Annotated in this window: 58 protein-coding genes and 4 tRNA genes (2 of these 62 cut by a window edge); 27 read left to right on the top strand and 35 right to left on the bottom strand. The window is 63.9% G+C overall.

What is annotated here, in order from left to right:
- The 10 genes from BLT50_RS01660 to BLT50_RS01615 form a co-directional block, all read right to left on the bottom strand.
- Positions 1–213, bottom strand: partial view of an ABC transporter permease gene (locus BLT50_RS01660; protein WP_090025842.1) — the 5' end (the start) only. 597 nt of this gene lie to the left of the window's left edge; the window shows 213 of its 810 coding nt (coding positions 1–213); it begins with the start codon at positions 211–213; its stop codon lies off the left edge, out of view.
- Positions 213–1,136 carry an ABC transporter permease gene (locus tag BLT50_RS01655; RefSeq protein WP_090025841.1) on the bottom strand — a complete coding sequence of 308 codons (924 nt, stop codon included), beginning with the start codon at positions 1,134–1,136 and terminating at the stop codon, positions 213–215. The genes BLT50_RS01660 and BLT50_RS01655 overlap by 1 nt, the downstream gene beginning before the upstream one ends.
- Positions 1,136–2,221, bottom strand: a complete 1,086-nt coding sequence (locus BLT50_RS01650; RefSeq protein WP_245723251.1) for an ABC transporter ATP-binding protein — start codon at positions 2,219–2,221, stop codon at positions 1,136–1,138. The genes BLT50_RS01655 and BLT50_RS01650 overlap by 1 nt, the downstream gene beginning before the upstream one ends.
- 201 nt (positions 2,222–2,422) lie before the next feature.
- On the bottom strand, positions 2,423–3,562 hold the full coding sequence (gene argE, locus BLT50_RS01645) for an acetylornithine deacetylase (RefSeq protein ID WP_090025837.1): 1,140 nt from the start codon (positions 3,560–3,562) through the stop codon (positions 2,423–2,425).
- Positions 3,559–4,896, bottom strand: coding sequence for a pyridoxal phosphate-dependent decarboxylase family protein (locus BLT50_RS01640; RefSeq protein ID WP_175491365.1), 1,338 nt, complete (start codon positions 4,894–4,896; stop codon positions 3,559–3,561). Before BLT50_RS01640 ends, argE begins: the two co-directional genes overlap by 4 nt.
- Entirely contained in the window at positions 4,893–6,962 is a 2,070-nt protein-coding gene (locus tag BLT50_RS01635; protein ID WP_090026988.1) for an oxidoreductase, read from the bottom strand. The genes BLT50_RS01640 and BLT50_RS01635 overlap by 4 nt, the downstream gene beginning before the upstream one ends.
- A 92-nt stretch (positions 6,963–7,054) precedes the next feature.
- A complete protein-coding gene (locus tag BLT50_RS01630; protein ID WP_090025833.1) occupies positions 7,055–7,999 on the bottom strand; it encodes a LysR family transcriptional regulator in 945 nt (314 codons plus the stop codon).
- 65 nt (positions 8,000–8,064) lie between these two features.
- On the bottom strand, positions 8,065–8,739 hold the full coding sequence (locus BLT50_RS01625; protein ID WP_090025831.1) for a DUF1028 domain-containing protein: 675 nt from the start codon (positions 8,737–8,739) through the stop codon (positions 8,065–8,067).
- Between the two features lie 89 nt (positions 8,740–8,828).
- On the bottom strand, positions 8,829–9,245 hold the full coding sequence (locus tag BLT50_RS01620) for a RidA family protein (protein WP_090025829.1): 417 nt from the start codon (positions 9,243–9,245) through the stop codon (positions 8,829–8,831).
- Positions 9,246–9,255: 10 nt separating this feature from the next.
- On the bottom strand, positions 9,256–10,407 hold the full coding sequence (locus BLT50_RS01615) for an aromatic ring-hydroxylating oxygenase subunit alpha (RefSeq protein WP_090025827.1): 1,152 nt from the start codon (positions 10,405–10,407) through the stop codon (positions 9,256–9,258).
- 203 nt (positions 10,408–10,610) lie between these two features.
- Between BLT50_RS01615 and BLT50_RS01610 the strand changes: the two genes are divergently transcribed.
- From BLT50_RS01610 to BLT50_RS01595, 4 genes are all read left to right on the top strand, one after another.
- Complete coding sequence (locus BLT50_RS01610; protein ID WP_090026986.1) at positions 10,611–11,876, top strand: flavin-containing monooxygenase; 1,266 nt, start codon at positions 10,611–10,613, stop codon at positions 11,874–11,876.
- 21 nt (positions 11,877–11,897) lie between these two features.
- Positions 11,898–12,665 (top strand): carbon-nitrogen hydrolase family protein, encoded by a 768-nt coding sequence (locus tag BLT50_RS01605; RefSeq protein ID WP_090025825.1) that lies wholly within the window; start codon positions 11,898–11,900, stop codon positions 12,663–12,665.
- A gap of 74 nt (positions 12,666–12,739) precedes the next feature.
- Positions 12,740–15,166: a Lon protease family protein gene (locus BLT50_RS01600; RefSeq protein WP_217629218.1), complete on the top strand. Its 2,427-nt coding sequence runs from the start codon at positions 12,740–12,742 to the stop codon at positions 15,164–15,166.
- The gene (locus BLT50_RS01595) at positions 15,163–15,819 is read left to right on the top strand and encodes a hypothetical protein (RefSeq protein ID WP_090025823.1); all 657 of its coding nucleotides are present in this window, start codon (positions 15,163–15,165) and stop codon (positions 15,817–15,819) included. Before BLT50_RS01600 ends, BLT50_RS01595 begins: the two co-directional genes overlap by 4 nt.
- Here BLT50_RS01595 and BLT50_RS01590 read toward each other — a convergent pair.
- Positions 15,811–16,731: a hydrogen peroxide-inducible genes activator gene (locus tag BLT50_RS01590; RefSeq protein WP_090025821.1), complete on the bottom strand. Its 921-nt coding sequence runs from the start codon at positions 16,729–16,731 to the stop codon at positions 15,811–15,813. The two genes, BLT50_RS01595 and BLT50_RS01590, sit on opposite strands and share 9 nt — an antisense overlap.
- Before the next feature lie 170 nt (positions 16,732–16,901).
- Between BLT50_RS01590 and katG the strand changes: the two genes are divergently transcribed.
- Positions 16,902–19,076 carry a catalase/peroxidase HPI gene (katG, locus tag BLT50_RS01585; RefSeq protein WP_090025819.1) on the top strand — a complete coding sequence of 725 codons (2,175 nt, stop codon included), beginning with the start codon at positions 16,902–16,904 and terminating at the stop codon, positions 19,074–19,076.
- A 51-nt stretch (positions 19,077–19,127) separates the two neighbouring features.
- Here the strand turns inward: katG and cueR are convergent, their stop codons facing one another.
- From cueR to BLT50_RS19550, 10 genes are all read right to left on the bottom strand, one after another.
- Positions 19,128–19,523, bottom strand: a complete 396-nt coding sequence (gene cueR / locus BLT50_RS01580; RefSeq protein WP_090025817.1) for a Cu(I)-responsive transcriptional regulator — start codon at positions 19,521–19,523, stop codon at positions 19,128–19,130.
- A 10-nt stretch (positions 19,524–19,533) separates the two neighbouring features.
- Entirely contained in the window at positions 19,534–22,053 is a 2,520-nt protein-coding gene (locus tag BLT50_RS01575; protein ID WP_090025815.1) for a heavy metal translocating P-type ATPase, read from the bottom strand.
- A gap of 81 nt (positions 22,054–22,134) precedes the next feature.
- Complete coding sequence (gene modC / locus BLT50_RS01570) at positions 22,135–23,214, bottom strand: molybdenum ABC transporter ATP-binding protein (protein ID WP_090025813.1); 1,080 nt, start codon at positions 23,212–23,214, stop codon at positions 22,135–22,137.
- Positions 23,207–23,908, bottom strand: a complete 702-nt coding sequence (gene modB / locus BLT50_RS01565) for a molybdate ABC transporter permease subunit (RefSeq protein WP_090025811.1) — start codon at positions 23,906–23,908, stop codon at positions 23,207–23,209. The genes modC and modB overlap by 8 nt, the downstream gene beginning before the upstream one ends.
- A 4-nt stretch (positions 23,909–23,912) precedes the next feature.
- Positions 23,913–24,680, bottom strand: a complete 768-nt coding sequence (modA, locus tag BLT50_RS01560) for a molybdate ABC transporter substrate-binding protein (RefSeq protein WP_090025809.1) — start codon at positions 24,678–24,680, stop codon at positions 23,913–23,915.
- Positions 24,670–25,053: a winged helix-turn-helix domain-containing protein gene (locus BLT50_RS01555; protein WP_245723250.1), complete on the bottom strand. Its 384-nt coding sequence runs from the start codon at positions 25,051–25,053 to the stop codon at positions 24,670–24,672. Before BLT50_RS01555 ends, modA begins: the two co-directional genes overlap by 11 nt.
- A gap of 46 nt (positions 25,054–25,099) precedes the next feature.
- The gene (locus BLT50_RS01550; protein WP_090025807.1) at positions 25,100–25,774 is read right to left on the bottom strand and encodes a DUF1045 domain-containing protein; all 675 of its coding nucleotides are present in this window, start codon (positions 25,772–25,774) and stop codon (positions 25,100–25,102) included.
- A gap of 5 nt (positions 25,775–25,779) precedes the next feature.
- Complete coding sequence (locus BLT50_RS01545; RefSeq protein WP_090025805.1) at positions 25,780–26,121, bottom strand: RidA family protein; 342 nt, start codon at positions 26,119–26,121, stop codon at positions 25,780–25,782.
- A 92-nt stretch (positions 26,122–26,213) separates the two neighbouring features.
- Positions 26,214–26,289: transfer RNA gene (locus tag BLT50_RS01540), tRNA-Val, on the bottom strand.
- A gap of 127 nt (positions 26,290–26,416) precedes the next feature.
- Positions 26,417–26,572, bottom strand: coding sequence for a hypothetical protein (locus BLT50_RS19550; RefSeq protein ID WP_245723292.1), 156 nt, complete (start codon positions 26,570–26,572; stop codon positions 26,417–26,419).
- On the opposite strand from BLT50_RS19550, the gene BLT50_RS01535 reads away from it, so the two are divergent.
- On the top strand, positions 26,534–26,851 hold the full coding sequence (locus BLT50_RS01535; RefSeq protein WP_245723280.1) for a MaoC family dehydratase: 318 nt from the start codon (positions 26,534–26,536) through the stop codon (positions 26,849–26,851). The genes BLT50_RS19550 and BLT50_RS01535 overlap by 39 nt on opposite strands.
- Positions 26,852–26,854: 3 nt before the next feature.
- On the opposite strand, the gene BLT50_RS01530 is transcribed toward BLT50_RS01535, so the two are convergent.
- The 3 genes from BLT50_RS01530 to BLT50_RS19545 all read right to left on the bottom strand — a co-directional run bounded on the left by BLT50_RS01530 (position 26,855) and on the right by BLT50_RS19545 (position 27,881).
- Positions 26,855–27,427: a histidine phosphatase family protein gene (locus BLT50_RS01530; RefSeq protein ID WP_090025803.1), complete on the bottom strand. Its 573-nt coding sequence runs from the start codon at positions 27,425–27,427 to the stop codon at positions 26,855–26,857.
- Positions 27,428–27,487: 60 nt separating this feature from the next.
- A tRNA-Val gene (locus tag BLT50_RS01525) sits at positions 27,488–27,562 on the bottom strand.
- 19 nt (positions 27,563–27,581) lie between these two features.
- Complete coding sequence (locus BLT50_RS19545; protein WP_245723249.1) at positions 27,582–27,881, bottom strand: HU family DNA-binding protein; 300 nt, start codon at positions 27,879–27,881, stop codon at positions 27,582–27,584.
- On the opposite strand from BLT50_RS19545, the gene BLT50_RS19540 reads away from it, so the two are divergent.
- Positions 27,871–28,218 carry a hypothetical protein gene (locus BLT50_RS19540; RefSeq protein WP_245723248.1) on the top strand — a complete coding sequence of 116 codons (348 nt, stop codon included), beginning with the start codon at positions 27,871–27,873 and terminating at the stop codon, positions 28,216–28,218. The two genes, BLT50_RS19545 and BLT50_RS19540, sit on opposite strands and share 11 nt — an antisense overlap.
- 91 nt (positions 28,219–28,309) lie before the next feature.
- Here BLT50_RS19540 and lon read toward each other — a convergent pair whose 3' ends face one another.
- Complete coding sequence (gene lon, locus BLT50_RS01515) at positions 28,310–30,718, bottom strand: endopeptidase La (protein ID WP_090025799.1); 2,409 nt, start codon at positions 30,716–30,718, stop codon at positions 28,310–28,312.
- 214 nt (positions 30,719–30,932) lie between these two features.
- A complete protein-coding gene (gene tgt / locus BLT50_RS01510) occupies positions 30,933–32,060 on the bottom strand; it encodes a tRNA guanosine(34) transglycosylase Tgt (RefSeq protein WP_090025797.1) in 1,128 nt (375 codons plus the stop codon).
- A gap of 110 nt (positions 32,061–32,170) precedes the next feature.
- Between tgt and BLT50_RS01505 the strand changes: the two genes are divergently transcribed.
- The 11 genes from BLT50_RS01505 to BLT50_RS01455 all read left to right on the top strand — a co-directional run bounded on the left by BLT50_RS01505 (position 32,171) and on the right by BLT50_RS01455 (position 39,907).
- Complete coding sequence (locus BLT50_RS01505; RefSeq protein ID WP_090025795.1) at positions 32,171–32,959, top strand: enoyl-CoA hydratase-related protein; 789 nt, start codon at positions 32,171–32,173, stop codon at positions 32,957–32,959.
- Positions 32,960–33,050: 91 nt separating this feature from the next.
- A complete protein-coding gene (locus tag BLT50_RS01500) occupies positions 33,051–33,413 on the top strand; it encodes an SUF system Fe-S cluster assembly protein (RefSeq protein ID WP_090025794.1) in 363 nt (120 codons plus the stop codon).
- Positions 33,414–33,478: 65 nt separating this feature from the next.
- Positions 33,479–34,144: a hypothetical protein gene (locus BLT50_RS01495; RefSeq protein WP_139170453.1), complete on the top strand. Its 666-nt coding sequence runs from the start codon at positions 33,479–33,481 to the stop codon at positions 34,142–34,144.
- A complete protein-coding gene (locus BLT50_RS01490) occupies positions 34,141–34,872 on the top strand; it encodes a DUF3307 domain-containing protein (RefSeq protein ID WP_090025790.1) in 732 nt (243 codons plus the stop codon). Before BLT50_RS01495 ends, BLT50_RS01490 begins: the two co-directional genes overlap by 4 nt.
- Positions 34,873–34,900: 28 nt before the next feature.
- Positions 34,901–35,278, top strand: coding sequence for a HesB/IscA family protein (locus BLT50_RS01485; protein ID WP_090025788.1), 378 nt, complete (start codon positions 34,901–34,903; stop codon positions 35,276–35,278).
- An 87-nt stretch (positions 35,279–35,365) separates the two neighbouring features.
- Positions 35,366–36,115, top strand: coding sequence for a triose-phosphate isomerase (gene tpiA, locus BLT50_RS01480; protein WP_090025786.1), 750 nt, complete (start codon positions 35,366–35,368; stop codon positions 36,113–36,115).
- Positions 36,116–36,138: 23 nt separating this feature from the next.
- Entirely contained in the window at positions 36,139–37,377 is a 1,239-nt protein-coding gene (gene chrA / locus BLT50_RS01475) for a chromate efflux transporter (protein ID WP_090025784.1), read from the top strand.
- Between the two features lie 77 nt (positions 37,378–37,454).
- Complete coding sequence (locus BLT50_RS01470; protein WP_090025782.1) at positions 37,455–37,919, top strand: SspB family protein; 465 nt, start codon at positions 37,455–37,457, stop codon at positions 37,917–37,919.
- 82 nt (positions 37,920–38,001) lie between these two features.
- The gene (gene fumC / locus BLT50_RS01465) at positions 38,002–39,396 is read left to right on the top strand and encodes a class II fumarate hydratase (protein WP_090025780.1); all 1,395 of its coding nucleotides are present in this window, start codon (positions 38,002–38,004) and stop codon (positions 39,394–39,396) included.
- A 110-nt stretch (positions 39,397–39,506) separates the two neighbouring features.
- Positions 39,507–39,683 (top strand): DUF4169 family protein, encoded by a 177-nt coding sequence (locus tag BLT50_RS01460; RefSeq protein ID WP_090025778.1) that lies wholly within the window; start codon positions 39,507–39,509, stop codon positions 39,681–39,683.
- Entirely contained in the window at positions 39,680–39,907 is a 228-nt protein-coding gene (locus BLT50_RS01455; protein WP_090025776.1) for a ribbon-helix-helix domain-containing protein, read from the top strand. The genes BLT50_RS01460 and BLT50_RS01455 overlap by 4 nt, the downstream gene beginning before the upstream one ends.
- Positions 39,908–39,922: 15 nt before the next feature.
- Here BLT50_RS01455 and BLT50_RS01450 read toward each other — a convergent pair whose 3' ends face one another.
- Entirely contained in the window at positions 39,923–40,330 is a 408-nt protein-coding gene (locus tag BLT50_RS01450; RefSeq protein WP_090026979.1) for a SufE family protein, read from the bottom strand.
- A gap of 128 nt (positions 40,331–40,458) precedes the next feature.
- On the opposite strand from BLT50_RS01450, the gene BLT50_RS01445 reads away from it, so the two are divergent.
- Complete coding sequence (locus BLT50_RS01445) at positions 40,459–40,971, top strand: hypothetical protein (protein WP_139170452.1); 513 nt, start codon at positions 40,459–40,461, stop codon at positions 40,969–40,971.
- Between the two features lie 9 nt (positions 40,972–40,980).
- Here the strand turns inward: BLT50_RS01445 and rnd are convergent, their stop codons facing one another.
- The 3 genes from rnd to purM all read right to left on the bottom strand — a co-directional run bounded on the left by rnd (position 40,981) and on the right by purM (position 43,869).
- Positions 40,981–42,141 (bottom strand): ribonuclease D, encoded by a 1,161-nt coding sequence (gene rnd, locus BLT50_RS01440; protein WP_090025772.1) that lies wholly within the window; start codon positions 42,139–42,141, stop codon positions 40,981–40,983.
- A 94-nt stretch (positions 42,142–42,235) separates the two neighbouring features.
- Positions 42,236–42,826, bottom strand: a complete 591-nt coding sequence (purN, locus tag BLT50_RS01435) for a phosphoribosylglycinamide formyltransferase (protein WP_090025770.1) — start codon at positions 42,824–42,826, stop codon at positions 42,236–42,238.
- On the bottom strand, positions 42,823–43,869 hold the full coding sequence (gene purM / locus BLT50_RS01430) for a phosphoribosylformylglycinamidine cyclo-ligase (protein WP_090025768.1): 1,047 nt from the start codon (positions 43,867–43,869) through the stop codon (positions 42,823–42,825). The genes purN and purM overlap by 4 nt, the downstream gene beginning before the upstream one ends.
- Positions 43,870–43,976: 107 nt before the next feature.
- On the opposite strand from purM, the gene BLT50_RS01425 reads away from it, so the two are divergent.
- Positions 43,977–44,052 (top strand) — tRNA-Ile (locus tag BLT50_RS01425).
- A 22-nt stretch (positions 44,053–44,074) separates the two neighbouring features.
- On the opposite strand, the gene BLT50_RS01420 is transcribed toward BLT50_RS01425, so the two are convergent.
- Positions 44,075–45,367, bottom strand: coding sequence for an ATP-binding protein (locus BLT50_RS01420; protein ID WP_090025766.1), 1,293 nt, complete (start codon positions 45,365–45,367; stop codon positions 44,075–44,077).
- 40 nt (positions 45,368–45,407) lie between these two features.
- On the opposite strand from BLT50_RS01420, the gene BLT50_RS01415 reads away from it, so the two are divergent.
- The 3 genes from BLT50_RS01415 to BLT50_RS01405 all read left to right on the top strand — a co-directional run bounded on the left by BLT50_RS01415 (position 45,408) and on the right by BLT50_RS01405 (position 47,022).
- On the top strand, positions 45,408–46,328 hold the full coding sequence (locus tag BLT50_RS01415; RefSeq protein WP_090025764.1) for an MBL fold metallo-hydrolase: 921 nt from the start codon (positions 45,408–45,410) through the stop codon (positions 46,326–46,328).
- 77 nt (positions 46,329–46,405) lie between these two features.
- Positions 46,406–46,480: transfer RNA gene (locus tag BLT50_RS01410), tRNA-Asn, on the top strand.
- Positions 46,481–46,701: 221 nt separating this feature from the next.
- On the top strand, positions 46,702–47,022 hold the full coding sequence (locus tag BLT50_RS01405; RefSeq protein WP_090026977.1) for a DMT family transporter: 321 nt from the start codon (positions 46,702–46,704) through the stop codon (positions 47,020–47,022).
- A gap of 23 nt (positions 47,023–47,045) precedes the next feature.
- Here BLT50_RS01405 and BLT50_RS01400 read toward each other — a convergent pair whose 3' ends face one another.
- Positions 47,046–47,915, bottom strand: coding sequence for an alpha/beta fold hydrolase (locus BLT50_RS01400; RefSeq protein WP_139170451.1), 870 nt, complete (start codon positions 47,913–47,915; stop codon positions 47,046–47,048).
- A gap of 147 nt (positions 47,916–48,062) precedes the next feature.
- Between BLT50_RS01400 and BLT50_RS01395 the strand changes: the two genes are divergently transcribed.
- Positions 48,063–49,268, top strand: coding sequence for an acetyl-CoA C-acetyltransferase (locus BLT50_RS01395; protein ID WP_090025760.1), 1,206 nt, complete (start codon positions 48,063–48,065; stop codon positions 49,266–49,268).
- A gap of 2 nt (positions 49,269–49,270) precedes the next feature.
- On the top strand, positions 49,271–51,397 hold the full coding sequence (locus BLT50_RS01390; RefSeq protein WP_090025758.1) for a 3-hydroxyacyl-CoA dehydrogenase NAD-binding domain-containing protein: 2,127 nt from the start codon (positions 49,271–49,273) through the stop codon (positions 51,395–51,397).
- A gap of 13 nt (positions 51,398–51,410) precedes the next feature.
- On the opposite strand, the gene BLT50_RS01385 is transcribed toward BLT50_RS01390, so the two are convergent.
- Complete coding sequence (locus tag BLT50_RS01385; RefSeq protein ID WP_090025756.1) at positions 51,411–51,890, bottom strand: DUF2478 domain-containing protein; 480 nt, start codon at positions 51,888–51,890, stop codon at positions 51,411–51,413.
- 68 nt (positions 51,891–51,958) lie between these two features.
- Between BLT50_RS01385 and mobA the strand changes: the two genes are divergently transcribed.
- Positions 51,959–52,564 (top strand): molybdenum cofactor guanylyltransferase MobA, encoded by a 606-nt coding sequence (gene mobA / locus BLT50_RS01380; RefSeq protein WP_245723247.1) that lies wholly within the window; start codon positions 51,959–51,961, stop codon positions 52,562–52,564.
- On the opposite strand, the gene BLT50_RS01375 is transcribed toward mobA, so the two are convergent.
- Entirely contained in the window at positions 52,561–53,661 is a 1,101-nt protein-coding gene (locus BLT50_RS01375) for a DUF6456 domain-containing protein (RefSeq protein ID WP_090025754.1), read from the bottom strand. The two genes, mobA and BLT50_RS01375, sit on opposite strands and share 4 nt — an antisense overlap.
- A 246-nt stretch (positions 53,662–53,907) precedes the next feature.
- Between BLT50_RS01375 and BLT50_RS01370 the strand changes: the two genes are divergently transcribed.
- Positions 53,908–54,213, top strand: a complete 306-nt coding sequence (locus BLT50_RS01370) for a DUF6477 family protein (protein ID WP_090025752.1) — start codon at positions 53,908–53,910, stop codon at positions 54,211–54,213.
- Here BLT50_RS01370 and BLT50_RS01365 read toward each other — a convergent pair.
- Positions 54,206–55,312 carry the 3' portion of a trimethylamine methyltransferase family protein gene (locus tag BLT50_RS01365; RefSeq protein WP_090025750.1) on the bottom strand. 438 nt of this gene lie beyond the right edge of the window, so the window shows 1,107 of its 1,545 coding nt (coding positions 439–1,545); the start codon falls outside the window, past its right edge; the stop codon is at positions 54,206–54,208. The genes BLT50_RS01370 and BLT50_RS01365 overlap by 8 nt on opposite strands.

Below are 55,312 nucleotides of genomic sequence, written 5' to 3'. Positions count from 1 at the left end.
GCGCGCCGCCAGTTTGAACTTTTCGCTTTCGGGACCGGTGAACACATCCGCGTACCAGCGCAGGCTGACGCCTTCCCAGTTGGTGATCGATTGCGAGGCGTTGAAGCTGTAGATCGTCACCACCACCAGCGGCGCGTAAAGCACGAACAGGCACAGCAGCGTGACCGCGCGAAAGCCGGGATAGACCCGCAGGTTATACGACCGCGCCGCCATCAGCCGTTGCCCGCCCTTGCCTGCTGCCGGGCGAAGATCAGCAGCAGGATCAGCACCATCGTCAGCAGGATCATCGACGCCGCCGCCCCGAACGGCCAGTTGCCGGCATTGCCCTTGAACTGCTCTTCGATCAGCGACCCGATCATGAAGGTCTTGGCCCCACCCAGAAGGTCGGGCGCCAGGAACGACCCCAGCGAGGGCACGAAGACAAGGATGCAGCCCGCCACGATACCGGGCTTTACCGCCGGGATCACGATGCGCCGCAGGATCACCCATCGCGGCGCATAAAGATCGGCTGCCGCCTCGGACAGCGAGAAGTTGTAGCGTTCCACCGCCGCGTAGATCGGCAGTACCATGAACGGCAGGTAGGAATAGAACAGGCCCAACTGCACCGCGAGGTTCGTGTTTACGATCGACAGCGGTTCCGACAGGATGCCAAGACCGAGCAGCGCATCGTTCAGCGGGCCCTGATCGCGGAGCAGGAACTTCATCGACACGGTGCGGATCAGCAGGTTCACCCAATAGGGAATCGTGATCAGGAACACCCACAAAGCGCGCTGCCGCGCGGGCCGTGTGGCGATGAAATAGGCGGTTGGAAACCCGATGGCGAGGCTCAGAAGCGTGGCCGCCCCCGCCTGCCAGATCGAGCGCCAGAATATCAGCAGGTAAGTCCATTCGATGCTGCAGGGTTCGTCGCCGAAAAGGCCGCGATTGCAAAAGAACTGGTCATAGGCCGACAGGGAAAACTCCCAGATCACGCCGCCGCGGAATTCCTTGGTCAGGAAGGAATAGACCAGCATCATGCTGACCGGCGCCAGAACGAGAATTGTCAACGAGACCCAGGCCGGCAGCAACAGCCACAGGCGCACGGGGGCGTAGGTGTCGGTGCGTGGACCGCCACCTGCTGTGCCACCCCCCGCCATCAGTCGGCCAGGAGGCGGCCAGCCCCCTGCTCCAGGTGGACGGCGACAGCCGTGCCGGGCGCGAATATGCCCTGGGCGCCACGGTCCGAATTCGACGTGCGCACCGTCAGCCGAAGATCGGGCGAGATTTCGACGATGGTGGTGATGTCGGTGCCGACGAAGATGTTTTCCAGCACAGTGCCGGACAGGTAGCCGTCGCCCGGCTCGGACAGGTACAGGCGTTCGGGACGGATCGACATATGCACATACGCCCCCGGAGCGATGCCTTCGACCGCGTCACAGGCGATCTGGTGGCCGGACGCCAGACGACAGGTTGCGGATTGGCCTTCGACCCGGTTCACCGTGACAGACAACAGATTGGTGTCACCTATGAAATCGGCCACGAACATGTTGCGCGGGCGTTCATAAATGTCGCGCGCATCGCCCAGTTGCTGCAATTCGCCGGACGACATGACCGCGATCCGGTCGGACATCGTCAGCGCCTCTTCCTGGTCGTGCGTGACGAAGATGAAGGTGATGCCGGTATCGCGCTGCAGGTGCTTGAGCTCGATCTGCATGGCCTTGCGCAGTTTCAGGTCCAGCGCCGAAAGCGGCTCGTCCAGCAGCAGAACCTTGGGCTGCGGGGCAAGCGCGCGGGCCAGTGCCACGCGCTGCTGCTGCCCGCCCGACAGTTGCGCCGGTTTGCGGTTTGCGAATTGCGAAAGCTGCACCATTTCCAGCACCTCGCCCGCCCTCTTGCGCGCATCGGATTTCGACTTGCCGCGCATTTCCAGGCCAAAGCCCACATTGTCGATCACGGTCATATGCGGGAACAGCGCATAGTCCTGGAACACCGTGTTGATCGGGCGTTTGTGGGGCGGCAGGGTTTCGATCTCGTCACCGAACAGAAATATCGCGCCTTCGGTCACATCCTCGAAGCCCGCGATCATCCGCAAAAGCGTGGTCTTGCCGCAACCGGACGGGCCAAGAAGCGTGAAAAACTCGTTGTCGCGGATCGACAGCGAAATCCGTTTGAGCGCCGTGAAATCGCCATAGCGTTTCACCGCATCGCGCACATCGATCGCAATAGTTCCGTCAGTCGCCACCTGGCATGTCCCCGCGCTTGTCGTGCGAACGAGAATAGAAACCGCATCCCCATGGCAGAATACGCGGTTTCCTCATTCGGACTTCGTTTTTCCCTAACCCTGCCTGCAAAGGCGCAATCGAAAGACCCATGCGCCGCGCCGGATCAATGCGCCGCATAATCGGGCGCCGTGCCCATATTTTCGGCACCTCGCCAAGCTGCATCACCGGCACAATCCTTCGACCACCCGTGTCAGCATCGAATCGCAGGCCTGCAATTGATCGAGGGTGATGTATTCGTTGGGCTTGTGCCCCTGACCTTCCATCGAACCGGGCCCGCATACGACCGTGTCGATGCCCAGGCCATCGAAGAACCCCGCCTCGGTCCCGAAGGCGACCTTTGTGGTTTTGTTAAAGCCGGTGATCGCCTGCATTTCCGTGACGAATGCGGCCCCGCGATCGGTCGACAGGCCCGGATAGGCCGCGATCTCCTCGACATCGATCCGCGCACCACCGCCATAATCCGACGCGATACGCGCGAGGTCCGCTTCGATCCGGGCGCGGAGGTCTGCCGGGTCGTCCTCGGCCAGGTGGCGGAACTCCATCAGCAGTTCGGCCTGATCGGGCACGATGTTCAACGCGGTGCCGGCGGTCATCCGGCCGACATGCACGGTGCTGTAGGGCACGTCATAGGCCGTGTCGCGCGCGCCTTGGCTGGCCAGCCAGTCCTGCAACGTGCGCATCGCAATAACGACATCTGCACCCAGATGCAGCGCGTTCACGAAACGCGGCGCCAGCGCAGAATGGCCGGATTGCCCGCGGCATTTCACCCGCAGGGATTGCTTGCCCTTGTGCCCGATGGCCACCTGCATCCCGGTGGGTTCGCCCACGATGCAGGCGCGTGGAAGGCCGATGGTTGGCGCAAGACGGTCGATCATGTGGGCGATGCCGAGGCAGCCCACCTCTTCGTCATAGGAGATCGCCAGCTTCAGCGGCTCTTTCAACGGGGCCTTCGCAGCCTGGTCGGCGGCGTTCAACATCGCGGCGAGAAACCCCTTCATGTCGGTTGTTCCACGTCCGAAAAGGCTGTCGCCCTCGCGCGTCAGCGCAAAGGGCGGACGGGTCCACTCCTGGCCATCGACGGGAACGACATCGGTATGGGCCGACAGCATGATCCCCGAACCCGCCGGTCCGATGCTGGCGAACAGCCCTGCCTTTTCCCCGGTCGGGTCGGTGACACGTTCCAGCTTGAATCCCCGCGACGACAGGTAATCCTGCACATAATCGATCAGAGCAAGGTTCGAGCGCGCGCTGACCGTGTCATAGCCGATCAGCCGGTCGAGGATATCGAGGGTCGATGTCATCGGGTCAAAGTCTTCAGGATGTTCAGCACCCATTCGGCGTCGGTTTCAGGATGCACGATGCACAGGCGGAACACCATCTCGCCGCGCCAGCGCGTGGGCAGGCACAAAAGCGCGCCGGAGCGGCGATGCCCTTCGGCCCAGGCGATCATTTCGTCTTCGGTCATGGCGGTCGGTCTGAAAAGGATAACGGTCAGTTGTGGACCAAGCAGCAGGTCCAGCCCCTGCATTTTCGTGATCCCGGCCGCGATGGTTTCCGCCACCTGCCGGGTGCGCGCAATCGCGTCGGCGTAGGCGTCCGTGCCATGCACGGCCAGCGAAAACCACAGCGGCAATCCCCGTGCCCGCCGGGTGAGGTGCAGCGCGTAATCCGATGGATTGAAATGATTTTTGTCCACTGTATCGAGGTACACCGCCTGCTGTCCGTGGGCCGCGGCCCCATGCGCGGCATCGCGATAGATCAGCGCGCAGCTGTCATAGGGCGCGAACAGCCATTTATGCGGATCGACGATCAGGCTGTGGGCGCGTTCGATCCCGTCGAATTGCGGCCGCATAACCGGGTCGGCCAGCGCCGCAAGGCCATAGGCGCCATCTAGGTGCAGCCAGAGATCGTGCGTCTCGGCCAGGTCGGCCAGCCCGGCGATATCGTCGACCGCCCCGCAATTGGTGGCGCCGGCATTCGCGACGATGGCAAAAACCCGGCTTTCCAGGCGATCGGCCGCGGCTTGGGCGCTCATACGCCCGGTTTCGTGGGCATCGACAACGATCAGGTCCACGTCCATGACCCGTGCAACCGCCCGGATCGAGCTGTGCGCCTCGGTCGAACACAGGATCGCCCAGCGGTCGGGGCGCGCAATGCGGGCCGCGCGCCATTCGCGGGCCGCATGCAGCGCGGACAGGTTGCCCAGCGTGCCGCCCGCAACGAACACCCCGCCCGCGCTGTCGGGCCAGCCGGCCATGTCAACGATCCAGCGCAGCGCCTGGTTTTCCGCGTGGACCGCGCCTGCGCCGCCATCCCAGTTCCCCGCGAAAATGCCCGCCGCCCCCAGCGCCGCATCAAAGCTGAGCGCAGCGCGCGTCGGGGCCGATGCAACGAAGGACAGGCTGGTGGGATGCCCGAAAGGCCGGGTCGACGGCACGATGGTGTCGGTGAACAGTCCGAAAACCTCGTCCGGAGTCCGGCCTTCGCGCGTGATCGAGCCGCCGAGAACCGGCTCCAGCACGTCGAAAGCCTGCGCCCCGTGCTTGGGATCGGGGCCATGTTCGATGCGCGCGCCGGTCCAGGCCAACATCGCCTCGGTCGCGCGCCGGGGAAAAGGAAACGGCCCGCCGGTCATTCCGGGGCCAATTCGGCGGTTTCGCGGCGGAAAGGCAGGTCGTCCCCGATATCCGGCATATCCAGTTCGCGCGCATAGCGGTGCCCGGCATAGGTTGCCCATGCAATCGGCCCCGGTGCCTCGGCATCGCCGATGATACGCACCGACCGGATACCCGCATCGGCCCAGTCCGACTGCCGCGCCTTCAGATCGCGCCAGACCCCGTTGGTTTCGGTTCTCGAGGCGACCATAACCACAGCATCGCAGCCCATCGGCGTCAGCGCATCGGTATAAGTGCAGTTCGTAACCACGTGATCAGATTGGATTTCCACCACGCCCCGGTTCAGAACGATTTCCACGCCCATCCCGGCCAGGCGCTTGTGGATCGTGTGCTGCTCCAACGTGTTCACCGTCCAGTCCGACAGGTAGGCCGAGGGCGTCACGATGCACACCTCGCACCCCTGCTGCACCAGCAATTCGGCCAGAACGCCGCCCATGTAGTAATGATCGTCGTCATAGATCACCACGCGCCCCCTTGGCAGGTTCCCGGCCATGATGTCATCCGGCGTGAAAAGCGGCATGGCGGCGTCGATGGCGAAGGGGACGACGTGCTGACGGCTGACCCCGTCGCGCCGCCATTTCGCACCCGTCGCGATGCAGACATGTTCGAAGCCGAATTCAAGGATGCTTTCCGCGTCAAGTTCGCTGTTGAAATATATCTGAACATTGGGTTTCTTGCCGATCTGGTAGGCCCGGTAATCGACCACGCGGCCCCAAGCCGAAAGGCCCGGCAGTTTGCGTTCTCCGATCAGCCGCCCGCCCAGCTCGGTCCCGGCCTCGGCCAGTGCCACGTCATAGCCGCGCTCGGCCAGCGCGCGCGTGGCTTCGAGACCAGCAGGCCCCGCGCCCACCACCAGAACCGTTCCGCTGTCGCCCTTGGCGTTCATCCGTTCGGGGTGCCACCCCTTGCGCCATTCTTCCATGAAGGTAGGGTTCTGCGTGCAGCGGCTCAGGCTCATGGTCATGTCGCCGGTGATGCAGATATTGCAGCCGATGCATTCGCGAATATCGTCGATACGGCCTTCTTCGATCTTCCTGGGCAGGAACGGGTCCGCGATCGACGGGCGCGCGCATCCTATGGCGTCCAACACACCCTGCCGGATCATCCGCGCCATCACGTCGGGCGAGGTAAAGCGCCCCACGCCGACGATGGGACGGTCGGTCAGTTCGCGGATACCGCGTACCAGTTCCTCCTGTGCGGCCTCTTCCTTGAAGCGTGACGGGCCGGAACAATCCTCCCAGGTGCCATGGGCCAGATCCCACATGTCGGGCAGGTTGCGGTGCATTTCGATGAAATCGCGCAGTTCGGCATTGGAAAAGCCGAGATCACCGATGGTTTCGTCCAGGCTGACGCGCATCGTGATGCCCATCGTATCGCCCACCGCGTCGCGGATGTCGGCCACAACCTCGCGTGCGAACCGCGCCCGGTTTTCCAGGCTGCCGCCATATTCGTCGTCACGCTGGTTGGTGGCGCGGCTCAGAAAGTGCTGGAAGATCCCGAAGCCATGCGCGCCATAAAGGCAGATCAGGTCGAACCCCGCCTGTTGCGAGCGTTTTGCGGCATTGACGAACCAGCGGCGCAGGTCGCGGATTTCCTCCTTGTCCAACGCACGCGCCTGCAGCGGATCGTTGGTGAAGGTGCGGATCGGCATCGCCGACACGGCAAGCGGCACCTCGCGCGTGTAAAGGTTGGGTCCGTTCACCCCGGAATAGGCAAGCTGGATGCCGGCCAGCGCACCATGTTCCTTCATCTTTCCGGCCATGCGGGCCAGTGGCGGAATATCCTTGTCCTCCCACAGGCGCAGTTCAATGAAGGGCGTGATTTCCGACGTGTGGTGCATCTCGCACTGTTCGGTAAAGATCACGCCCCAGCCGCCTTCGGATTTGACGCCGCGCATAGCCGCGGCGGCGGACGGGTCACGATACCCGCCGCCATTGCAATGCGGCACCTGGTAGAAGCGATTCTTGGCGGTGACCGGGCCGATTTTCAGCGGCTGGAAAAGACTGTCATAGCGGGGGTCGCGCAACCTCGCCTCCTGTTCGCATGGGATCGCGGCAAGGATACCTTTGCCAGTCCACACCGAAAGACTAGCCTGCGAAATCGCTGCTTAGGATATGGCTAAGTTGCGCTTGTGACGGCGATACCGCCCAGGCCCGGCAACGAACCCTCGTCCACCGCATCGCGGCAATGCGTAAGGAACGCGCGCACGGCGCTCGATTTTTCCACGTCGCGCGCCATCAACAATCCCATCTGCATCGGCCGCGCGGCGCCCCGGATCGGAATGAAGCGAAGCGGTTTGCCATCGGGCGACAACGGGTTGAGCGGGCGCACATTGGCGATGGAATAGCCGAACCCGTTCGCCACAAGGCTGCGCATCACCGCCATGTCGCGGGTGCGTTCCACAACGCGCGGCTTGACCCCAATCTCGTCGAAGAACGACAGGAAGTAATCGGCGCTCAACGGAAGATCCAGCAGGACCATCGGATGATCCTTCAACTCTTCCACCGTCACATCCGTGTGGCCGGCCAGAGGGTGCGTTTCGTCCACCAGCGCAAAGGGTGGAAGGCTGAGAAGCGGTTCGAACCGCAGGTCGGCCGGAAGTGCCAGGTCATAGGTCAGCGCGACGTCGATTTCCGACCGGCGCAGGGCGCTGAAGATTTCAAGCTGGTTCAGCTCAAGCTGGCGTAGTCGGACGTCCGGGTAGGCCGCCTCGAACCCGCGCCGCAGCGACGGCAGGACGATCTGCGCGAATGTGACAAGGCAGCCCACTGCCATCGGCCCGCGCACCGTGCCTGCGATATCGCCCGCGATATCCATCATCGCCCCCGCCTCGCGCAGGACGATGCGGGCCTGTTCCAGCATCTGCCGCCCGGCCTGGGTCAGCGACAGGCCCTGCGCGTGCTGTCGCACGAATAGCGGCAGGCCGAATTCCTGTTCAAGCTGGGTGATCGCGGCGGAAATCGAGGGCGAGCTGACATTGATCCGCTCCGAGGCGCGCGCGATGCTGCCCGCCTCGCCCACGGCCACGAAATATTCAAGCTGCCGGAGGGTATACCTCAGCATCGACCGACCTCGCGCGTTTTCCTGACCCATGATTGACCGTGTCGCGCGGGCTTGGCAAGCGGCGGCTATTCGTCCCCTGGAGCGCCGTAAGACGGTGCTGCGCGCGGATCGAGCGCGCGTTGCACATAGGCATCAAGCTGCGGCTTGTAGATGTCCCAGGTGGTGGCCACCGCCTCGATCGGGCAATCCTCGGTCCAGTCGCAGCGCAGGTCGGCCACCGGCCATGGCACCTTGTCGACCAGCATCATGCCGGCTGAATGCACCGGTCCGGCCTCGCCCCCGGCGGAAAGGCCCGCGCGCATCGCCGCGATCAGTCGGTCACCAAGATGCCCGGATGCCGCCAGGAACCCGTCGACGATCGCCTGCGGCACGCCGTCATTTGCCAGCAGGTTGCCGCCGGATGCCACGTTCGGCCCCTCGGCCTGCGTCCAGATGCCCAGCGAATTCGGCCCCGAATGGATAGCCGTGCGGCCCTGTCCGTCCACCGCCAGAACCTGCCTGTAGTCGATGAAGCGGCCCCGGCGCCTGACCTCGTCCACGGCCTCGGCCGCGCCCATACCGCTTTCCATCAGGTCCAAAGCCATCGGCCCCAGCGTCGGGTCTGTCACGTTCTGCGAGGCAACCGCCCCGACACCCGCCCGCGCATAGGCGCAGCGCGCGGCCACGGCGGGCGAGGATGACGAAATCGCAACCCCGAACATCCCCGTTTCGTCGCATCGTGCCACCAGTGAAAAGGTCATGATCTTCCTCTTGCTGAAAAAAAATTGGCAGGGGATGGAGGGACGCCCCCACCTATCCCAAGCGTATCGCGCAGACCCGCCGATGCCGATCAATCGGGGATGACGGCGGTGGCGTCGATTTCCACCAGCCATTCGGGGCGCGCCAGCGCCTGCACCACCAGCCCGGTCGAAACCGGGTGCACGCCCCGGATATATTCGCCCATCGTGCGATAGACCGCCTCGCGGTGGCGCACATCTGTGATGTAGACCACCACCTTGACGAGATGCTCCATTGTGCCGCCCGCCTCTTCGATAAGCTGGCGGATGTTCTGCATCACCTTGTGGGTCTGCTCTACCGGGTCGTGGCTGTCGATGTTGACGGCGGTGTCCAGCTCTTGCGGGCATTGCCCGCGCATCCAGACGATGCGGCCGCCGCTGGTCACGACCGCCTGTGCCAGGTCGTTGTCCAGTTTCTGTTCGGGATAGGTGTCGCGTGTGTTGAACGTGCGTATTCTGTGATGTTCCATGTCTTGCCCTTTATACCGCGCCCTGCCCGGTTTCGATCCGGTCCAGCAGATAGCGCGCGAAATCGTAATTCGGCCGTTCGAGATGCGACAGGTGCCCCGCCTGCGCCAGTGGCGATGACAGACCGCGGAACACCTTTTCGGTGCAGCCGCGATCCTCGATGTTCACATCGTCCAGCAGCGCCTTGAGTTGCCGGAAATTCTCGGCTGCGTCCGCATCGCCCTTGAAATCGTCGGACATGCCACCGCCGAACCGGATATGGACCTGCCCCGGACCCTTGGGCAACAGCGAAAGATACCAGAAATAGCCCGGAGTCAGCGTGATCAGAAGCGACGGGTAGATCGCGATCAGATATGTCATGCGCCGGTCGTCCCCGCTCAGGCGGTCGTTCGACGGATGGGCGCAGGCGATCCGCAGGCTCTCGTCCTTCAGGATCGTGTGATAATTGAAGGCGTCATGCCCCGGCGGGCAGATCATCTCGTCCAGTTTCGACAGCCCCCCGATGGTGCCGGCGTGGCAGACCGGAAGGTGGTAGCTTTCCATGAAGTTCTCGGCCAGCACCTTCCAGTTCGTGTCCCAGACATGTTCCTCGAAGAATGCCTCGGAATAGCGGGTCATGTCATAGCCGGCGATCATCTGCTCCAGCGCGCCAAGCCGCGAGGCTACGGGTTGCGCATCGGGGTTCAGCGACACGAAGGCCCAGCCCAGCCATTCCTCGCAGCGGACCTGCGGCAGGCGATAGCTGTCCTTGCAGAACCCGCTGTTGCGCGACATTGCGGGTGCGCCGCGCAGCGATCCGTCCAGGTTGTAGGTCCACGCGTGATATGGGCACACGATCCGGCCCGCATTGCCACGTCCCTGCAAAAGCGTGGACATCCGGTGCAGGCAGACATTGGATTGCGCGCGCAGGTTTCCGTCATTGTCGCGGATCACCATGATCGGCTGACCGGCCAGGTCGCATGTCAGGTAATCGCCCGGTGCGGGCAGCGCGCTCGACCTTCCGACGCAATACCATTCCTTGCTGAAGATATGTTCGGATTCGAGCGCAAGAAACCGGTCCGAGGTATAGACTTCGGGCGGCATGGCGCGCGCGGTTTCGAAATCCGCGGTCGCGGCCGCGCGCAACCCGTCGATCACGCCGTCATCGGCAATGTCCCTGGCCATTCCCCTGCTCCTGTTCGCTGTCCCGCTTGCGACAGGATCGACGCTTTGCCGATCGGTGGAAAGCAGGGACTGCCTTAGTCGTGCTTAAGCAAAGGCTAACGGTGATTAGCGAGAACCCAAGCAAGGCTTCACCATTTGTTAGTTTTGGCCATACCCCGCACTCGCCTAACTTGCGCAACGGAACAGCGCAAAGGATGCACGCGATGGAAAAGACACACACGCTCGTTGTCGGTGGCGGACAGGCGGGGATCGCGATGAGCGAGCATCTGGGCGCACAAGGCATTCCCCATATCGTGCTGGAACGCGACCGCATCGCGGAACGCTGGCGCTCGGAGCGGTGGGATTCGCTGGTCGCCAACGGCCCTGCCTGGCATGACCGCTTTCCCAACCTGGAATTTTCCTGCGGCGGCGAGGAATTCGCCGGGAAAGAAGCGGTGGCGGATTATTTCGTCGATTACGCCGCAAATATCGGCGCGCCGATCCGCTGCGGGGTCGAGGTGACGCATGTCACCCCGCTTGCCGGCAAGGGCGGTTTCCGGGCAGAGACATCCGCCGGCGTGATCCAAGCACAATCGGTCGTTGCCGCGACCGGCCCGTTTCAGCGCCCGGTGATTCCGCCGCTCGTCCCGTCGGATGCCCCGGTTACGCAAATGCATTCCAACGCCTACCGGAACCCCGCGCAATTGCCGCCGGGCGCGGTTCTGGTTGTCGGCGCAGGGTCGTCCGGCGTGCAGATCGCCGAAGAGCTGATGCGCGCGGGCCGTCAGGTCTACCTTTCGGTCGGACCGCATGACCGCCCGCCGCGCCGCTATCGCGGGCGGGATTTCGTTTGGTGGCTGGGCGTGCTGGGCAAGTGGAACGCGGAAACGCCGGGCCCCGGAACCGAACATGTGACGATCGCGGTCAGCGGCGCGGATGGCGGCAAGACGGTCGAGTTCCGCGCGCTTGCCAACCAGGGCATGACGCTTGTCGGCATGACCGAAGGCTATGACGCCGGGGTGATGCGCTTTGCACCCGATCTGGCCGACAACCTGCGCAACGGGGACCGGAACTACCTGTCGGTTCTGGACGAGGCCGATGCCTATATCGAGGCGAACGGACTCGACCTGCCGCCGGAGCCGCAGGCACGGGTGATACCCGACGATCCCGCCTGCGTGACCGATCCGCTGCGCGCGCTCGATCTGGCAAAGGCCGGGATCGGCACGATTCTCTGGGCCACCGGATATGCGCTGGACTATGGCTGGCTGGCGGTCGATACTTTCGACGACAAGGGCCGCCCGATCCACCAACGCGGGGTATCGCAGGTTCCGGGCATCTATTTCCTTGGCCTGCCGTGGCAGTCGCGGCGGGGCTCGTCCTTTATCTGGGGGGTGTGGCACGATGCAAAATTCATCGCCGACCAGATCGCGATACAACGCGGCTACATGGCTTATCATGATGCAGCGCAGCCGGTGGCCGAAAACGCCTGACAAGCGTTCCGGCAGATCCTCATGAAAATAGCGGTCTACCAGGCACCATCCCCCAAGGGTGACGTCGAACGCGCGTTCGACGTGATAGCCGCCGTGCTGCATGCCGCCGCGCAATCCGGCGCGGAAATCGCGGTCATGCCTGAGCTGTTCCTGCCCGGCTACAACCAGCCCAACCTTGCCCGACAACTTGCCGAGGCACAGGACGGACCCTGGGAAAGGCGATTGTCCGACCTGTGCATCGCGGCGGGCTGCGGCCTCGTGACCGGCTGGGCCGAGCGCGACGGTGCACGCATCTTCAACAGCGCCGGCTGTTTCGACCGCACCGGGCGCAAGATAGGACACTACCGCAAGGTCCAGCTTTTCGGCCCGATGGAGAAAGACGTCTACACGGCGGGCGACAGCTATACCGTTTTCGATCTGGGTGGCCGCCGGGCGGCGCTGCTGATCTGCTACGATGTCGAGTTTGCCCATCACGTCGCCGAACTGGCCGCCCGGGGCGTCGAGCTTTTGCTTGTGCCGACGGCAAACCCCGCAGGATTCGACAACGTGCCCGACCTGCTGGTGCCGGCGCGCGCCTCGGAAAACCGCATGACCATCGCCTATGCCAATTACTGCGGCGTCGAAGGCAACCTGTCCTATGGCGGCAAGTCGGTTGTCGTGGGCCCTGACGGCGCGCCGCTTTGCAAGGCAGGCCGGGGCGAGGTTCTGATGGTTGCCGATCTCGGGGTCGCGGACGCGTTGGAGCCAGCCTGGCTCAGCACGCAGGCGGCCGATCGGCGCGATCTCTAGATTTCGGCGCGGTTTGCCCGCAAACTTGCCCGGTAAACAGTACGGTTTTAGATCTCAGCCGCCACGAGGTGACCATGACCGCTTTGCCGCCGGAAAAACTGCGCCCGCGCTGCGATCCGTCCAGCCTTCCGTTTCGCACCACGGATGAATTGCCCGATCACAGCGACCTGATCGGTCAGGATCGCGCGCTCGAGGCGATCCGCCTTTCTGCGGAAGTGACCCATCGCGATTTCAACCTGTTCGTTCTGGGGCCAAGCGGAACCGGGCGGCATGCCGCTATCGAAGAGGTGCTCAAGGCGCAATCCGGCCAGCGCCCCCTGCCCGTCGACTGGGTTTACGTGAACAATTTCGACGCCCCTCACAAACCCCGCGCGCTTTCGCTGCCTCCGGGCCATGCCCCGCGCCTGCGGGCGGCGATGCAGGATCTTGTGAACGATCTTGCGCGGGATCTTCCGGCGGTGTTCGAATCCGACGAATACCAGACGCAGCGCCGCGCGATAGATCAGGAATACGCCGAAAAGCAGGAAGGCGCGATGAGCGATTTCGCCGATGCCGCCCGCGCCGAAGGCGTGGCCCTGCTGCGGACGCCAATGGGATTCATGCTGACAGCGCTCAAGGATGGCGAGGTTCTGAAAACCGAGGATTTCGGCAAGCTTCCCGAAAAGGAACAGGACGAGATCGAGGAAAAGATCGCGCGCCTGCAAGAGGATCTGGCCGATGTCCTGCGTCAGGCCCCGCGACTGGAACGCGCGCATGCCAAACGGATCGAACAACTGAACGCCGAAACGGCCGCGCGCACGGTGTCGTCGCGGATCGAGGAATTCGACCCGACACTGCGCGCCATCAAGGCGGTGTCCGATTACGTCTTGGAAGTCGAGCAGGACATCATCGCACATGCCGACCTGTTCCTGCAAGCCGTGGCACAGGGTGGCGATGGCGGTTTTCCCGGACCGCTGCGCAAGTTTCACGAAGACCCGGCATTCGACCGCTACGTGGTGAATGTCATGGTTTCCCATAGCGGAAAGGACGGCAAGGGCGCGCCGGTCGAAACCGAGCATACCCCGACGCTGGACCGGCTGGTGGGGCGGATCGAACATGTGTCGCAGATGGGTTCGCTCGTGACCAACTTCACGATGATCAAACCCGGCGCCCTGCATCGGGCGAACGGGGGATTTCTCATGCTCGAGGCGCGCGCGCTCCTGTCCGAACCATTTGCCTGGGACGCGCTGAAACAATGTCTGAAGACGCGGTCGATCAACATAACCTCTCTGGCCGAACGCTTAAGCATGATGTCCACCACGTCACTGGAACCCGATCCGATCCCGCTCGATCTGCGGATCGTGTTGATCGGTGACCGGATGCTGCACGCACTTCTGGTAATGCTCGATCCCGATTTCGGCGATCTTTTCAAGATACAGGCCGATTTCGAGGAATCGGTCCCGCGTGGCGATCGGGAAACCGATGCGCTTTATGCCCGTCTGATCGGTGCCTATTCCCGCCGCGAGGGCCTTCCGGCGATCACCGCAGCGGGTGTTGCCCGCATCATCGACGAGGCTGCCCGCCGGGCCGAGGACAACACGAGGCTGTCTCTGCGCCTGGGCCAGATCGGCGACCTTGTGAAAGAGGCGGCGCATTACGCCAAGGCGCGTGGCGCGGCGCGTATCGAGGCCGAAGACATCGATCATGCCTGCGAAGCGCAGGATCGGCGCGCGGGCCGCATTAAGGACCGCATGCAAGAGGCGATTGGCCGTGGAACCGTTCTGATCGACACCCAAGGGGCCCAGATCGGGCAGATCAACGGGCTGTCGGTCATCGGGCTGGGCAATTACAGTTTCGGACGCCCTTCGCGGATCACGGCGCGTGTGCGCATGGGCGCGGGCAAGCTGGTCGATATCGAACGCGAAGTGGAACTGGGCGGGCCGCTCCATTCCAAGGGCGTGATGATCCTGTCGGGCTATCTGACGTCACGCTATGCGCTGGATGTTCCGTTCTCGCTCCATGCCAGCCTCGTGTTCGAACAAAGCTATGGCGGGATCGACGGCGACAGCGCGTCCTCGGCCGAGCTTTACGCGCTGTTGTCGGCGCTATCCGAGGCACCTCTGGAGCAGGGGTTGGCCGTGACCGGATCGGTCAACCAGGCGGGCGAGGTTCAGGCAATCGGCGGGGTCAATGAAAAGATCGAAGGCTTCTTTGAAACCTGCCGGGCACGCGGCCTGACCGGCACGCAAGGGGTGCTGATACCCAAGGCGAATGTCGAGCACCTGATGCTGAACGACGACGTGGTTGCGGCCGCGCGTGAGGGCAAGTTCCGGGTCATTCCGGTATCAACGATAGACGAAGGAATCTCACTGCTCACCGGGATAGACGCCGGCACCCGCGATGGAACGGGCAAGTTTCCCAAAGGGTCTATCAATGCGCGCGTCGAGGCCCGGCTGCGCGGCTTTGCCGAAACGCGCCGCGATTTCCTGCGCCGGAAAACCGATGGAGGGGACGCGGAATGACCGGGCGGTCCGGCGGATTACGGGTTCTGATCGGGGCTGAAAGCCTGCTCGATGCCGAGCCTGCGTTTCGCCTGATCGACAGGCTGTCCGCGCGCGATATCGCGGAACTCGGCGGCCTTTTGCTGCAGGCGGCCGAACTTGCCACGACACCGCGACTTGCGCGGCAGCGGGTGGTCACGCCTGCCGGTGTGCTGGCGCCCTTGCCACCGGCGTCATCGGCCAGTGTGTGGCTTGCGTCCGATGCAAACCGGTTTCGGACGCGGCTTGCGGCGGTTGCGGGCGCACGCCAGTGGCGCGTCGATGTGGAACAGCGGGATCTTGATCATATCGCGGATTTCACACGCGGCTGGGACGTGTTCATCCTGGGCTGCCGGTTGACCCATCGGTTGCCGGGCCGGGTCGTGCTGGTTTCGGGCGAGCCTGTGCCAGAAGGTGAAACCGCGCGGTTTGCGCGGGAAATCGCGCGGTCTGCGGGTGCGGACCTGACGGTCCTATCGAATGACGACCGCCTGCCCGCCCGTCTGACGCGTCTGCCGATGGCCGCCGTCATTCTGGATTGCGCCACGGCCCCCCTGCCCGAGCCGTCCCGCCTGCGCGCGATTGTCGACGCGGCGCGTTGTCCGGTGATCGTGATGCAAGGCCCGTCAGGCTGACACCCGCACGCCGCCGATGTCACCGGTGTCGTGCATCTTTCGAAGCGCCAGGGCGATCTCGGACAGGTACGGCGCAAGCGGTGAGCCAGTGCGCCAGACCATGCCGATGCGCCGTTCCGGGCGCGGTTCCGGCAGGCGCGCGACGGATACGGCCGCCGACGCGGTTTCCGTGCCGACCGCCATTTCCGGGATCAACGTGACGCCGATGCCGACACCGACCATCTGCACAAGGGTGGCAAGGGTGCTGCCCTCCATCAGGTCGCGCGGCGTGGATTGCCCGATATTGCAATACGATAGCGCCTGATCACGAAAGCAATGCCCCTCTTCCAGCAACAGCAGGCGCATCTCGCGCAGGGTTTCGGCGCGCGGCACAGGCTTGGCCGCATCCGTTTGCGGCCGGACCAGCATGAATTCTTCGTCGAACAAGGGTTCTTCATGCAGACCCGGTTCGGACACCGGCAATGCGACGATTGCGAAATCCAGCCGCACGTCCAGCAGGTCGTCGATCAGGGTTTGCGTCACAGCCTCGCGCGGGCGGATGTCGAGACCGGGAAAGGCGTGCGTCAGATGCTTGATCAGGGCCGGCAACAGGTAGGGCGCAATCGTCGGGATCACGCCGATGCGCAAACGGCCCGCCATCAGATCGTGGGAACTGCGGGCAAGATCCTCGATCTCGTCCACGGCACGCAGTATATCCTCGGCGCGTTCCGCCAGCGCCTCGCCCAGACGGGTCAATCTGATCTGGCGGGCGTTGCGCTCGATCAGCGGTGCGCCCAACAGCGCCTCAAGCTCTTTCATCTGGACGGACAAGGCCGGCTGCGAGATCGAACACGCCTGCGCCGCGCGTCCGAAATGGCCGTGACGCGCCAGAGCGGCGAAATACCGGAGGTGTTTCATGGTGAGTCCAATCATAACCCCTCATTATCGCAATCATTCGAATTTCGAAATTCTTTCTTATTTAGAATGATGCTAAATTCCGCCCGAGCGAGGAGGAATCGGGGGTAACACCGCCAGACATTGGCGGTGGCGTCGTGCCGGTATGCTCCAGACCGATTTCAAACATGCAACCAAAGGAGAGCCAGATGGACGGGAATGACATGCCGACGGGCAAATGCCCTGTGATGCACGGGGGCAATACCGAGGTGGGCGCAAGCGTCATGGATTGGTGGCCCAATTCGCTGAACCTCGACATCCTGCACCAGCACGATACCAAGCCCAACCCGATGGGCCCGGATTACAACTATCGCAAAGAGCTGGAAAAGCTGGACTTCGACGCGCTGAAGAAAGACCTGCACGCGCTGATGACCGACAGCCAGGACTGGTGGCCGGCGGATTACGGCCATTACGGCGGCCTGATGATCCGCCTGGCATGGCACGCGGCGGGATCTTACCGTCTGGCCGATGGCCGTGGCGGTGGCGGCACAGGCAACATCCGCTTTGCGCCCCTCAACAGCTGGCCCGATAACGGCAACCTCGACAAGGCGCGCCGCATCCTGTGGCCGATCAAAAAGAAATACGGCAACAAGATCAGCTGGGCCGACCTGATCATCCTGGCGGGCACCATCGCGTATGAATCGATGGGCCTGAAAACCTATGGCTTCGCCTATGGCCGCGAAGACATCTGGCACCCCGAAAAGGACACCTATTGGGGGGCCGAGCGTGAGTGGCTTGCCCCGTCGGACACGCGTTACGAAGACGTGATGAAGCCCGACACGATGGAAAACCCGCTTGCCGCCGTGCAGATGGGCCTGATCTACGTGAACCCCGAAGGCGTGAACGGCCAGCCCGATCCGCTGAAGACCGCAGCGCAAGTGCGCGAAACCTTTGCCCGCATGGCGATGGACGACGAGGAAACCGCGGCCCTGACCTGCGGCGGCCACACCGTCGGCAAGGCGCATGGCAACGGCGATGCGGCAACGCTGGGCGCCGAGCCCGAAGCCTCGGAAATCGAGAACCAGGGCCTTGGCTGGATGAACCCGAACCTGGGTGGCAAGGCATCGAACGCCATCACCTCGGGGATCGAGGGCGCGTGGACGACCGAACCCACCAAGTGGGACATGGGCTATTTCAAGCTGCTTTTCGGATATGAGTGGGAGCTGACCAAATCGCCCGCAGGCGCCAACCAGTGGCAGCCCATCGACATCAAGGAAGAGGACATGCCGGTCGACGCAAGCGACCCGACCAAGCGTGTCATGCCGATGATGACCGATGCCGACATGGCGATGAAGATGGACCCGACCTATCGGGCGATCTGCGAAAAGTTCATGGCCGACCAGGCGTATTTCGACGATTGCTTTGCGCGCGCGTGGTTCAAGCTGACCCACCGCGACATGGGCCCCAAGGCCCGCTGGGTCGGCCCGGACGTACCCGCCGAAGACCTGATCTGGCAGGATCCGGTTCCCGCGGGATCGACCGGCTATGACGTCGATGCCGTCAAGGCGAAGATCGCGGACAGCGGCCTGTCGATTGCCGAAATGGTCGCCACTGCCTGGGACAGCGCCCGCACCTATCGCGGCTCGGACATGCGCGGCGGCGCCAACGGCGCGCGCATCCGCCTTGCCCCGCAAAAGGATTGGGAAGGCAACGAACCCGCGCGTCTGCAAAAGGTGCTGGGCGTACTGGAGCCGATCGCGAACGATGCGGGCGCCAGCCTTGCGGACGTGATCGTTCTGGCCGGCAATGTCGGGATCGAACAGGCGGCCAAGGCGGCCGGTATGGACATCACGGTGCCGTTCGCACCGGGCCGGGGCGATGCCACGGACGAGATGACCGATGCCGACAGCTTTGCCGTTCTGGAACCGGTGGCCGACGGTTTCCGCAACTGGCTGAAAAAGGACTACATCGTCAGCCCCGAGGAAATGATGCTCGACCGGGCGCAACTGCTTGGCCTGACCGCACATGAAATGACCTGCCTTGTCGGCGGCATGCGGGTGCTGGGCACCAACCATGGCGGCACCAAGCACGGCGTCTTCACCGACCGCGAAGGTGCACTGACCACCGATTTCTTCGTCAACCTGACCGACATGGCCAACAAGTGGGAGCCGACAGGCTCGAACGAATACGCCATCGTCGACCGCAAGTCGGGCGACAAGAAATGGACGGCGACACGTGCCGACCTCGTGTTCGGTTCGAACGCGATCCTGCGCGCCTATGCCGAGGTCTATGCCCAGGACGACGGGCAGGCGAAATTCGTGAAGGATTTCGTTAATGTCTGGACCAAGGTCATGAACGCCGACCGGTTCGACCTGGCGGCCTGAGCCTGACCAAAGACTGAAAAGAAGCCCCCCGGTGCGATCCGGGGGGCTTTTCTATTCGACGGTTTCGTTTGCCAGCCCTTGCAGAATGGGGCAATCGGGCCGGTCATCACCCGCACATGCCCGGACCAGATGGGACAGCGTTGCGCGCATGTCCTGCAGTTCGGCGATCTTTTCGTCGATATGGCGCAGATGTTCTTCGGCCACGCGCTTGACCTCGGCGCTTTCGCGGGTTTCATCCTCGTAGAGCGCCAGAAGCGTGCGGCATTCCTCGATCGTGAACCCCAGAGCGCGGGCCCGGCCAAGGAAGGCCAGCTTGTGCAGGTCGTTTTCCGCAAAGCTGCGATAGCCGTTTTCGCTGCGCTGCGGGCGGATCAGGTCGATCTCTTCGTAGTAGCGGATCGTCTTGGCGGGCAGGCCCGAGCGGCGGGCGACTTCTCCGATGTTCATCTTGTGCTCCTTATTCGGCAGGGCTGGGCACGGTGTGCAGGCCCGACGCCCTATCGCGCGCGGGCGCACGTTCATCCATTGCCGGGCGGATGTTGCGCAGGCGCAGGGCGTTCGACAGCACGAACACCGAAGACAGCGCCATCGCACCGGCCGCCAGCATCGGCGACAGCATCAGCCCGGTCAGCGGGTACAGCACCCCGGCCGCCACGGGGATCAGCGCGACGTTATAGCCAAAGGCCCAGAACAGGTTCTGCCGGATATTCGACATCGTGCGGCGCGACACGGTAAGGGCGTTGACCACGCCGCGCAGGTCGCCCGACATCAGCACCACGTCCGCGGCCTCGATGGCCACGTCCGTGCCGGTACCGATGGCGATGCCGACATCGGCCTGCGCCAGCGCCGGGGCGTCGTTGATGCCGTCGCCCACAAAGGCCAGTTTGCCGCCCTGCCCGCGCAGCGTGTCGATGGCCGCAAGCTTGCCGTCCGGCAGCACGCCGGCGACGACATGGTCGATCCCCGTTTCGCGGGCGATTGCCTGGGCGGTTTCCTCGCGGTCGCCGGTGATCATCGCAACCTTCAGCCCCTGTGCGTGCAGCGCCGCGATGGCCGCGCGGCTGGCCGGCTTCACCGGGTCGGCCACACCGATCACGGCGGCCAGTTGTCCGTCGATGGCCGCGAACAGAGCGGTGCGTCCGTCACGTGCCAGCGATGCGGCGGTTTCGGCGTGATCGCCGAGGTCGATACCTTCGCGCTCCATCAGGCGGTCGGCGCCGACCAGCACATTGGCGCCATCCACAACCGCGCTGACGCCAAAGCCGGTGATCGACGTGAAATCGGTCAGTTCCGCCTTGTCGGACAGCCCTTCGTTTTCGGCGGCCCGGACGATGGCCTGGGCGATCGGATGTTCCGAGCGCGCCTCGACCGCGGCAAGACGGGCCAACACATCGGCACGCGCAAAGCCTGGTGCAAGCTCCAGCTCGGTCAATTCGGGGCGGCCCTGCGTGACCGTCCCCGTCTTGTCGAGCGCGACGATATCCACCGAACCAAGCTGCTGCAGCGCGTCGCCCTTGCGGAACAGCACACCCATCTGCGCCGCGCGGCCCATGCCGACCATGATCGACGTGGGCGTCGCCAGACCCATCGCACAGGGGCAGGCAATGATCAGGACCGAAACGCCGGCCACCAGTGCCAGCGTCAGCGCCGGATCGGGACCGAAGACCAGCCAGACCAGCACGGTCAACGCGGCTGCCGCCATCACGGCGGGCACGAACCACAGCGTGATACGGTCGACAAGCCCCTGGATCGGCAGCTTGGCACCCTGAGCGTCCTCGACCATGCGGATGATCTGCGACAGCGTGGTGTCGCGGCCAACGGCCGTTGCGCGGAACCGCAGGCTGCCGGCGCCGTTGACGGTGCCGCCGGTCACGGTGTCGCCGGTGGTTTTTTCGACCGGCACCGGTTCACCCGTCAGCATGCTTTCGTCGATGCGGGTCTTGCCGTCGATGACCGCGCCATCGGTCGGCAGGCGTTCGCCAGGTCGCACGACGACGATATCGCCGGTTTGCAGCGCCTCGGCCGGGATCTCGGTCACGGCGCCGTCACGTTCGACACGCGCGGTCCGTTCCTGCATGTCCAGCAAGGACTGGATCGCTGCGCCTGTCCGCCCCTTGGCCCGCGCTTCGAGCCAGCGGCCCAGCAGGATCAGCGTGACGATCACGGCGGCGGCCTCGTAATAGACGGCCCGGTTGTCCGCAGGCAGCAGCGCGGGCGCGAAGGTGGCGACCAGCGAATAAAGATACGCCGCGGCTGTCCCCACCGATACAAGGCTGTTCATGTCGGGGGCGCGTTTCAGCAATGCGGGCACCCCGATCCGATAAAACCGGCGGCCCGGCCAGACCAGAACCAGCGTGGTCAGGACGAACTGGATCAGCCAGCTTGTCTGGGTGCCGATTGTCGCCTCGATCCAGTGGTGGAACGCCGGGATCATGTGTGCGCCCATGGCCAGAACGAACACGGGCAGCGTCAGAGCGCCCGCAATCACGGTGTCGCGGGCCAGTTTTCGCGCCTCTTCCGCCTTGCGCTCGGACTGGCTGGGGGAGTCGCCTGCTTCCTGGTCGGGCAGCGATGCGGGATAACCCGCGGCTTCGGCGGCGGTGAACAGTTCCGCGCGGTCCGTCACGCCCTTGAGATAGCGCAGATGCGCCGTTTCCGAGGCCAGGTTGACCGATACCTCCAGCACACCCGGCACGGCGGCCAGCGCCTGTTCGACCCGTCCGACACAAGAGCCGCAGTTCATGCCCGCGATTTGCAACGTCATTTCGCCACGGCGCGCGGGATACCCGGCGGTGTCCAATGCATCGACCGCGTTTTTCAGCATGGCCTTGTCGTCGAGCGTAAACTGCGCGGTTTCGCCCGCAAGGTTCACGCTGACATCTTGCACACCTTCGGTGGCCGACAACGCACGGTCGACGCGCGCGGCACAGCCGCCGCAGGTCATCTTTTCGATTTCCAGGTTCGTTTTGAACGACATTTTCACGGATTCCTTCTCTGTTGGCCGGAAGATAGGGCTTCCAGTCACGGGAAGGTCAAGGGCGGGTTGGAATTTATTCCGTCAGGCCCCGATATCGCCGGGGGCGACGGCCACGGATTTGACCACGGCATGACATGTCTGGCCCGGCTCCAACCCCAACGCATCGGCCGAACGCCGCGTGATGCGCGCCAGAACGCGCCCCGCGCTGGTATCGAGGGCAACCATCGCGCCCGGACCGTCGCCTGCCCGCAGTTCGGCGATGCGACCGGGCAGGATGTTGAGCGATGACAAACCATCGGGCCGCGCACGCGACAGGATCACGTCATGCGCGGCGATGCGCACGCGCACGCTGTCGCCGATCTGCCCGCCGATCCTTGGCAGGAACAGCGCGTTGCCGCCTGCGTCAAGCTCGGTCAGGCCGTCCGAATGCTGCGCCGCGATGCGCGCCGTCAGAACCGCCCCCGCATCCCGCGCCCCGGTCGGAAGGACGGTTGGGTCGCCCAGAACCTCGGCGGCAGGCCCCTGCCGGATCACCCTGCCCTGATCGAGCGCGATCACGGTCGTCGCAAGGCGCGCAACCTCGGAGGCGGAATGGCTGACATAGAGGATCGGTACGCCCGCCTCGTCGCGCAGGCGCTCGAAATAGGGCATGATCTCGGCCTTGCGGGGCGCATCGAGCGCGGCCAGCGGTTCATCGGCGAGGATCAGGCGCGGGGCAGACAGCAGCGCGCGCCCGATGGCCACGCGTTGCTTTTCCCCGCCCGACAATGCACCCGGCCGCCGGTTCAGCAACTGGCCGATGCCCAGCATGTCAACAACGCGGTCGAACTCGGCCTGCCGCGCACGGCGCCCCGCGAACCAGGCTCCGAATTTCAGGTTCCGCCGGACGGTCAGGTGCGGGAACAGCCGCCCTTCCTGAAAGATGTAGCCGAGTTCCCGCCGGTGCGGCGGCAGGTCCACGCCCTGCGCGCGATCCAGCAGCACGCGGCCATCCACCACGATACGGCCGGCATCCGGCCGCAGCAGCCCGGCGACGGCGTTGACGATCGTCGTCTTTCCCGATCCCGAGCGCCCGAACAGAACGGTCAGCCCTTGGGGCGCCTGAAAGGTAACATCCAGATCCAGTGCGTCGAACCGGTGGCGAAGCGCGACTTCAAGCATGCCCGCCCCCGATCCGTGCCGCGATCCGGCGGCCGATCCATTCCGATAGCAGCAACGCGCCCATCGCCACCACGACCGAAACGATCACCAGCTTCATCGCGGCGGATTCGCCCCCCGGCACTTGGAGAAAGGCATAGATCGCGGATGGGATCGTGCGGGTCTGGCCGGGGATGTTGGACACGAAGGTGATCGTTGCGCCGAACTCGCCCATGGCCTTGGCGAAGGCCAGGATGGCGCCCGCGACGATGCCGGGCAGCACCATCGGCAAGGTCACCGTGGCGAAAACCCATAATGGACCGGCGCCCAGTGTGGCGGCGGCTTGTTCAAGCTTAGGATCGACGGCCTCGATCGCGAGGCGCATGGCCCGCACCATTAGGGGAAAGGCCATGACCGCCGCGGCCAGAGCCGCACCTGTCCAGTTGAAGGCAAGGACGATGCCGATCTCGGCCAACGCGCGGCCAAGCGGTGCATTGGGATTGAGCCCAAGCAACAGAACATAGCCCGTCACCACAGGCGGCAGGACCAGCGGTAGATGCACAAGGCCATTGAGGACTTGCTTGCCTGGAAACTGCCACCGGGCGAGCGCATAGGCCGTGAACAGGCCAACGGGCAGGCTTGCCGTCATCGCCCAGAACGCCACCTTCAGCGACAGGGCGACGGCACGCCATTCCTCGGGGCCTAACCAGTCGGTCATTTGTCTATGGCCTCAGCACCGAAAAGCCTTGCGCCTCGAAGACAGCGCGGGCGTCCGGGCCGGAGAGGTAATCCACAAAGGCGCTTTCTTCTGCCGTATCCCGGTTCGCGAGATCGGCAAGCGGATAGAGGATCGGCGGGTGCGTTTCGGCCGGGAAACGCGCCACCACGCTGACGCGCGGTTCGGCCAGGGCGTCCGAGGCATAGACCACGCCCAAGGGCGCCGCCCCCGCGGCAACGAGCGCAAGGGCCGCGCGCACATTGTCGGTCTGGGCCACCTGCCCGGCCACCTGGCCCCAAAGACCCAGCCTTTCCAGCGCGGCCTTGCCATAGATACCTGCCGGGACTGCATCGACCAGCGCCATGGCAAGCCGCCCCTGCCCCAGTTCCGCAGCAAGATCGGTCTGGGCGTCCAGCGTAACGGGCGCGGCATTGCCGCCATGGGCGATCAGCACAAGTTCGTTGCCCAACAGGTCGTGGCGGCTGCCCGGTTCAACAAGACCCGCCTGTTCGATCCGGTCCATCCACCCCGGATTGGCAGAAATGAAGATATCGGCAGGCGCGCCGGCTTCGATCTGACGGGCCAGCGCCGATGATCCCGCAAAGGACAGGACTACGTCGATGCCGGTTTCGGATTCGAAGCGTTCCGCAATCTCGGTCAGCGCGGTCGTCAAGCTGGCCGCGGCGAACACGGTCACCGGACGGTCATCGGCGTGTGCTGGCATCGCTGTGGTCACGATCAGCGCGAGAATGGCCAATACGTTATTTCTCATGGGCCATATCCTTCAGCATGTCCTGCAGCGCGTTGATTCGGGCTGCGCCTGCTTCGGCGGTGATGTCCTGCAGCTTGCGGAAATGGGCCAGGACTGCTTCACCTGCATCGGTCAAATGGGCGCCCCCGCCTTGCGCGCCGCCCCTGACCGAGGCGACAAGCGGGTCACGAAAAGCGGCATTCATTTCCTCGACCAGGCTCCATGCCCTTTTGTAACTCATCGACATCGCCCGCCCCGCGGCGGAAATCGACCCGGTTTCCCGAATGAGTTCAAGAAGGTCAGCCTTGCCGGGGCCAAGCATCAATTGCCCCTCAAAGATCACTTTGATGCGCAGATCGATATCGTTCGGAAGTATCTTGGCCGACTCTGTCATATCGGCAATTCACACCGAAACGATATGTTTGGCAAGATATAACGCGCTAACCTGTGAGCCGGCACCGCGCGATTTCGCTTAACATGCCGTCTGGGCGTTCGCCCACAAGCGCCACCTCGTCCAGGACGAAAGGTACAGGCAACGTTGGCAGATGTGTTTCAAGGGCCAGGCGGACCGGTTCGACCATCTCTTTTTGCAGCGGCCCCGTCAGCGTCATGTGAAAACGGAATTCTTCCATGACATAGGGATAGCCCCATCGCTGCAAAAGCTGATCCTGCGCCGGTGTCAGACGTGCCTTGCGCCGCCGGGCCAGTTCTTCGGCGTCCGGTGCTGCGCGGAACGCATCCAGCCCCTCGACCAGGGCGGCGGCCACGCGACGCAAACCCGATGTGTCGCCGGTCGGGCGCAAGGCCAGGAAGCGCCCCAACAGATCGGCCTGCAATCCGTCGCAGGAAGCGGGCGCCATGCGCGACGCCAATACCGCCAACGCATCCGAAAGCGCCGGTTGCGTGCGGCCCTCGGCCAGGCGGAATGGCGGCTTGAGGGTGGCATGAAACCCGTATTTGCGCGGCCTTTCGGTGAACGTGCCGATCCCCGGCACGTCCGGTTGATCGACCCCGCAGCCCGCTTGCACGTCCCATCCCAGCCATTGCGCGCCGAAATCGGCCAGTGGCCCCGGCGGCGGCAGGTAGTAGACGGCAAAGCGGGTAAAGCCGGGCATCGTGATCAGTCGCAGGCCGCGGTTACGATCACTTCGACCTTGAGGTCCGGGTGCGCAAGCTTTGCCTCGCCGCAGGCGCGCGCGGGTGCGTGTCCGGCAGGAACCCAGGCGTCCCAGACGGCGTTCATCTCGGCGAAATCGTTCATGTCGGCCAGCCAGACGATCGCCTGAAGCATCCGGTCGCGCGAGCTGCCGGCCTGTTCAAGCAGCGCATCTACGCGCGCCAGGCAATCCTGCGTTTGCGCGGTCACGCTGTCACCATCGCCAACCTGTCCGCACAGATAGGCAACGCCGTTGTGCTTGACGATCTTGCTCATGCGTTGGCCGGTTTCGATACGTTCGATCATGGGCTTGTCCCTTTCATGTCTGAACCTGCCCTCGCGTAGCCCGCAAAAGCCTGCGCCGCAAGCCCGCGATCGCATATCAGGTTCGGAAGGGATGGTGGGTGATGAGAGACTCGAACTCCCGACATCTTCGGTGTAAACGAAGCGCTCTACCAACTGAGCTAATCACCCGTGCGGATGGATGTAGCCAAAGCCTGCGCCCCTTGCAAGCCGGGATTGACATCTTTGCCGGCCCGACGCCCAAATGAACCCATCGGCCAGGAGTAGCCATGACTTTCGACCCTTCAAAACATACCACTCACCCAGCGCGGGCGTTTTCCGATTTCAAACTGGGCGAGGTGTTTCGCGCGCCGTCGCGCACGATGACCGAAGGTGTTTTGCCGCCTTTCAGGCCGCAAGCGGCGACAACCACCCGATCCATTACGACCGCGCCTATCTGCAGCGCCTGGGTCATCGCGACCTGATGGCGCACGGATACCAGACCTTGATTCAGGCGGCGATCGGCGCAAGCCCGCTGGCGCATGAAATGGGTGAGGCGCTGATCGGCTTTATCGCGCAATCCAGCCGGTTCCTTGCGCCGGTCTATTGCGGCGACACGCTGTATCCCGCGTTCGAAATCACCGGTTTGGATACGCAGAAGACAACCGGTGTCATGACGTTGCGTGTGACGATCCACAACCAGGACAGCGCGCTGGTCATAGAAGGTGAACAGCAATACCTGATGCGGCTGTGACGCTCAGGCGTGGGCGATCTCACGCCCGTCGCGCAGTTCCCAGACAACGCCCTGATCGCGGCTCATAGCTTCCATCGCGTCGGCGCTGGCGTTCAGGACAAGACCGCGCAGCACCGTAAGCGCGACGCCGTGGCTGACCACGACCGCCGGCCCGGTCAGATCGTCGAGGAATGACGCGATGCGCGCGCGAAGGGCCTCGGGCGTTTCTCCGGGGCTGTTCAGGCATATCTGCAGGATGGACTTGCCCTGAAACGCCTCTGGTTCGGCCTTGGCCATATCCGCGTAAAGGTGCCCCTCCCAGCGGCCCAATCCGACCTCTTTCAGGCGGTCGTCGAAAACCGGGTTCAGTCCGGCTGCGCCCAAGGCGATTTCGGCCGTTTGGCGGGTGCGACGCTGCGGCGACGCAAAGGCGGCGATCCCGTCCGGCAAGGGCAAGGCCCCAAGGATTTCGCCCTGTCGCGCGGCCTGGGTTCGCCCCAGTTCGGTCAGGTCCGACTCCATCTGCCCCTGTATCCGGCGGTCGCGGTTCCAGTCGGTCTGGCCATGGCGCAGCAGGTAAAGCGGAGGGATCGGCATCGCGGCGTCCTTTCAGATACGAAAAAGGCGCGCAGGGATGATCCTGCGCGCCCGGAATTCTGGTGGGTGATAAGAGATTCGAACTCCTGACATCTTCGATGTGAACGAAGCGCTCTACCACTGAGCTAATCACCCGGTGCCGGGGCTTTTAGACTCACTCGGCGGCATCCGCAAGAGGGTCTTTGGCGGGTGTCGCCGGGGCATCGTTCTGGCGGAGTTTGCACATGACAACGCGCCCGTTCGGCAGTTGCTTGATGCGGTTGATCTTGACCTTGCCCAGCGGCTTGACGTTCATTTCGCGGCCCCTGGCCAGTTCTTCGCCAAGAACGGCCAACATTGCCTCGACCACGGGCTTGGCATCCTTTTTCTTGATGCCCGACCGTTTGACGACCACGTCGATCAGCTCTTTTTTCTTCATTTCAGGTGCTGTCAGCGCCGGGGTCGTGGTGGTCACGACCGTGGGTTTCGGCGCGGCCTTTTCCGCCGATGCGATCGCGGCCGATTTGGCCGCGGTAGCGGCAGCGGCAGTCTCATTGCCGGGTTTCGCGGCTTTTGGCGCTGTCGCCTTCTTCGATGTCGTGGCGGTCGGTTTTGCCGCGGTCTTGCGCGTCGTGCTGCGCTTGGCCGTGGTTTTTGTCGAAGCCTTGCGCGTGGTTGCCGGCTTGGTCGCGGTTTTGCGCGTCGTCGTGGCCATTGAAAAACTGCCCTGTAATTGTTTCTGCTCTGGCGACACTCTAACGGGAAAGCATTGCCTTCTCTACCCTTCCGTTGAGGATTGTGCCGCAGCGTGAGGGTTTTGCTGCACCGCAAGCATCGTGTTACGAAAAAGGGCGCACCGGCATGGTGCGCCCTTCCATCTTTTGAAACCTCAAGGCCAACAGGTCAGTGCGTGACCGCGCCCTGACCGTCGCCGGCCCCTTGTGTCGCTGCCTTGGCGGCGGCGGCTTCTTCGGCGGCCTCGTCCCATTCGATGGGGGTTGGCTGCCTGACAAGGGCACGCTCCAACACCTCGCTCACATGGGTGACGGGAATGATCTTGAGCCCCTCTTTGACGTTGTCGGGGATCTCGGCCAGGTCTTTCTCGTTCTCTTCCGGGATAAGGACCGTCTTGATCCCCCCGCGCAGGGCCGCCAGGAGTTTTTCCTTGAGCCCACCGATGGCGGTGGCGTTGCCGCGCAACGTGACCTCGCCGGTCATGGCGATGTCCTTGCGGACCGGGATCTGCGTCAGCGTCGACACGATGGCGGTCACCATCGCAAGCCCGGCGCTTGGTCCGTCCTTCGGCGTCGCCCCATCGGGCACGTGAACGTGGATATCCCAGTGATCCATGCGCGGCGGCTTGACCCCGATCTGGGGCGCGATCGACCGGACATAGCTGCTGGCGGCGTCGATCGATTCCTTCATCACGTCGCCGAGCTTGCCGGTGGTCTTCATCCGGCCCTTGCCCGGAAGGCGCAGGGCTTCGATCTGCAGCAGGTCGCCGCCGACGCTGGTATAGGCCAGCCCGGTCACGACGCCGATCTGATCCTCTTTCTCGGCCAGACCATAGCGGTATTTCTTGACGCCAAGATAGTCGTCAAGGTTTTCGGCCGTGACCTCGACCGATTTGACCTCGCCCTTGACGATCTTGGTGATCGCCTTGCGCGCGACCTTGGCCAGCTCACGCTCCAGGTTCCGCACACCGGCTTCGCGGGTGTAGCGGCGGATCATTTCGTCCAGCGCGTCGTCGCTGATCGAGAACTCGCCCTTGCGCAGGCCGTGGTTCTTGATCTGCTTGGGCACGAGGTGCTGTTTCGCGATCTCGCGCTTTTCGTCCTCGGTATAGCCCGCAAGTGGAATGATCTCCATCCGGTCCAGAAGCGGCCCCGGCATATTGTAGGAGTTCGCCGTCGTCAGGAACATTACGTTCGACAGGTCGTATTCGACCTCGAGGTAATGATCGACAAAAGTCGAGTTCTGTTCGGGGTCGAGCACCTCGAGCATCGCGCTGGCCGGGTCGCCGCGGAAATCCTGGCCCATCTTGTCGATTTCATCGAGCAGGATCAGCGGGTTGTTGGTCTTGGCCTTCTTCATCGCCTGGATGATCTTGCCGGGCATCGAGCCGATATAGGTCCGGCGGTGGCCGCGAATTTCGGATTCGTCGCGCACACCACCCAGGCTGATGCGGATGAATTCGCGCCCCGTGGCCTTGGCCACGGATTTGCCCAGCGAGGTCTTGCCCACGCCCGGAGGGCCGACAAGGCACATGATCGGGCCTTTCAGCTTTTTCGAACGCTGCTGCACGGCCAGGTATTCGACGATCCGTTCCTTGACCTTTTCAAGGCCGTAATGGTCGGTATCAAGGACATCCTGCGCCTTGGACAGATCTTTCTTGGTGCGGCTTTTCACGTTCCATGGGATCGACAGCATCCAGTCGAGGTAGTTGCGCACCACCGTCGCCTCGGCGCTCATCGGGCTCATGTTCTTGAGCTTTTTCAGCTCGGCATCGGCCTTTTCGCGCGCTTCCTTGGACAGCTTGGTCGCTTCGATGCGCTCTTCGAGTTCGGCAATCTCGCCTTCGCCGTCCTCGCCGTCGCCCAACTCCTTCTGAATGGCCTTCATCTGCTCATTCAGGTAATATTCGCGCTGGGTCTTCTCCATCTGGCTTTTCACGCGGGTCTTGATCTTTTTCTCGACCTGCAGAACGCTGATTTCGCCCTGCATCAGGCCATAGATCTTTTCCAGGCGCTCGCTCACGCTGAGCGTTTCAAGCAGTTCCTGCTTTTGCGCGACGTCGATGCCCAGATGCCCGGCGATGAGGTCGGCGAGCTTTTCCGCCTCCGAGGTTTCGGAAACCGAAACCAGCGCCTCTTCGGGTATGTTCTTTTTCACCTTGGCGTAGCGTTCGAATTCCTCGGCGGTCGAGCGCAACAGCGCCTCGATCACGGCCTCGTCGCCGGTCTCCTCTTCCAGCGCCTCGGCGCGGGCTTCGAAGAACGACTCGTTTTCAAGGAATTCGACGATCCGCACACGCGCCTGCCCTTCGACCAGCACCTTCACGGTGCCGTCGGGAAGTTTCAGCAGTTGCAGAACGTTGGCCAGCACACCGGTGCGGTAAATACCGTCGGCGTCGGGGTCGTCGGCGCTGGCGTCGATCTGGCTGGACAGCAGGATCTGCTTGTCGTCCTGCATCACCTCTTCCAGGGCGCGTACGGATTTTTCCCGTCCCACGAACAGCGGCACGATCATGTGGGGGAAAACCACGATGTCGCGCAGCGGCAGTACGGGATAAGAGGAATTCAGCTCTTGCATGCTCGGTCCTTTTCAAGCGGCAGACGGTACAGGCCCCGGTCTTGGCGACATGCCCGCCCCCTTTTGTGTTCAGGGGTATATCTGGGGCACCGTTAACCCGGTTTCAACCATATACCCGCCCTGTGAGGTTCAGTTTGCCCCCGCCTTGATCCGGGGGCAAGCGCGCAAACCGTCGAATTACGCAATATTCGCGGCAAAGGCGTTCAAAGCCCGCTCAAAGTGCGGGAATGTCGCCTTCTTCGCGCGTGGCGTGGAACGCGGCTTCCCAGGCGTCGAAGCGCCCTTCGGCAATGGCCTCGCGCATGCCTGCCATGATTTCCTGATAGTAATGAAGGTTGTGCCAGGTCAGCAGCATGCCGCTGATCATCTCGCCCGCGCGGAACACGTGGTGCAGATAGGCGCGGCTGTAGTTGCGGCAGGCCGGGCATGTGCACTCCTCGTCCAGCGGACGGGGATCGTCGGAATGGCGCGCGTTCTTGATGTTGACCTGCCCACGCCGCGTCCAGGCCTGTCCGGTGCGCCCGGACCGCGAGGGCAGAACGCAATCCATCATGTCCACACCGCGTTTGACCGCGCCCACGATGTCATCTGGCTTGCCCACACCCATCAGGTAGCGCGGCCTGTCGGCGGGAAGTTGACCGGGCGCATAATCGAGACAGGCGAACATCGCCTCTTGCCCCTCGCCCACGGCCAGCCCGCCGATTGCATATCCGTCAAACCCGATCTCCTGCAGCGCCTTGGCCGATTCCTCGCGCAGGTCGGGCTCCAACCCGCCCTGCTGGATGCCGAAAAGCGCGTGACCGGGCCTGTCGCCGAACGCGTCCTTTGACCGCGCCGCCCACCGCATCGAAAGGCGCATCGACTCTTCGATGCGCTTGCGATCCGCGGGCAAGGCCGGGCATTCGTCAAAGCACATTACGATATCGCTGCCCAGAAGGCGCTGGATTTCCATCGAGCGTTCTGGCGTCAGCTCGTGTTTCGAGCCGTCCACATGGCTGCGGAAGGTCACACCCTTTTCGGTGAGTTTGCGCAGGTCCGACAGGCTCATCACCTGGAAGCCACCGCTATCCGTCAGGATGGGCTTGTCCCAGTTCATGAACTTGTGCAGCCCGCCCAGCCGCGCGATGCGTTCGGCGCCCGGGCGCAGCATCAGGTGATAGGTGTTGCCCAGAAGGATATCGGCCCCGGTGGCCGCGACGCTTTCGGGCATCATCGCCTTGACGGTCGCCGCGGTGCCCACTGGCATGAAGGCCGGTGTGCGGATGTCGCCGCGCGTGGTGCGGATCACACCCGTGCGCGCCCGCCCGTCCGTCGCCTTCAGTTCGAATGTCACACCGCTCATCATGGCCTCGTGTCGTTCAGTCCGCGCCCTTCTATGCCCGCGCGGGGGAAAAAGCCAAGGGTTGCCGCGCCGCGCAACGCCCGGCAATATTCGCCGTGGGAGGACAGATCATGAACCAGATGCCGCAAGAGCCGCTTGTCACCAGCACCGTCGCGCAAGGCGTGCGCCGGATCACGCTTGGCCGGATGCCCGCGCATCCCTTGTCATCGGCGATGATCGCGGCGCTGCGTGGCGAACTGGATGCCGCAGCCGACGACACCTACACCCGCGTTCTGGTGATCGAAGGGCCGGGCCACATCTTTTGCGCGGGTCACGATCTCAAGGAAATTGCCCACCACCGCGCAGACGACGACAACGGCCACGCGTTCCTGACCGACCTTTTCGGGGCCTGCGCCCAAATGATGCTGCGCCTTGCCACGCATCCCAAGCCGACAATCGCCATGGTCGATGGCATCGCCACCGCGGCGGGCCTGCAACTGGCGGCCTCGTGCGACATGGTATTCGTGTCCGACCGGGCGACATTCTGCCTGCCGGGCGTGCGCAATGGCGGATTCTGCACCACCCCCGCCGTCGCCGTGTCGCGGGCGGTCGGGTACAAGCAAGTCATGGAACTGGCGCTGTCGGCCGAGCCGATGGATGCCGGCTGGGCCTTGCGGACGGGGCTTGCGAACCGCGTTTTGCCACCCGAGTCGCTGGAAAGCGCGGTTTTCGAATTCGCGCAAACACTCGCCACCCGCAACCCCGGCCCCGTGCGCGACGGCAAGGCGGCCCTCAAGGCGCATCTCGATTTGCCACTCGATCAGGCTTATGAGCTCGCCACCGAGGTGATGATCGGCCATTTCATGGACGAAGGCCGGCTGGCCGCGGAAATAGAAGGCCGGACCGGGATCAAGATCTGACCGTGCGCCGCTGCGTCCGCACTGGACCTCACCCGATCTATTTCCTATATGTTCAGTCAGGAAATACACCGACCCGAGGCAAGGCAAACTGATGACCGATACCGCAGACCCGCTCGAAGGCACGCCGCTGATCAAGCCCTCCAGCACGGATCACCCTCTCTACGAAAAGATCGTCGATGCGTGCCGTTCGGTGTTCGACCCGGAAATTCCGGTCAACATCTACGATCTCGGGCTGATCTACACGATCGAAATCGACGACGAGAACGCCGTCAGCATCATCATGACGCTGACCGCGCCGGGCTGCCCCGTGGCGGGCGACATGCCGGGCTGGGTCGCCGATGCGGTCGAACCCATCGAAGGGGTCAAGCAGGTCGATGTCGAACTGACATGGGAACCCGTCTGGGGCATGGACATGATGTCGGACGAGGCGCGGCTGGAGCTCGGCTTCATGTAAGGCAAGCCTTTTCGCTTGCTTTTTCTTATTGCAAGCCTTATGACTTGCAAATGAAGGATGCAAGTATGGGCTTTACCCGGGCAACTGCCGAAACCGAATTTGCCGCCGTGCTGACAGGCGATCTGCGCCAATCACGCAAGATCGACGCAAACGCGCTGCAAACAGCCATGTCCTGCATCGAGTCTGCGGCCGAGGACATTGCGCGCGATACTGCCCTCACACTTCGTTTTGATCGCCACCGGGGCGACGGGTGGCAGATTTACCTTCCCCATGCCGAACCAGCGTTACGGGCGGCCTTGCGCATCGTTGCGGCGCTCAAGGCGCAAACGGGGCTGTCCACCCGCATCGCCATTGGCATCGGTCAGGCGATCCTTCCGCCCGATGGCGATCTGGGCGCGGCCAGCGGCGAGGCGTTCATCGGTGCAGGCGACATGCTGGACGGGATGGAGCGGAACCAGAACCTTGCGATAGACTGGCGCTGTGGCCCGTTCATCCCTGCGCTGGTGGGGCTGCTGGACTGGCAATCCCAGCAATGGACCGCCCCGCAGGCCGAGGCGCTGTTCGAGGCGCTGCGAAGTCAGGCGCCAACCCAGGAAGAGATCGCCGGGAAATTCGGTGTTTCGCGCCAGGCCATCCAGTTGCGGCTTGCCGCTACGGGGCTATCGGCGCTCCGCGAGGCCCTGACCGCGTATGAAACCCATATCCAACACGTCTGGGAAACGCACCGATGACAGGCGCGGCCGCCGCCACCTTCACCGCCCTTCTGTTGGCGCATGTGCTTGCGGATTTCGTGCTGCAAACCCGCAGGATGGTCACGGACAAACGCAATCCGGGGATGTTGCTGCTGCACGGCGTCATCGTTCTGTTGACCGCGCAGGCCGCGACCGGGCAAGTGAGCGCGCCGGAATTGCTGGCGCTTGCGGGCGTTCACATCGTGATCGACGCGATCAAGACCTATGGCAATCTCAACCGGATCGGCGGCTTTCTGGCCGATCAGGCGGCCCATATTGCAACCATTGCAGCACTTTCGCTTTATGCGCCAAACCTCTGGCATGACGGGATTTATTCTGAAAACGCCTGGCTGCTGCCGTTGATGGCTCTGGTCACTGGCCTGATCGCCGCCACGACGGCCGGTCAATATGCCGTGGGCATCCTGATGCGCCCGCATGGTGCGCGCATCCGCAACAATGGCCTGCGCGATGGCGGGCGCATGATCGGGATGCTCGAACGCGGGCTGATCTTTCTGCTGATCCTGCTGGGGCAGCCATTGGGCGTCGGGTTTCTCGTGGCGGCGAAATCCATCCTGCGTTTCGGCACGGCCACCCGCGATCAGCGCACGGCGGAATACGTGATCATCGGCACGCTGGCCTCATTCGGCTGGGCGATCGCGGCCAGCTATGCGACTTTGGGCTTGCTAACGCTGCTTCCCCCGCTTGAGATCGGCCCTCTCCTGCCCTAGATTGGGTATAAGGCAAAGGAGCGCCAAGATGTTTTCGATCCCCGGCAAACAGGCCGTCACCATGACAGACCGCGCGGCGGCCCAGATTCGCAAGCTGATGGAGCGCGATGGCAACCAGGGCCTGCGCATCGGCGTCAAGAAAGGCGGCTGTGCGGGCATGGAATACACCATGGATTACGCCACCGAAATCGACCCCCATGACGAAGTGGTCGAACAGGAGGGTGCGCGCGTGATGATCGCACCGATGGCGCAGATGTTCCTGTTCGGCACCGAAATCGATTACGAGGTGTCGTTGCTTGAATCGGGGTTCCGTTTCAACAACCCCAATGTCGAAGACGCCTGCGGCTGCGGCGAGTCGATCAAGTTCAAGGATATCGAAGAGCTCAGCGCCGAACAGCAGGGCTGATCCGCCCGTCGCGTCCACGCGTGGCTTGACCTGCGCGCGCAGATGCCAATTATGCGCCCATTCACGAAACAGGACCGAGGGATGGGAATGCGACGCAAGCTGGCGGCAGGCAATTGGAAAATGAACGGCACGCTGGCCGATCTTGCACAGATCGAGGCGCTGAAAGCTGCCCATCCCGATCCTTCCGTCGATCTTTTGCTGTGCCCGCCTGCAACCCTGATCCATGCGGCCGCCGGGCTGGTGCGCGATCACGCGCTGCGGATCGGCGGGCAGGATTGCCACACCCAAGCCGCAGGGGCGCATACCGGCGATATTTCGGCGGCCCAACTGGCGGATGCCGGCGCACAGGCGGTGATCCTGGGACATTCCGAGCGCCGCGAGGACCACGAGGAAGACAGCGAAACCGTCCGCGCCAAGGCGCGCGCGGCCCATGAGGCCGGCCTGATGGCGGTGATCTGCGTCGGCGAAAGCCTGGCGCAGCGCGAGGCGTTGAACACGCTCGACATCATCGGCGGGCAGTTGTCCGCTTCGGTGCCCGACACGGCCACGGGCGAAAACCTGGTGATCGCCTATGAGCCGATCTGGGCGATCGGCACCGGCCGCATCCCGACACCGGACCAGATCGGCGAAGTGCACGATTTCATCCGCGCACGGCTGGAACGCCGCTTTGGCGCGGGTGCGGGCCGCTCGGCGCGGCTGCTCTATGGCGGATCGGTCAAACCGGACAACGCTGCCACCGTGTTTGCCGTGTCGAACGTGGACGGCGCGCTGGTCGGCGGTGCCAGTCTGACCGCGGATGAATTTTCCCCGATCATCAAGGCGCTCGAACAGGCTTGAGAGCCCGGCCCGGAGGCGCGCAGATGCACAGCCCGACCCTGCGCGAGCTTGCGCGCGTCTTTGGACGGATCGGCGTTCTGTCCTTCGGCGGGCCCGCCGCGCAAATCGCGCTTATGCACCGCGAGCTTGTCGAGAACCGCGACTGGCTGGACGAAGAGCGGTTCCTGCGCGCCTTGTCGTTCTGCATGATGCTGCCCGGCCCCGAGGCGATGCAGCTGGCCACCTATGCCGGATGGCGGCTGCGCGGCGTGACAGGCGGGTTGATCGCGGGCGGGCTGTTCGTTCTGCCCGGCGCGCTTGTGATCGCGGCGCTGGCCGCACTTTACATCAGGTTCGGCGCGCAGGACTGGGCGCAGGCGATGTTCCTGGGCATCAAGGCAACGGTGCTGATCGTGGTGCTGAACGCGTTGATCACCTTGTCGCGGCGCGCTCTGACACGGCGCAGCGCGTGGGTGCTGGCGGTGGGCGCCTTCCTGGGCATCTTCGCGCTCGGGCTGCCCTTTCCGCTGATCATCGGATGCGCCGCGATCTGGGGGTACCTGACATCGACCGAATCCAAAGCCGCGCCGCCTGCCCGTGTGCCGTTGTCGCAAACGCTGCGCACGGTCGCGATCTGGGGCGCGGTGTGGCTGGGGCCGCTTGCCCTGCTCTGGATGTCGGGCGCGCGGTTTCTGACAGAAATCGCACTGTTCTTTTCGCAACTGGCGGTCGTCACCTTCGGCGGGGCCTACGCGGTGCTGGCCTACATGACCCAGACCATCGTCAGCGACTACGGCTGGCTCAGCACCGCGCAGATGATCGACGCGCTGGGGCTGGCGGAAACGACGCCGGGGCCGCTGATCCTCGTGACCGAGTTCGCGGGCATACTGGCCGGCCACGGTGCGGGCGGGCCTGGCATGGCAGCGGCGGCGGGGCTGGTTGCGCTGTGGATGACGTTCGCCCCCTGTTTCCTGTGGATCTTTGCCGGCGCCCCATACATCGAATGGCTGGCCGCCCTGCCGCGCATCTCCGGCGCGCTCAAGGCGATCACGGCGGCGGTGGTCGGCGTGATCCTGTCGCTGTCTGTGTGGTTCGCCCTGCACGTTCTGTTCGCCGAGATTGTGGCGACAGGCTTTGGCCCCCTGCCCGTTCCCGGCAGTCTCGACCCCACGGCGCTGGCGTTGACGGCGCTTGCGGCGCTCTTGCTTTTAGTGGCCCGGATGCCCTTGCCCGCAGCGCTGGCGCTGATGGCGCTGGCCGGTCTTGCCGCGGGGGTGATGTGACGCACGCCGATTGCGCACACCCCCTTTTGTTTCGTTCCGAATCCCCTATGATCGCGACAGGAACTTACGGAGTCCCCATGTCCACACCCATCGACTATGGCAAGCTGATGCATCGCGCGATGCGTGGCCTCATCCAGGAGGTCTTGCAGGGTGTTCAGGACAACGGATTGCCGGGGGCGCATCATTTCTTCATCACGTTCGACACCACGCACCCGGATGCGCAACTGGCCGATTGGTTGCGCGACCGCTATCCGCAGGAAATGACGGTTGTGATGCAACACTGGTTCGACGGGCTGGAAGTGGGCGAGGACGGCTTTGCCGTGACGCTGAATTTCGGCGACAGCCCCGAGCCGCTTTATATCCCTTATGACGCGATCCAGACCTTCGTGGACCCGTCCGTCGAATTCGGCCTGCGCTTCGATTCCCACAGCGACGACGAAGACGACGATCCCGACCCTTCGGACGATGCCGATTTCACCGAGGCCGAAGAAGAGCATCACGATGCCGAGGTCGTCAGCCTCGACAGTTTCCGCAAGCATTGATCGCGGTATCCCGCGGTAGACGTCATTGATCTTTCCGTACGGTCAGGTATGAGACACCCGAACCGTTGAGGAGAGCCATTCCATGACCAAGACCCGCACCGAAACCGACAGCTTCGGCCCTCTTGAAGTGCCCGCAGACAAGTATTGGGGCGCACAGACCCAGCGCAGCGTGATGAACTTTCCGATCGGCTGGGAAAAGCAGCCCGTCGCGATCGTGCGTGCGCTTGGCGTCATCAAGAAGGCCTGCGCACAGGCCAACAAGGCGTCGGGGGCGCTGGATGGGAAACTCGCCGATGCGATCATCCAGGCCGCGGGCGAGGTGATCGAAGGCAAGTTCGACGACAACTTCCCGCTTGTCGTCTGGCAGACCGGGTCAGGCACGCAATCGAACATGAACGCCAACGAGGTGATCGCCAACCGCGCGATCGAAATCCTCGGCGGCACGATCGGATCGAAGGATCCGGTTCACCCGAACGATCACTGCAACATGGGACAGTCGTCGAACGACACCTTCCCGACCGCCATGCATATCGCCGCCGCCATGAGCGTGCGCGACGTGCTGCTGCCCGGGCTGGAGAAGCTGCTGGCCGGGCTTGAGCGGAAATCCGAAGAATTCAAGGATATCATCAAGATCGGCCGCACCCACACGCAGGATGCGACGCCGCTGACGCTGGGGCAGGAGTTTTCCGGCTATGCCCACCAGATCCGCCAGGGGATCGAACGCATCAAGGCCACGCTGCCCGGCATCTACGAGCTGGCGCAGGGCGGCACGGCCGTCGGCACCGGGCTGAACACGAAAACGGGATGGGGCGAAACGGTCGCGGCGAACATGGCCGAGATCACCGGCCTGCCCTTTGTAACCGCCCCCAACAAGTTCGAGGCGCTGGCCGCGCATGACGCGATGGTGTTCATGTCGGGCGCAGTCGCGACCGTTGCGGGCAGCTGCTACAAGATCGCCAACGACATCCGGTTCCTTGGGTCGGGTCCGCGGTCGGGCCTGGGCGAACTGATCCTGCCGGAGAACGAGCCGGGCAGCTCGATCATGCCCGGCAAGGTCAACCCGACGCAGGCCGAGGCGCTGACCCAGGTCGCCGCCCACGTCATGGGTAACGACGCGGCGATCAAGTTCGCCGGCTCGCAGGGGCATTTCGAACTGAACGTCTATAACCCGATGATGGCCTACAACCTGCTGCAATCCATCCAGTTGCTGGGTGATGCGGCAGACAGCTTTACCGAGCGCATGCTGCTGGGCATCCAGGCGAACGAGCCGCGCATCGACAAGCTGATGAAGGAATCGCTGATGCTGGTCACGGCGCTGGCCCCCACCATCGGCTATGACAACGCCACCAAGGTCGCCAAGACCGCGCACAAGAACGGCACCACCCTGAAGGAAGAGGCGATCGCCCTCGGTTTTGTGGACGAGGAAACCTTCGACCGGGTCGTGCGTCCCGAACAGATGATCGGCCCCAAGGACTGAGGGCCGCTTTTCAAGCCCTTGTGGGCTTTCATCGCGAAAAGGGTGTGAAAAGACCCGATGAGCGCGCGTGCCACTGGACGGCACGCGCGCTTTTCGTCACTTTGTGATGCATGAGCGAAATCGTGAACCTCAATAAGGCCCGCAAGGCACGCGCCAAGTCGCGTGACAAGCGCCAAGCCGATGAAAACGCAGTGAAATTCGGGCGCAGCAAGGGCGCGAAAGCGCGCGACAAGGCCGAGGCCGACCGCCTGCGTTCGCGGCATGACGGCCACAAGCGCGACGAATGAGCGGCCGTCCCGTCAAACGGTCGCTGACCCTGCAGGGTCATCGCACCAGCGTTTCGCTGGAAGACGAGTTCTGGCAGGCATTTCGCACCATCGCAAAGGAAACGGGCAAGCCGATCAACGTGCTGGCCGCTGAAATCGACGCTGACCGCGACCCGGAAACCGGACTGGGGTCTGCGATACGGGTGTTCGTTCTGCGCCACTACCGTGCCGGCGCGGGCGGCTGAGCGTCAGGCGAGGTTTCAGGCGGCCGCCGCGGTATCCCGAATCCGCTGGATCATCGCCTTCAACCCGTTCGAGCGTTGCGACGACAGGTGATCCTGCAGGTCGAGCCTTGCAAGTTCCGCCTGCGCGTCGATGCCCGGCACGTCCCTTACCGGCACATCGTTGTAAAGCGCGCGCAGCACGGCGATCAGGCCGCGCACGATCATCGCGTCGCTGTCGCCGTCGAAATGAAACCGGTCACCGGCGGGGGCGATGTGCAGCCAGACCTGGCTGGCGCAGCCATCCACCTTGGTCGCCGGCACCTTGAGCGCGTCATCCAGCGGATCCATCGCCTTGCCCAGTTCGATAACGTGGCGATAGCGGTCTTCCCAGTCCTCAAGAAACTCGAAATCCCCGACGATCTCTTCGAATGCCTCGGTCGCCATGATGCCCCCTTCTTTCGCGGTCACGCCACGAGGTAAGGCGCGTCTGTCCAAAGGTCCAGAGGTGTTGCGTCTTTTCAAGGCAGGCCCGATGCTCTAAACCGACAGGCAAGGCAAGGATAGGCAAACCCATGCGCAGACCCCTCGTGGCCCTTCTGGTCGTTTCGATGACACTCAGCGCCTGTGGCGCGATCCGGGAATCGCGGATCAACCCGTTCAACTGGTTCGGCGGCAGCCGCGAGGTTCCGGCCGATGTCGATCCCGCGGCAACCGGAGAGGCCAATCCCCTGATTCCGCAACGCCGTGCGAGCCTGTTCCGGCGGGACGAGAACATCTATCTCGGCCGGCCGCTGGATCAGGTGACCGAGCTGCGCATCGAACGGGTGGCGGATGGCGCGATCATCCGCGTCGAAGGCATCGCGCAGCGGGCGGACGCCTACGACATCCGCCTGGTTCCCAAACCCACCGACCGCCAGGGTGAGTTGCATTTCGAATTGCAGGGTGAATTTCCGCAGGTGACGTCCAACACGGTGCGCCTGCCCCGCCCGGTGGTGGTTGCCACGCATCTGAGCGACCAGGAGCTTGAGGGCATCCGCCGGATTCGCGTCAGCGCCGCGCGCAACGCCCGCGAAAGCCGCCGCTAAGGCGCGCGTTCAGTCCAGTTCGACGATCCTGATGTTCTGGCCCTTCGCGGCCAGGGCGATCTTGCCATCGCACAGCCGTTCCGCATCGGCGCCGAACACTTCGCGGCGCCACCCGTGCAGGGCCTGCACGTCGCGCTGCCCCGCGGCAAGCGCATCCAGATCCGCCGCCGAGGCGATCAGCTTGGGCGCCACGCCGCTGCTTTCTGTCTTGGCCTTCAGAAGCACGCGGAGCAGGTCGGCCAATGCCGGGTTCACCTGCAGTTTTTCGCGGGTCTTGGGCAGTCGGGGCAAATCCTCGGGCGGGCAACTGACGCCCACCTCGATCGCGGCCAGTATTCCGTCGGCGATTTCGCCTTTGCGGGCTTCGCGCAGCAACAGCCGCGACTTGCCGAGGTCGTTCATCGAACGCGGCTTGGTCGAGGCAAGCTCGACCAGCGCGTCATCCTTGAACACCCGGCTGCGGGGAATGTTGCGCGACTGGGCATAGGCCTCGCGAAAGCGGGCAAGTTCACGCACGATGGCAAGAAACTTGCCCGAGTTCGTGCGGGTTTTCACCCGCTGCCATGCCTCGGACGGGCGCGATTCGTAGGTTTCGGGATTGGTCAGCAGCTTCAGTTCTTCCGCGACCCACTGTTCCCGGCCCTTCTTTTTCAACTCGGCGGCGAGAAACTCGTAGATCTTGCGCAGATGCGTCACATCGGCCAGCGCATAGGTTTTCTGCGCATCGCTCAGCGGGCGGCGCGACCAGTCGGTGAAGCGGCTGGATTTGTCCAGGTTTTCGCGGGCGATCTTTCGTACCAGCGTTTCATAACCCACCTGTTCGCCGAAACCGCAGACCATCGCCGCGACCTGGGTGTCGAACAAGGGTTCGGGAAAGACCTTGGCGTCGACATAGAAGATTTCCAGATCCTGCCGCGCGGCGTGGAACACCTTGACGACCGTGGGGTCGCGGAACAGGTCATACAGCGGATCGAGCGACAGATCACCATCGATCGGGTCCACCAGGACGGCGGTGTCGTCATCCTCGCCAGGCATGGCAAGCTGGATCAGGCAGAGCTTGGAGTAATAGGTGCGTTCGCGCAGGAACTCGGTGTCGATGGTGACGTAGTCATGCGCGCGGGCCGCTTCGCAGAAGGCGGCAAGCTCTTGCGTGGTCTTGATCGTTTTCATGGCTTTCAGCTCGATTCATGCTGCGCGCCTCGGCGCGCCCTGCCAGTCGTGATGCGGCGGTATAGGATAGACGGGCGCAAATGAAAACCCGCGCCTACAGGTCCAGCCGGCGACGGTCGTCCGATGCAAAGCGGCGCAGAACCGCCGGGTAGAGGCGATGTTCCTGTTCCAGCACGCGCGCAGCCAGCGTGTCGGGCGTATCGTCCGCGTCGATCGCAACCCGCGCCTGCCCGAGGATAGGGCCGCCATCCAGTTCTGCAGTGACCTCGTGCACGGAGCACCCGGCCTCAGCGTCACCCGCCGCAATGGCGCGCGCATGGGTGTCCAGGCCGCGATATTTCGGCAAAAGCGACGGGTGGATGTTCAGCATCCGGCCCGCGTAATAATCTATGAACACCGGCGTCAGAATGCGCATGAAGCCGGCAAGCGCTATGATATCCGGCTGGTAAGCATCGATTTCGGAAATCAACGCCTTTTCAAAGCCTTCCCTGTCGCCCTTGAACGCGCGGTGATCGACCACGGCCGTTGGGACACCCATGTCGCGCGCCTTTTGCAGGCCGCCCGCATCGGGCACGTTCGACAGGACCAGGCAGGGCCGAGCCGGGTGGTCGCCCACCATGCTTTCCACCAGTCGCACCATGTTGGAGCCACCGCCCGAAATCAGGATCGCGACACGCTTCGTCACCTCAGTGTGCCCGTGTAGCGCACGCCTTCACCGGCCGCGACCCGGCCCAGCTTGCAGACGGTTTCGCCCGCCTCGGTCAGCTCGGCGGCAAGAGCATCTGCGCGGTCCGCCGCGACGGCCAGAACCATGCCGATGCCGCAGTTGAAGGTTTTCAGCATCTCCGCCTCGGCCATGCCGCCGGTTTCGCGCAGCCAGCCGAACACGCCCGGCAAATCCCAGGCGTCGAGATCGATTTCGGCGCCCAGACCCTCGGGCAGGACGCGGGGGAGGTTTTCGGTCAGCCCGCCACCTGTGATGTGCGCCAGCGCATGAACCCCGCCCGACCGGACAGCCGCCAGCGCCTGCTTTACATATAGCCGCGTTGGCGCCAGCAGGGCCGCGCCCAGGCTGCCGTCGGTCCAGGGGCAATCCGCATCCCAGCCAAGGCCCGAAACCTCGACCAGCTTGCGCACCAGGCTGTAGCCGTTGGAATGCACCCCGTTCGACCCCAGCCCCAAGAGCACATCGCCCTCGGACACGCCGGCAGGCAGGTCGGCACCACGTTCCATCGCGCCGACGGCAAAGCCCGCAAGGTCGAAATCGCCCTTGGAATACATGCCTGGCATCTCGGCGGTCTCGCCGCCGATCAGCGCGCAGCCGGACAGTTCACACCCTTTGGCAATGCCGTTGATGATGTCGGTCGCCGCATCCAGCTCCAGCTTGCCGGTGGCGAAATAGTCCAGGAAGAACAGCGGCTCGGCACCTTGGCAGACCAGGTCGTTCACGCACATGGCCACAAGATCGATGCCGATCGTGCTGAAATGCCCGGTGTCGATCGCGATGCGCAGCTTGGTGCCCACGCCGTCGGTCGCAGCCACCAGAACCGGGTCTCTGTATCCGGCCGCCTTGAGGTCGAAGAGCGCGCCGAACCCGCCAAGGCCGGCCATCACGCCCGGGCGCGCGGTGCGCTTTGCCGCGGGTTTGATCCGTTCGACCAATTCGTTGCCCGCGTCGATGTCGACGCCCGCCTGCGCATAGGTGATGCCATTCTTGCCGGTGGTCATGGGACGCCCCCCTGTTGCCATTCCCGCGCGGGGTAATCCATCGCGCGCGCCAAGGCAACGGCAAAGCCTTGACCCCTGCCCGCTTCCTGCTACGAACAGGTCAGGTCGGGCCTGTAGCTCAATGGTTAGAGCAGGGCGCTCATAACGCCTTGGTTGGGGGTTCGAGTCCCTCCGGGCCTACCACTTTCCCGATCCGCCCGTGCGATCAGCGCGCGATCACGATATCCGCGCACAGCCCCCCGAGCCTGTCGCTTTCGCCAAGCCGCAGAACGCCGCCATGCGCGCGCGCGATATCCGCGGCAATCGCCAGCCCCAGGCCGACGCCCGAGCCGCGGTTCTGGTTGCGCGCGGTATCGAGGCGGGTAAAGGGCCGCATCGCATCGCCGCGCTGTTCGGGCGGGATGCCGGGGCCGTCATCCTCGACCCGGATGCGCAGCGACCGGTCCGAAAGCGTGACCGAAACCTCGGCACGTGTGCCGTAGCGCACGGCATTGTTGATCAGGTTGTCCACCGCACGGCGAATGGCCACCGCGCGCAGCGGCACCATCCCCTGCCCGTCCATGTCATGCAGGGTGACGGTTTGGCCTTCGCGCTGATGGTCCTCGACCAGCCCGCGAACCAGGTCGATGGGATCGGTGGCTTCGGCGTCGCCCTCGGCGGTGCCCTTGGCGAAGGACAGGAATTCGTCGATCATCCGGCGCATTTCCTCGACATCGCGTTCCAGCGGTTCCCGCTCGTCATCGTCGAGAAACGACAGCCCCAGCTTCAGCCGGGTCAGCGGCGTGCGCAAATCGTGGCTGACCCCCGACAAAAGCAGCGTGCGCTGTTCGATCTGGCGCTCGATTCGCGCGCGCATATCGAGAAAGGCGCTTCCCGCGGCCCGCACCTCGAGCGCGCCGTAGGGGTGATACTCGACATGACGTCCGCGCCCGAACGCCTCGGCCGCGCGGGCCAGCCGTTTGATCGGGCGCAGCTGGTTGCGCATGTAGATGAAGGCGATCACCGTCATCAGCACCCCGAAAAAGATCATGTTCACGAACAACTGGTGCGGGTTGCGCACCGACAGCCGCCAGCGATCCAGCTCGACCGCAAAGGCGGCCTGCCCAGCCGGGCGCAACGTAAGGATGGCGCGCCGTGTGTTCGGAAGCTCGACCGCGTCGAGCGCCGGCAACTCGCGATGCAGGGCGCGCATCACGTTCCCCGCGGTCAGGTCGTACCATACGCGGCTGTCATCCACACTGTCGGGCCGCGCCGGGGCGAGGTTGAAATTCAGCGCCGTGGCCAGCGCCGCCCTTGCCTGCGAGTCGGGTTCTGCCAGCAACAGGTTGATCTGGCGCGCGATTTCCTTTGCCATCTGTTCCGACACGTCTTCGAAATGGCGCTGGATGAAAACAACCGATACGACAAGCTGCACCACGACGACCGGCAGAACCAGGATCAGCGCGGCGCGCCCGTAAAGCCCCCGAGGCATATATGGTTTGAGCCATTTGAACGACATGCGCTAAACCTAGCCCTGCCCGACAGAAAGAGAAAGCGCCATGGACCTGCCAGAAGACTTCGACCCGCCGACCGGAACAGCCGAAACGCTTTCGCCCGGTTTGCGGCGGATCGTGGCGCCGAACCCGTCACCGATGACATGGCGGGGCACGAACACGTATCTTGTCGGGGATACCGGGCTGGCCGTGATCGACCCCGGCCCCGACGATCCCGCGCATCTGCAGGCGATCCTCGATGCGGTCGGACCTGGTCAGCATGTCAGCCATATCCTCGTGACGCATGCCCACCTCGATCATTCGCCCCTTGCGCGCGCCCTTTCCAGGGTCACGGGCGCACCTGTTTATGCCTTCGGCGACGCACGATCGGGGCGCAGCGCGGTGATGGAGATGCTGGCCGATCAGGGGCTTGCCGGTGGCGGCGAAGGGGTCGATGTCGCATTTCGCCCGGACGTCGCGCTTGCGGATGGCGAAATCCTGCAGGGCGATGGTTGGGAAATACGGGCGGTCTGGACGCCGGGGCATTTCGGCAACCACCTGTCCTTTGTCTGGGGCGATATCGGTTTTTCCGGCGATCTGGTGATGGGGTGGGCCAGTTCGCTTGTCTCGCCCCCAGACGGAGACCTGACCGATTTCATGGCGTCCTGCGACCGGCTGAGGGCCGAGGGGCTTCGCATCCTGCATGCCGGCCACGGCGCCCCTGTTACCGATCCCGCTGGCCGGATCGACTGGCTGACCGGCCACCGCCGCGGGCGCGAAGCGGCGATCCTGGCCGCGCTCGAGGATGGCCCCGCCGATGCCGGCATGTTGACGCGCGCGATCTACACCGACACGCCTGCGGCCCTTCTGCCGGCCGCGGAACGCAATGTTTTCGCGCATCTCGTTGATCTGGTGGGTAAAAACCTTGTTGCGCCGCAAGGAGCCTTGTCCGCAAAAGCCGTGTTTTCCATGATCGAAGGCGATTGAGGACCGAAAGCCGAATTTTTATGTCAAAACCCTCTGGACGAGCGGAATCGCTTTTGCTACATCGCCCTCCACAGTGTTCCGGCGTAGCTCAGCGGTAGAGCAGTTGACTGTTAATCAATTGGTCGTAGGTTCGATCCCTACCGCCGGAGCCATAAAAAGCCCTTAAGTCGCAAAGACTTGAGGGCTTTTTTGTTTTCGTTGCCCGGCAGGGTGGGATCTGTCGCCATTGAGCAACGATTTACCGCCAAACCTTTTCTGTGCCTTGTTCGCTGCCTGCCGACGCCTATGTCGCATCGCGATCGAGGCAACGTCCTCGTCCCTTTTTCAGGGTTCCATGTCCGGGACGGCCCGGCGGTATGAAAAGGGGGCTGTCATGGCCTGGATTTATCTCATTATCGCCGGATTGCTGGAGGTCGTCTGGGCCTCGCTGATGAAGCAGTCCTTGGGTTTCACCCGCCTCTGGCCGAGCATCGGGACGGTTGTGTTCATGGTCGGCAGTTTCGGTCTGCTGGCAATCTCGATGCGGACGCTGCCACTTGGCACCGCCTACACGATCTGGACCGGCATCGGCGCCATCGGGGCGTTTCTTGTCGGCATCTTCATTCTGGGCGAACAGGTTAGCGCCATGCGCCTGGTGGCCGCGTCCCTGATCATCTGCGGTCTCATCCTGATGAAGCTGTCTTCGCAGCACTGAACAAGGGGGGTGGCAATGCCCGCCTACACTGCCCGCCGCGCGATGAAATCGGAAACCTTTTCCACCAGCAGGGGCGCGAGCTTCGGGGTTATGACGTGACCCATGCCGGCGATGATCTGCAACTCGGCCCGCGGGATCAGCGCAGCGATTTCCTCTCCGCCTTCGGGCGGCACCAGGGTATCGTCGGCGCCGTGAATGACAAAACAGGGCAGATCGACCTCGCGCAGCGCCGCGCGTCGGTCGCCCGATGTGAGCGTGGCCAGAAGCTGACGGTTCACACCTTCGGGATCGGCCCCGCGATCATAGGCGCGCCCGGCCAGGTCGCGGAAATAGCTTTCGGGCGCCCCGAATCCGGGAGAGCCCCAGGCACGGTCGCCCTGAAGCGCAGTTTCGATGAAACCGGCGCGATCCTGCGGCTGACTGAGCAGTGCCTCTATTCCGGGTGATGCGGTGAAATGCGCGAGCGTCATTACGATGGTTGCGGACAAAAGGCGGTCGGCGTGGTGTATGGCCAGAAGTTGCGTGATGGCTCCTCCCATGGAAATTCCGAACACATGCGCCTTTGCGATCCGCAACGCATCCATCAGGCCGATCACGTCCTGCGCCATGTCATTCAGCGAATATGCCGGCCGCAACGGCCTGTCCGCGGCCAGATCGGCAAGGATCGTTTCAGCCCGGCCATCGACACCCGGTGCGGGGCAGCGCGCGCTTTTGCCGATGTCGCGGTTGTCGAAGGTGATCACGCGGAAGCCCTGCGCGACGAAGCCTTCGATCAACTCGCGCGGCCAGTGGATCAATTGTGTGCCCAAACCCCGGATCAGGATCAGCGCAGGGTTCGACCCAGCGCCGTGTTCTTCGACTTCCAGCTTGATGCCGTTGGCGGTGATCTGCATGCCCTGCCCTCCCTTTCCGGGCAGATTGATCGCCGCAGGCCCGCCGCACAACCCCCGTGACGTTGGGGCATTTGCCGCGCGCCCGATTGAAATAGGCCGGCTCCCGCCCCTAGGCTGACCGCAATCATTGGGAGGAGGACAAGGATCATGGCCGAGGCCTATATCTTTGACGCCGTGCGCACGCCCCGATCCAAGGGCAAGCAAGGCGGCACGCTGAACGAAGTCAAACCGATCCGCCTGCTGGCCGGGTTGCTGGAGGGCCTGCAGGAACGCCATGATCTCGATACCGCGCGGGTCGACGACGTGATCATGGGCTGCGTCGCACCGGTTCTGGAACAGGGCAGTTGCATCGCCAAGGCCGCTGCGCAGTCGGCAGGCTGGGACGAAAGTGTGCCGGGCGTTCAGCTTGACCGCTTCTGCGCCTCTGGGCTGGAAGCCGTGAACATGGCCGCCGCAAAGGTCGGATCGGGCCAGGAGGATCTGGTCGTCGCGGGCGGGCTGGAATCCATGAGCCGCGTGCCCATCGGGTCGTCCGGCGGGCCGATGTTCGCGGACCCTGAATTCGTGCTCGATCAGAACTCGGTCCCGCAGGGGATCGGCGCCGACCTGATCGCCACGCTCGACGGCTACAGCCGCGAAGACGTTGACGCCTTCGCCATGGAAAGCCAGCGCCGCGCGGCACATGCGCGGGACAATGGCTGGTTCGACCGCTCGGTCATGCCGGTACGCGACGTCAACGGCACGGTGGTGCTGGAGCGTGACGATTTCATCAAGCCGGGCACCGACATGCAGACGCTGGGCAGCCTGAAGCCGAGCTTTGCGCAGATGGGTGCGCTGGGGATGGACGAGATGGCCATCGCGAAATATCCGCAGGTCAACCGCATCAACCATGTCCACACGCCCGGCAATTCGTCGGGCATCGTGGACGGCGCGAGCGCCGTGCTGATCGGCAGCGAACAGGCGGGCCGCGACGCGGGGCTTGAGCCGCGCGGCCGCATCCTCGCCACTGCCGTTCTGGCCACCGACCCGGTGATCATGCTGACGGGCCCGGGCCCTGCCGCAAAGAAGTGCCTGGCCAAGGCCGGCCTGAGCCAGGCCGATGTCGACATCTGGGAGATCAACGAGGCCTTCGCCTCGGTCGCGCTGCGCTATATGCGCGATCTCGATCTCGACCACGAGATCACCAATGTCTGCGGCGGCGCCATCGCCATGGGCCATCCGCTGGGCGCGACCGGCGGCGCGCTGGTATCGACCGTTCTGGACGAGCTGGAACGCCGCGGCGCCAAACGCGCGATGATCAGCCTCTGCGTCGGCGGCGGCATGGGAATTTCAACACTGATCGAACGGGTGTGACCATGGGTGCGTTTCATTACGAAAAGGATGCCGACGGCATCGTCACGGTCACCATGGACATGGACGGCCCCGTCAATGCCATGAACGCCGAATTCGACGTCCTGTACCAGGAAATGACGGACAAGCTCTGCGCCGAAGAAGGGCTGACCGGCGTGGTTCTGACCTCGGCCAAGGAGACATTCTTTGCCGGGGGCGATCTGAAATGGCTGATCGCGGTCGAAACGGGGCAAGAGCAGGAAATCTTTGAAAACGTGGAGCGGACCAAGGCCAACATGCGCCGGCTGGAAAAGCTGGGCGTTCCGGTCGTGGCGGCAATCAACGGCGCGGCGGCGGGCGGCGGATTCGAAATCTGCCTGGCCAGCCATTACCGCATCGCGGCAGACCTGCCCAAAGTCAGGATCGGCCTGCCCGAGGTGACGCTGGGCCTGTTGCCCGGCGGCGGCGGCGTTGTGCGCATGACCTATATGCTGGGGATCGAGGGCGCGATGCCTTTCGTGCTGGAAGGCCGCATGGTGCCCGCCAAAAAAGCGCTGGAGGCCGGTCTGATCCACGAGGTTGTGGACAGCGCCGAAGCTCTTGTGCCGCGCGCCAAGGACTGGCTGAAGTCGGTCAAGGGCGACGCCGCTGCCTGCACCCAGCCTTGGGACGACCGGAAATACCGCATCCCCGGCGGGGCGTCGAACACCGCCGCAGCCGCGCCGCGCCTCGCGGCAGGGTCGGCCATGCTGTACAAGAAGACCCGCGGTCTGCTGCCGGCGCCCGGCAAGATCATGGACATCATGGCCAACACCGCCTCGAACGTCGATTTCGACGGCGCGCAACGGTATGAAAGCCGGCAATTCGCCTCGCTCGTGCCGCTGCCGGTGACCAAGAACATGATCCAGGCGTTCTTTTTCGACTTGGGCAAGGTCAATGGCGGCGCCGCGCGCCCCGGGGACGTTCCGAAATCGAAAATCGGCAAGCTGGGCATCCTCGGGGCTGGCATGATGGGCCAGGGCATCGCCTATTCGGCTGCCATGGCGGGCATCGACGTGGTTCTGAAAGACACCGCGCAAGAGGCCGCGGAACGCGGCAAGGCCTATACCGCCGCATTGCTGGACAAGCGCGTGGCGCGCGGCCGGATGACCGCGGACGAGGCCGCCGCGGTGCTGGCGCGGATCACGCCCACGGACAAGGCCGATGCGCTGAAAGGCTGCGACCTGATCATCGAGGCGGTTTTCGAGCGCATCGACGTGAAAGAGGCCGTTCTGAAAGAACACGAAGCGCTGCTGGCGGATAACGGTTTCTGGGGCTCGAATACCTCGACATTGCCGATCTCGCGCTTGGCGCAGGGCGCGGCGCGGCCGGAAAAGTTCATCGGGCTGCATTTCTTTTCGCCGGTCGACAAGATGCCGCTGCTCGAAATCGTGGTGGGCGAAAAGACCGACGACGAGACATTGGCGCGCGCCTTCGATTTCGCGCGCCAGATCGGCAAGACACCCATTGTGGTGAACGACAGCACGGGCTTTTACACCTCGCGCACGATCGGGACCAAGATGGACGAAGCGGTGCAGATGGTGGCCGAAGGGCTCGATCCGGTGCGCATCGAAAACCTGTCGCGCGCGGTCGGTTTCCCCACGGGGATGCTGACGCTCTACGATGAGGTTAAGCTGTCGCTGGCCATCGACATATTCGATACGCAAGTGGGCATGGGGCTGCGCGACGCGTCCGAGGACGTCACCCCCGAGGCCCGCACCGTGCTGCGAGAGATGGTCGAACGGTACGGCCGCAAGGGCCGTGGCGTGGGCGGCGGTTTCTTCGACTATACCGAGGCGGGCAAGGACATCTGGCCGGGCCTGGAAAAGTGGCGCAAGGACGGTGCGGACATTCCAGACGCCGACATAAAGGACCGGATGCTGTTCCGTGCGGTTCTGGAAACCCTGCGCTGTCTGGACGAAGGCGTTCTGCGTTCGACACCAGATGCGAATATCGGTTCGATCATGGGGATCGGCGCGCCGGTCTGGACCGGCGGTTATGCGCAATTCGTTGAAACCTACGGCAGGGACCGCTTTGTCGCCCGCTGCGAGGAACTGGCCGCGCGCTATGGCGCAAGGTTCCTGCCGCCGGCATCGCTGCGCGCGGCTGCCTGACACGGCGGTGGCCTCAGGCCGGGGCGATCGCGATATCTGCGGGGTCGGCCCAATGGGCCAGATCGCCTGCAAACCCCTGGAAGGCCCCGCGCTTTTCGGGGGCGACGGCGACGATCACCGTCAGACCCGCATCGAGCGCCTCGGCGATCAGGGGGGCAAAGCCGCGCCCCTGTTCTTCCTGCTTGCCGAAACGGTTGACGAACAGCACGTCCGCGCCCGGCAATGCCTGCGCGACGCGCAGCACGACGTCTTCGAGCGCGCCGGGATCGAGGCGGCAACCGCCCGCCCCTGCTCCGAGATCCTGGGAAATCACGGACGTGAACCGGCCGGCCGCGTCATGGAGAACCATATGCGCCTTGCCACCCGAGGCCGACGGGGCGCGATCCTGCAACACACCGGCCACGCGCAGGCCATCCGCGACCATCCGGTCACGCAGCACCGCAAGTGCGGCATCGGTCTGCCCGGTGCAGGGCACCGCGAAAATCTGGGCCATGGCGGTTTTCCTTGTCCACGCGATGGGGCACTGTAGGGCAAATTGCGCGTTCCAAACCATGTGACACCATGACCAATCTGCCCCCCGCCATGATCATCGCCGGCGGCGCCGCGCGCCGGATGGGCGGCAGCGACAAGGCGTTGATGCCACTTGGACAGACGCGGGTCATCGACCACCTGCTGGCGGCGCTGCGCCCGCAGGCCGGTCCGCTGGCGATCAACGCGAATGGCGACCAAGCGCGCTGGTTGGGGTTCGGGCTGGCGGTGCGCGCCGATCCGGTGCCAGACCGGCCCGGCCCGCTGGCGGGGATTCTGGCGGCGATGCTCTGGGCCGGCGAAATCGGCGCCGAACGCGTGATTACCGTTGCGGGCGACACGCCGTTTCTGCCGCAGGATTTCGTCGTGCGCCTGGATCGGGCCGGCCCCTGCGCCATCGCCGAGACCCGTGCCGCCGATGGCACGCGGCGGGCGCATCCCGTCTGTGGCCTGTGGCCGGTCTCGGCAGCGCCGGCCTTGCGGGCGCAACTGGATCGCGGGGAACGGCGTGTCATGCGCTTTGTCGAACAGGTAGCAGCGCGGCCCGTTCTGTTCGACGAGGGGAAGACACCCGCCTTTTTCAACATCAACACGCCAGAGGATCTGGTCGAGGCAAACCGCCTGCTGAACGCGCCTTAGCCGATCATGCTGTCGCTGGGGTCCAAACGGTCATAATGCGCCTTCAGCCTTTGCAGAGCGATCCGCAGGACGATCTTGCCTGATCTTGCCGACCAACCCATGCGTTTTTCAGCGGTCTCCAGCCCTTCGAGATAACAACAGCAGCGTAACGCCACATCGCCAAGGCCCGGCCCCAACGCGCGCAGGGCGGCGGCCACGCGATCGCGCGCGCCGTCCGATCCGCGCAATCCCGGTTCGGAGCCGCCAAACGTTCCGCGATCGGACACCGTCAGGAACCTGTCCCAGTTCTGGGCGACACGCGGGCCGAGCTGCGCAAGCTCGAAATCCTCACGCAGACGTTCGCCCGCTGCAACAAGTTCGTAGCCCAGAAAGGGTTTGCCGTCCCGGTCCTTGCGCCGGGCGAGCGCGGTCAACGGCGATTCCGCCGCGTTGTAGCGGATACGACGCCGTGGCGCGCCATCTGCCGCGTTGATATCGCGGTCGTCCCACAGCCGGTGCTGATCCGCAAAAGGTGTCTGCGCCTCGGCAAAGCCAGGGAGGTCGCCTGCCATGTCACCGATGGCCGCGCGCCCTGCTGCGGTGATGGCGTAGCGCGAAATGCGACCGGGCGCATCGCAGGAAATCCACCCCTTCAGCGCCATCGCCTGGGCCACGTTTCTTGAAACGACCGCCGTGCGGTTGCTGCCATGCCCACCTTCGCGCATGACGACGGCCTTTTCCATATCCGTGGCCACGGCCAGTATCGCACCGCTTTCGCAAAGCCGCCGCAGAATGCGCAGCGCTTCCCCGCGCAGGGTTTCTTCGTCTTCAGGAAGGTCGGGTTTCGGTGTTTGGGCATTCATCGCTGTCTTGTCCTTGTCGCTGTCGGGCCGATCGGCACGAAACAACGACATCCCAAGATGGCGCAGAGCCTCGTCGACCAGCCTGTCGTCCCGGCGGCTTTCGATCCGCCGGATCTGTCGCAGAACGGTCGATGCATGGCAGCCCGCGTGCCTGGCGAGTTCCCGAATGGTCAACCCGCCTTCGGTATGGGCCAGATAGCGTTCTGCGTCAGGCGGAACCCAATCCGGCACATCCGCACATAGCTGTCTTTGCATCGTTTCCGTCCAGCCTCCTACGCGAAAAAGGTCATCGGCGCTGACATGGCTGTCTGCCGTTCATCCCCAAACTTGTTAACAAATTGGCGAAGAAAGCTTGCCCGTCCGTTAACCATTTCCGCTTTGGCAAGTTTCGTTAGGAAATGGTGAACGGGCCGGAAACCATGCGCGCGCTGATCATGGGAGTCGCGCAACACCCCTATAGGTTGTGCTTAGGTGGGTCTTCGCGAAACCGAGGAGACCGCAATGCAGGATATCACCACCATGCTGCACCAACTGCACCGCCCCCGCCTGCTGCTGCGCGCCGCGCGTCTGGGCGTGAAGGAGTATCGCCGCGATGCGCATCTGCGCCCATTGCTGAAATGCGCTACCCTGCCGGTCAGCGGGGCGGCGTTGATGTCATTGATGGAAATGGAGCAGGAAATCGACACCGCGCGCCGCGAGGGAAACGCAGGCTATTCACCGATGCGCCATGTCAGCGTGCTGATCGCGATGATGGGCGAGGCGCGTTTGATCCGCGCCTCGCATCCGGTCGTGTCCGGGCTTAGGTGAATGCGTCAGGCTCGGACGCTTTCCGTTCGGCCACGTAAGCGGCAAGCGCCTCGGCGATGGCCGGGTCCATACCGGGCTGCTGGTAATCCGCCAAGAGCTTTTCCACCCGTGCCGCGGCCAGCATGACGGTGTCGCGGGCGCCCTCTTCCGACCAGGTCTCGTAAGGCTTGTAATCCAGCAGGTCGGATTTCCAGAACGCCGACTGGAAATGCGCCTGCGTGTGCGCGCATCCCAGGTAGTGCCCCCCCGGCCCCACTTCGCGCAGCGCGTCCATCGCCTGTGCCTCGGTGTCGACGGAAATGCCCTGCGCCATCTTGTGCAACGCGCCAAGCTGATCGGCGTCCATCACGAATTTCTCGAACGATGCGACCAGACCACCTTCGAGCCAGCCACAGGCGTGCAGCATGAAGTTGACGCCCGACAACAGGCCGACATTCAACGTGTTGGCCGTTTCATAGGCGGCTTGCGCGTCAGGCAGCTTGGAGCCGTTGAACGACCCGGCCGAGCGGAACGGCAGGTTCAGGCGACGGGCCAGTTGCCCCGCACCATAGGTGATCTGCGCAGCTTCGGGCGTGCCGAAGGTGGGTGCGCCCGAATTCATGTCGATCGAAGTGACGAATGCGCCGAAGATAACCGGAGCACCGGGGCGGATAAGCTGACTGTAGGCGATGCCGGCCAGAACCTCGGCCAGAACCTGCGTCAGTGTGCCTGCCACGGAAACGGGCGCCATCGCGCCGCCCACGATGAAGGGCGAAATGATGCAGGCCTGATTGTTCGCGGCATAGACTTCAAGCGCCCCCATCATCACGTCGTCGAATGTCAGCGGCGAGTTGATGTTGATCAGGCTGGTCATCACCGTGTTGTCCTGCACGAAATCCTTTCCGAACAGGATCTCGCACATGTCGACGCTGTCTTGTGCCCGGCTTTTCTCGGTCACCGATCCCATGAAGGGTTTGTCGCTCAGCGTCATGTGGGCGTGCAGCATGTCGAGGTGACGCTTGTTCACCGCGACGTCGGTGGGCTCGCACACGGTGCCGCCGGAATGGTGCAGCCATTTCGACATGTAGCCGAGTTTCACGAATTTGCGGAAGTCTTCCAT

Source organism: Lutimaribacter saemankumensis, from assembly GCF_900100005.1.
In the GTDB taxonomy this organism is placed as follows: Bacteria; Pseudomonadota; Alphaproteobacteria; order Rhodobacterales; family Rhodobacteraceae; genus Lutimaribacter; species Lutimaribacter saemankumensis.
This window is presented reverse-complemented; position numbering and strand designations above follow the sequence as displayed.

Bases quoted from the DNA above. Each gene is read 5' to 3' on its own strand.
- cueR (WP_090025817.1), bottom strand. From the start codon at position 19,523: ATGAACATCGGAGAAGTCGCCCGCCGCTCGGGCCTGCCCGCCAAGACG.
- tpiA (WP_090025786.1), top strand. From the start codon at position 35,366: ATGCGACGCAAGCTGGCGGCAGGCAATTGGAAAATGAACGGCACGCTG.
- fumC (WP_090025780.1), top strand. From the start codon at position 38,002: ATGACCAAGACCCGCACCGAAACCGACAGCTTCGGCCCTCTTGAAGTG.
- BLT50_RS01625 (WP_090025831.1), bottom strand. From the start codon at position 8,739: ATGACCTTTTCACTGGTGGCACGATGCGACGAAACGGGGATGTTCGGG.
- modA (WP_090025809.1), bottom strand. From the start codon at position 24,680: ATGAGAAATAACGTATTGGCCATTCTCGCGCTGATCGTGACCACAGCG.
- BLT50_RS01550 (WP_090025807.1), bottom strand. From the start codon at position 25,774: ATGCCCGGCTTTACCCGCTTTGCCGTCTACTACCTGCCGCCGCCGGGG.
- BLT50_RS01405 (WP_090026977.1), top strand. From the start codon at position 46,702: ATGGCCTGGATTTATCTCATTATCGCCGGATTGCTGGAGGTCGTCTGG.
- BLT50_RS01610 (WP_090026986.1), top strand. From the start codon at position 10,611: ATGGAAAAGACACACACGCTCGTTGTCGGTGGCGGACAGGCGGGGATC.
- BLT50_RS01455 (WP_090025776.1), top strand. From the start codon at position 39,680: ATGAGCGGCCGTCCCGTCAAACGGTCGCTGACCCTGCAGGGTCATCGC.
- BLT50_RS01590 (WP_090025821.1), bottom strand. From the start codon at position 16,731: ATGATTGGACTCACCATGAAACACCTCCGGTATTTCGCCGCTCTGGCG.
- BLT50_RS01445 (WP_139170452.1), top strand. From the start codon at position 40,459: ATGCGCAGACCCCTCGTGGCCCTTCTGGTCGTTTCGATGACACTCAGC.
- BLT50_RS01495 (WP_139170453.1), top strand. From the start codon at position 33,479: ATGGGCTTTACCCGGGCAACTGCCGAAACCGAATTTGCCGCCGTGCTG.
- BLT50_RS01395 (WP_090025760.1), top strand. From the start codon at position 48,063: ATGGCCGAGGCCTATATCTTTGACGCCGTGCGCACGCCCCGATCCAAG.
- BLT50_RS01390 (WP_090025758.1), top strand. From the start codon at position 49,271: ATGGGTGCGTTTCATTACGAAAAGGATGCCGACGGCATCGTCACGGTC.
- BLT50_RS01485 (WP_090025788.1), top strand. From the start codon at position 34,901: ATGTTTTCGATCCCCGGCAAACAGGCCGTCACCATGACAGACCGCGCG.
- BLT50_RS01640 (WP_175491365.1), bottom strand. From the start codon at position 4,896: ATGACCGGCGGGCCGTTTCCTTTTCCCCGGCGCGCGACCGAGGCGATG.
- BLT50_RS01375 (WP_090025754.1), bottom strand. From the start codon at position 53,661: ATGCAAAGACAGCTATGTGCGGATGTGCCGGATTGGGTTCCGCCTGAC.
- BLT50_RS01630 (WP_090025833.1), bottom strand. From the start codon at position 7,999: ATGCTGAGGTATACCCTCCGGCAGCTTGAATATTTCGTGGCCGTGGGC.
- BLT50_RS01545 (WP_090025805.1), bottom strand. From the start codon at position 26,121: ATGATCGAACGTATCGAAACCGGCCAACGCATGAGCAAGATCGTCAAG.
- BLT50_RS01470 (WP_090025782.1), top strand. From the start codon at position 37,455: ATGTCCACACCCATCGACTATGGCAAGCTGATGCATCGCGCGATGCGT.
- BLT50_RS01605 (WP_090025825.1), top strand. From the start codon at position 11,898: ATGAAAATAGCGGTCTACCAGGCACCATCCCCCAAGGGTGACGTCGAA.
- BLT50_RS01490 (WP_090025790.1), top strand. From the start codon at position 34,141: ATGACAGGCGCGGCCGCCGCCACCTTCACCGCCCTTCTGTTGGCGCAT.
- modC (WP_090025813.1), bottom strand. From the start codon at position 23,214: ATGCTTGAAGTCGCGCTTCGCCACCGGTTCGACGCACTGGATCTGGAT.
- BLT50_RS01500 (WP_090025794.1), top strand. From the start codon at position 33,051: ATGACCGATACCGCAGACCCGCTCGAAGGCACGCCGCTGATCAAGCCC.
- argE (WP_090025837.1), bottom strand. From the start codon at position 3,562: ATGACATCGACCCTCGATATCCTCGACCGGCTGATCGGCTATGACACG.
- BLT50_RS01595 (WP_090025823.1), top strand. From the start codon at position 15,163: ATGACCGGGCGGTCCGGCGGATTACGGGTTCTGATCGGGGCTGAAAGC.
- chrA (WP_090025784.1), top strand. From the start codon at position 36,139: ATGCACAGCCCGACCCTGCGCGAGCTTGCGCGCGTCTTTGGACGGATC.
- BLT50_RS01450 (WP_090026979.1), bottom strand. From the start codon at position 40,330: ATGGCGACCGAGGCATTCGAAGAGATCGTCGGGGATTTCGAGTTTCTT.
- BLT50_RS01620 (WP_090025829.1), bottom strand. From the start codon at position 9,245: ATGGAACATCACAGAATACGCACGTTCAACACACGCGACACCTATCCC.
- BLT50_RS01655 (WP_090025841.1), bottom strand. From the start codon at position 1,136: ATGGCGGGGGGTGGCACAGCAGGTGGCGGTCCACGCACCGACACCTAC.
- BLT50_RS01415 (WP_090025764.1), top strand. From the start codon at position 45,408: ATGGACCTGCCAGAAGACTTCGACCCGCCGACCGGAACAGCCGAAACG.
- BLT50_RS01615 (WP_090025827.1), bottom strand. From the start codon at position 10,407: ATGGCCAGGGACATTGCCGATGACGGCGTGATCGACGGGTTGCGCGCG.
- BLT50_RS01385 (WP_090025756.1), bottom strand. From the start codon at position 51,890: ATGGCCCAGATTTTCGCGGTGCCCTGCACCGGGCAGACCGATGCCGCA.
- lon (WP_090025799.1), bottom strand. From the start codon at position 30,718: ATGCAAGAGCTGAATTCCTCTTATCCCGTACTGCCGCTGCGCGACATC.
- BLT50_RS01370 (WP_090025752.1), top strand. From the start codon at position 53,908: ATGCAGGATATCACCACCATGCTGCACCAACTGCACCGCCCCCGCCTG.
- BLT50_RS01505 (WP_090025795.1), top strand. From the start codon at position 32,171: ATGAACCAGATGCCGCAAGAGCCGCTTGTCACCAGCACCGTCGCGCAA.
- BLT50_RS01575 (WP_090025815.1), bottom strand. From the start codon at position 22,053: ATGTCGTTCAAAACGAACCTGGAAATCGAAAAGATGACCTGCGGCGGC.
- BLT50_RS01460 (WP_090025778.1), top strand. From the start codon at position 39,507: ATGAGCGAAATCGTGAACCTCAATAAGGCCCGCAAGGCACGCGCCAAG.
- purM (WP_090025768.1), bottom strand. From the start codon at position 43,869: ATGACCACCGGCAAGAATGGCATCACCTATGCGCAGGCGGGCGTCGAC.
- tgt (WP_090025797.1), bottom strand. From the start codon at position 32,060: ATGAGCGGTGTGACATTCGAACTGAAGGCGACGGACGGGCGGGCGCGC.
- BLT50_RS01420 (WP_090025766.1), bottom strand. From the start codon at position 45,367: ATGTCGTTCAAATGGCTCAAACCATATATGCCTCGGGGGCTTTACGGG.
- rnd (WP_090025772.1), bottom strand. From the start codon at position 42,141: ATGAAAACGATCAAGACCACGCAAGAGCTTGCCGCCTTCTGCGAAGCG.
- BLT50_RS01600 (WP_217629218.1), top strand. From the start codon at position 12,740: ATGACCGCTTTGCCGCCGGAAAAACTGCGCCCGCGCTGCGATCCGTCC.
- BLT50_RS01400 (WP_139170451.1), bottom strand. From the start codon at position 47,915: ATGCAGATCACCGCCAACGGCATCAAGCTGGAAGTCGAAGAACACGGC.
- BLT50_RS19550 (WP_245723292.1), bottom strand. From the start codon at position 26,572: ATGACCCAGGCGCTGCAGATAGGCGCGGTCGTAATGGATCGGGTGGTT.
- katG (WP_090025819.1), top strand. From the start codon at position 16,902: ATGGACGGGAATGACATGCCGACGGGCAAATGCCCTGTGATGCACGGG.
- mobA (WP_245723247.1), top strand. From the start codon at position 51,959: ATGACCAATCTGCCCCCCGCCATGATCATCGCCGGCGGCGCCGCGCGC.
- BLT50_RS01530 (WP_090025803.1), bottom strand. From the start codon at position 27,427: ATGCCGATCCCTCCGCTTTACCTGCTGCGCCATGGCCAGACCGACTGG.
- modB (WP_090025811.1), bottom strand. From the start codon at position 23,908: ATGACCGACTGGTTAGGCCCCGAGGAATGGCGTGCCGTCGCCCTGTCG.
- BLT50_RS01555 (WP_245723250.1), bottom strand. From the start codon at position 25,053: ATGACAGAGTCGGCCAAGATACTTCCGAACGATATCGATCTGCGCATC.